Here is a 57,671-nt window from a genome sequence, read left to right as displayed (position 1 = left end):
AAGAGCTGTTCAGGGCGGTTGAGCTTCTGCGCGAAGCGGCGCGTTGGCAATTGCTGCCGTCAATGTGGTCCTCGCTAGGCTTGCCTGAGGTGGTAATAATTCCAGGGTTCTGGCGGCGAAGAGGACAACCTGTGCTACCATGAACAAATGTTCTTATACCATGCGTAACTAGTAATGCTTATATAAGCATATAAACTTATAAGGAATGCTGTGACCGAAGAAGCTTCATCGTCGCGGGAGAGCGCTCGCTCCTCCAGCCCCGCCCTGGCCGCTTTTGTGCGCACCCTTGCTCAAGCGCCCGCCGAGGGCGACGGCGCGGTGCGGCTGGTGCCCACCTTGACCTACGGGTTCGGCGAGTTCTCGGTTACGTTCTCGGTGCAGGGGGAGCGCGGTTCCTACGTGGTGAAGTCCCTCGATGATTTCGTCGCCCATTGTGAGACCGGGGAGGAAGCGGCCTATGGACCCAAGCTGTCGTTTGTGCACAGTCTTGGTGCCTTCCATCGGGCAAGTCGTCCCCTGGTGGGGTTCGTCGGCCGCGCGGTGCGGCGTCGCCGTGAGCGGGAGGAGGCTCGCGGCGCATCCCGCGGCCGGACGTTTGCCTATGAGGAGCGCTGGTCTGCGTCGCGCCGCACGTCTGAAACCGTGGGCCGTACGCTGCATCTGAGCGAAGACGAAGTGGTTGACTTCCTGGATGCCACCGGAGAGGAGCCCTTCGCCTTTGCCTGTACCGACGGCAGCGTGCGCTCGCGTATGACGGTGCACTGCGCCTCGGGGCGGCCGCCGGCCCTGCTGCGGCTCATCGAGGAAGACGGAGGGGTGGTGCTCACGCGGGACGATGCCCTCATCGGCGCCTTCTCCGGTGAGCGTGCCTATGTGCTTTTCGATGACGTCTTTTATCGTTGGGGTGATGAATACGCCGAGGGGGCGCAGTTCATTCGCCAGGTCTACAACTCCGACGATGCCGAGTTGTTCGTGGCTGCTGCCGATCTGCCGGCCTTCGGGGCGGCGGTGCTGCCGCGGTTGGAGGAGGCCTTCGAGGTGCAGGCGCCGGCGTTCCTCGATGCCTATCGGCGCCGTCCGTGCCAGGTGAACTTCTATTTCGATCGCGTCGGTGAGGCCATCGAGGTGGGTGCCCGCGTGTGCTACGGGGCTGATGAAGTAGTGCTTTCCCTGGGGCCGTCAGAGGTTCCCGAAGCCGTGGAGCAGGTGCGCGAGGGCATTGTGGTGATGGCCGGCGTCGTGAACGAGGTGCCCGAGGCCAGCGCGGAAATGCCCTGGCGCAACCTTGAGCGAGAGCAGAGCGCCCTCGACCTGCTTCAACAGTACGTGCCTGCGTCGGCCTCGCTGCCCCTGGCCGACGAAGAGGCCATGGGCCTGTTGCTCTTCGAAGGGCTGGCCCGCTTTCAGGAGGCCGGTGCGGTGCATACTACGCCGGCCTTCGATCGACTGCTGTTCGCCCGGCCGCCGCGATTGTCCCTCGGGCTTTCTCTAGCGGGCAACCTCATTGCCATGGACGTGGCCTTAAGCGATGTGCCTCCCGAGGAGTTGGCTGCGCTGCTCGGTTCCTATCGGCGCCATCGCCGCTTCCACCGACTGCGCCAGGGCGCCTTCCTCGATTTGAATGCCGGCGATGTGGCCGAGCTGAACCGTCTGGCTCAGGATATGGGCCTTGATGCGGCAACCTGGGACGGCTCGTCGGTGGAGCTGCCCACCTGGCAGGCCTTCTATCTGGACAACGAGTTGGCTGACGTTTATCGCGATCAGGGCTTTACCGAGTTTGTCGATCGCTATAGGGCGCTGTATCGCTCTGCCCAGCGGGCCGGAAGCTCCTCGGGCGCGGCCCAGGGAGCCGTTGCTGCCATTCCGGGATTCGAGGCACAACTGCGCTCCTACCAGGCGGCGGGTGTGGAGTGGATCGAGGCGCTGTGGGAAGCGGGTCTCGGCGGCATTCTGGCCGACGAGATGGGCTTGGGGAAGACCGTGCAGGTGATTGCCGCGCTTTGTCAACGGCGCGCTCAAGCGCCCGCGGCTCAGGCCCCCGTGCCCGATGATGCGACGAAAAAGCCCGCGCTGGTGGTGTGCCCCGCATCCCTGGTCTATAACTGGACGGCCGAGTTTGCCCGCTTTGCACCGGCCTTGCGCGTCTGCGCGGTAAGCGGCACGGCCTCCGAGCGGGCGGTCCAGCGGGGCGGCGCGGCGGAGGTACTGGTGTGCTCCTACGACGTTGTGCGCCGCGACGCCGAGGCCTGGGAGGCGCTCGATTTCGACGTGGTGGTGCTCGATGAGGCCCAGTACGTCAAGAACCACGCTACGGCCACCACGCGGGCCGTCAAACGGCTGCGCGCCGATCATCGCCTGGCGCTGACGGGAACCCCGCTGGAAAACCGCCTCTCAGAGCTGTGGAGCATCTTCGATTTTCTCATGCCCGGATTGCTCGGTCCCTATCAGCGCTTTCGCGAGCGTTTCGAGGCGGCCATTATCGGCGGCGATGAGGACGCCGCCCGTCGGCTGCGCCTGCTGACGGCTCCCTTCATCTTACGGCGCACGAAGCGGGCCGTGGCGCCCGAGCTGCCGGCGAAGGCCACGGTGACGGTGCCCGTGGCGCTCGAGGGCGAGCAGCGCCGCCTCTACGACGGGGCCGAGCAGTCGCTGCGCGAGCGCTTGGCGGCGCAAATCCGACTGTCCCGCTCCCGCGAGGCGCGCTACCTGTCCGACAAGGAGCGCGAGGCGCGGGCGCCCCGGGTCCAGGTGCTCGCCGAGCTGTCCTCGCTGCGGCGCATTGCCCTTGACCCTGCTCTGGTGTTCGAGAACTACCAGGGCTCCTCGGCCAAAATGGAAGCGCTGCTGGAGCTGGTGTCCGCCGGGTGCGAGGCGGGGCAGAAGATGCTCGTCTACTCCCAGTTCACCAGTTTTCTCGCCCGGGTGGCGGAACGGCTGGAGCAGTCCGGGATACCGTTCTACCAGTTGACGGGCTCCACGCCGAAAAAGGAGCGCGTGGCCCTGGCGGCGGCCTTCAACCACAATAAGGTGCCGGTGTTCCTTATTTCGCTCAAAGCCGGCGGCGTGGGTCTGAACTTGACGGGCGCCACCGTGGTGGTGCACACCGATCCCTGGTGGAACGATGCCGCCGCCCGCCAGGCGGCCGATCGCACCCACCGGTTGGGCCAGGACCAGCCGGTCACCGTGTACGAGCTGGTGGCCCAGAATACCATCGAGGAGCGCATGCGCTCGCTGGCTGCCATGAAGGCCGAGCTCGCAGCGCTGGTGCTGGGGGAGACCGAAGAAGAGGACGCGGGGGACGATCAGCCGGGGTGTGCCCAAGGGGAAGACGCCGGCAAGAACGGCCTGGCGGCTGCGGGTGCGCTGTCGCCGGAAGAGCTTTACGATCTCTTGAACTGGCATGAAGAATAATCGGGCTCCTTCGCGTGGACGCGGGAATAGCGTAAACTGGAACGGAACAACTTTGATGGCGGCCACGATGACAAAGGAGCACGTCCGTGGGTTTTTTCGATCGCATTAGCGAGGGACTGTCCCGTTCGCGCGACAAATTCAAGGAGTCGATGAACGTCCTTCTGGACCGCGGTCCCGATTTGGACGAGGAGTTTTGGGACGGCCTTGAGGAGACGCTCATTCTGTCCGACGTGGGCGGCGCGGCCGCCAGCGCCATCGTTGAGAACCTGCGCGATCAAGCCACGCGCCAGGCGCTTCCCGATGCCTACGCGGTACTGGACTTGCTGAACGACGAGATTGCGGCCACCTTTACCGATTCTGACCAGGACATCTTCGGCGGTGAGCCAGCCGTAGTGCTGTTCGTGGGCATCAATGGCACCGGCAAGACCACCACGGTGGGCAAGCTGGCGAAGGCCTCCACCGACACCGGGCGCGCCGTCATCCTGGGCTCGGCCGACACCTTCCGTGCTGCGGCCATCGAGCAGCTGGAAGTGTGGGCCAAGCGCGCGGGGGTGGAGATGGTCACCCGCGAGCGCGGCGCCGATCCTGCCAGCGTGTGCTACGACACGCTGGAGCGCGCCGAGGCCACCGAGGCCGACTTGGTACTCATCGACACGGCTGGCCGCCTGCACACCTCGGCCGACCTTATGCGCGAGCTGGAGAAAGTGGTGTCGGTGGTGCGCAAGCGCTCGAAGCTGCCGGTGTACACGGTGCTGGTCATCGATGCCACTACGGGGCAGAACGGCCTGCAGCAGGCTCGCGAGTTCAATCGCGCCCTGGACTTGGACGCGCTTATCGTTACCAAGCTCGACGGTACGGCCAAGGGCGGCATTGCCCTGGCCGTCAGCCACGATTTGAGCCTGCCCATCGTGAAGATCGGCGTGGGCGAGGGCATCGACGACCTGCGCGATTTCGACGCCCATGAGTTCGCCACGGCCCTGGTGGGCTCCTTCGACGAACGCTACGACGAAGTGGAGGACGCACTGACGGGCGAAAACGCCAAGGAGGCTGCCATCACAGCTGGTGAACGTCGCCGCGATGTGCTGGAAGGCTGTCCCGAGGCGCCGGCTCTCGCGGCCGACGACGCCCCTGTGCTCGACGAGCAAGCCGATGTGGAGAGCGCCTTCGCCACGGCTGCGGCCGAGGGCGACGACGACTTCCTCGACGCTGCCCTGGGGCGCCGCACCCACGAGACCATCGTGGTGGAAACCGAAGAGGACACTCAGGAGGGAGTGGCCGCTGCGGCGCTCACCGAGCTTGATCGCAATGCCCAGGCGGTAGCCGAAGGGGCCGAAGCCGGGGCCTTCGAGCCCACGCCCCTGTTCGAGGCGGCGCAAACTTTTGAGCCTGCCGAGGCCATCATTCCCTACGAAGAGCTGCCTCCCACCGACACTACGCCGGCCGCCGCCGAGCTTGACGGGGCCCTGGATGCTCCGGCCGATGACGCTCCTTTCACCGACGAGGAGCTGGCCGAGCTGGCCATGGAGGCCGCCCAGGAGGAAGCCGAGGAGCCGGAAGAGGCCCCCGAGGAGCAGCCCCAGAAGAAGAGCTTCTGGAAGCGCCTGTTCGAGTAGCCCCCTATAATGCTTGCGAGCCATTTTCGCTGAAGGAGTACGTAGCCCATGCTTGAGAACCTTTCCGAACGCCTCCAAGGCATCTTCTCCGGCCTGAAGTCCAAAGGCCGCCTGACCGAGGACGACATCAACGCCGCCATGCGCGAAATTCGCCTGGCACTGCTGGAGGCCGACGTCAACTTCAAGGTGGTGAAGACCTTCGTCGCTCGCACGAAGGAGCGCTGCCTGTCGGCCGAGGTGCTCGATTCCCTTACGCCGGCTCAGAACGTCGTGAAGATTGTGCTCGACGAGCTCACCGAGCTTTTGGGCCGTACCGACTCGCGTCTGGTGCTGGGCAGCCGCATCCCCAACGTCATCATGCTGGTGGGCCTGCAGGGCTCCGGTAAAACCACGGCGGCCGCCAAGCTGGCCTACCGCCTCAAGCAGGAAAACCACAGCCCGCTGCTCATTGCCGGCGACGTGTATCGCCCCGCTGCCGCCGATCAGCTGCAAACCCTGGGCGACGAGATCGACGTGCGTGTCTATCGCGGCGACGGAAAAGACCCGGTGGCCATTGCGAAAGAGGGCGTCCAGTACGCCATCGACAACCTGCGCGACGTGGTCATCATCGACACCGCCGGCCGCTTGCATGTGGACGCCGACATGATGGAAGAGGCCCAGGCCATCAAAGAGGCCGTGAAGCCCGACCAGATCCTCATGGTGGTCGACGCCATGACCGGCCAGGACGTGGTGAATGTGGTAGAGGCCTTCGCCGAGTCGGTTGACTTCGACGGCGTCATCATGTCGAAGATGGACGGCGACGCCCGCGGCGGCGGTGCCCTGTCCATCCGCGAGGTCACGGGCAAGCCCATCAAGTTCATCTCCTCGGGCGAGAAGCCCGACTCGCTGGAGCAGTTCCATCCCGACCGCATGGCCAAGCGCATCTTGGGCATGGGCGACGTGGTCTCGCTCATCGAGAACGCCGTGCGCGTACAGCAGGCCGAGGAAGAGGAGCTGGAGGCCGAGCGCATGATGCGCGGCCAGCTTACCTTGGACGACTTCCTTATGATGAACAAGCAGGTGCGCAAGATGGGCGGCGTCTCCAAGCTCATCAGCGCGCTGCCTGGCGGCGATAAGGCCCTGGGATCGGGCCAGGTGGACGAGGGAGCGCTTGATGCCATGGAGGTCATCATCAACTCCATGACCAAGGCCGAGCGCGCCAAGCCCGAGCTTTTGAACGGCAGCCGTCGCGCCCGCATCGCCAAGGGCGCCGGTGTTACCGTCACCGACGTGAACCAGATGATGAAGAAGTTCAACGAGACGAAGAAGATGGTGAAGCAGGCCACCGCCGGCATGGAGCAGCAGGCTTCCCGCAAGGGGAAGAAGGGCAAGAAAGGCAAGCGTCGTCGCGGCCTGGGCATCCCCGGCATGGGCGGCATGTCCATGAAAGACCTCCAGAAGCTCCAGGACATGATGGGGCAGTAGCCTTTTCTGCAGGTAAAAGCGCCCTCCGTGTGCGGTAAGAGCTCCCTGCGGGGAGCTCTTTTCTTGAAGCCAGAAGCCGTTCGCCGCCTTATATGGTTACGAATTGTCATTCTGTAACACTCAAGGGGCGACTCTGCTATTGTTACGTACTGAAAAGATGTAACACTAAAGGAGGGTTTCGTGGAACGATTGCTCTTTACCCGTCGCTCGTTTATGGCGTGGGCTGGCTGTGCGGCAGGCTGTGCAGTGGCGGCCGGCCTGCTGACGGGCTGTGCCGGCGGCGCGGGCGGAGAAAGCACTGGAACTGGTGTGGCAGGTGCGGAGTCTGGTGGTGGCTCGGCGATCGCGGGGGCCGGCGTGGGCCCGAACGGGGAGAGCCAGGTGGTCATCACCATGACGCCCAGCTCCGAGCCGGCGGCGGGATTCAATCCGCTGGTGGCCTGGGGCGCTGGGGAGCATGTCCACGAGCCGCTTATCCAATCCACGCTCATCACCACCGACAACAACCTGGAATTTGTGAACGACCTGGCCACGGCCTATGAATGTTCCGAAGATGGCATGACCTGGACGTTTGCTATCCGTGATGACGTGAAGTTCACTGACGGCACGCCTCTGACAGCCGAGGACGTGGCCTTCACCATCAACGGTATTGTGAACGGTGAGGCTTCGGAGGCGGACCTGTCCATGGTGCGCGAGGCGGTGGCCACGGACGCTTATACCTGCGAGCTGCGCATGGAGCGCCCCAACAACGCCCTGCTCTACACCCTGGCCGTGGTGGGCATTGTGCCAGCCAATGCCTACGGGCCCGACTACGGCGAGCATCCCATCGGCAGCGGCCGCTATATGCTGGAGCAGTGGGACCGCGGTCAGCAGGTCATCTTGCGGGCGAATCCCGACTACTATGGCGAAAAGCCGCTGATGGATCGTGTGGTCGTGCTATTCATGGAAGAGGACGCCTCTCTGGCGGCTGCCCAGTCGGGTACGGCGGACGTGGCCTACACCTCCGCCTCGCTAGCCGGAACGGTGCCTGCGGGCTATACGCTGCTCAACTGTGCTTCCGTGGACTCCCGCGGTATTTCGCTGCCCTGCAATCCGGCGGGGGACACCGTAACCGAGGACGGCGTCGAGTACGCGGCCGGCAACGACGTTACGTGCGATCTGGCCGTGCGCCGCGCGCTCAACTATGGCATCGACCGCACGCGTCTTATCGATCACGTGCTGAACGGCTATGGCCATGAGGCCTTCTCGGTGGGGGATGGCATGCCCTGGTCGAGCGAGGCTATGCGCGTGCAGACGGACGTTGAAGAAGCGAACCGCTTGCTTGACGAAGCCGGCTGGTCCCGTGACGGCGACGGCATGCGTGCTAAGGACGGTGTGCCCTGCGCCTTCGACTTGTATTACTCTGCCAGCGATTCTACGCGCCAGGCCATTGCCTACGATTTCGCCGACCAGTGCGCGGAGCTGGGCATTGCCGTAAACGCAAAGGGTGCCAGTTGGGACGACATCTATGCACGCCAGTATGCCGATCCGGTGTTGTGGGGCTGGGGCTCCAACTCTCCTGTTGAGTTGTTCGAGCTTACCTACGGAAACGGCTGGGGCAACTACGCCCAGTACAAGAATGCGGAGGTCGATGCCAATCTCGAGGCGGCTCAGGCGGCGCGCACGGTGGAGGAGAGCTATCCCTTCTACCAGGCAGCCCAGTGGGATGAGAAGGCTCAGTCGGGCGTCGCGCCCCAGGGAGCCGCCACCTGGGTCTGGCTGGCGAACGTGGACCACTTGTACTTTGAGCGCGAAGGTCTCAAGGTGGCCGAACAGAAGCCCCATCCTCATGGCCATGGCTGGAGCTTGGTGAACAACATCGATCGCTGGAGCTGGAACTAGGGCCCCAAGCTCGAAAGGTTACTCTGGTGGCATGACGCGCTTCATTCTGGGAAATATCGGTCGATTCGTGCTGCTCATGGTGGCGGTGGCGGTGCTCACGTTCACGCTGGTGAGTCTCTCGCCCGTTGATCCAGTGCAGGCGAACGTGGGGCAGGCGGCGCTTCTGGGCATGAGCGAGGAGAAGCGGGCCGCGCTCGAGGCTTACTGGGGCGTCGGTACGCCCATGCACGAGCGCTTTTTCTCGTGGGCCGCTGATTTCCTGCACGGCGACTGGGGCACCTCTCTGCGCTACAACATGCCGGTGGCGGACGTGGTGGCCTCGCGCGCGTTGAACTCGCTGGCGCTCATGGGGGTGGCGTGGCTGGTCAGCGGCGTGCTCGGCTTCGCGCTTGGCGTGGCGGCAGCGCTCCGCCAGGGAAGCCTGCTCGATCGCTTTGTGAAGGGCTACTGCTTCGTACTGGCAGCCTCGCCCACCTTCTGGGTGGGCCTTTTGCTGCTCATGGTGTTCTCGGTATGGCTGGGGTGGTTCCCCTTGGGCTTCTCGGTGCCGGTGGGCAAGAGTGCCGCGGATGTCACCTTCCTGGACGCTCTGCACCACATGGCCCTGCCGGCCATTACGCTCTCGCTGGTGGGGGTGGCCAACATCGCCCTGCATACGCGCGAAAAGGCCATCGATGTGATGGGCAGCCCCTATTTCCGTTTCGCTCGCGCGCGGGGCCTGACAACCGGCCAGGCTATGGCGCGCCATGGGCTGCGCAACTTGGCGCTGCCGGCATTGACCCTGCAGTTCTCGCAGATTGCCGAGATATTCGGCGGCTCGGTGCTGGTGGAAGAGGTGTTCTCGTACCCAGGCCTGGGGCAGGCGGCCGTGACGGCCGGCCTCGGTGGCGATGTGGCCCTGCTGGCCGCCATCGCGCTGGTGTCCGCGGCGCTCGTGTTCGCCGGCAATTTGACGGCCAACCTGCTCTACGGCCTAGTGGATCCGCGCATGCGTCGTTCGCGAGGAGGTGGAGAACGGTGACGTTCGGCGAAACCGAAACAGCCCCCCTGCTGTCTGCACCGCGAGTGCGACGCGCGACGAACCGCCGGCTTACCTTGGGTTTGGTGGTGTTCTCAGCAGTGGTGCTCGTAGCCGTGGTGGTGGCGGGCCTTGCTGTGGGCGGTGCAGCTAACCAGACCGACTTCGCGGCGAAGATGCTGGCGCCCTCGCTTGCCCATCCCTTCGGCACCGACTGGATGGGTCGCGACATGTTCCTGCGCACTTTAGCGGGTCTTTCTACCAGCGTGCTGGTGGGCCTCGGTGCGGCGGTGGCCTCGTCGCTCATCGCTCTGGTCTTGGCCGCGGGGGCGGCCCTTGGCCCGCGGTGGATGGATGCCGCGGTCAGCTGGCTTATCGACCTTATGATGGGCATTCCCCATATCGTGCTGCTCATCCTCATTTCCTATGCCCTGGGGAAGGGCTTTTGGGGCGTTACCATCGGCGTGGCACTTACGCATTGGCCGAGCCTCACGCGCGTGCTGCGGGCAGAGATTCTGCAGTGCCGGGCGTCGGGCTTTGTGGCGGCGGCTCGCCAGCTGGGGGCCTCTCGACTTGCCATTGCCTGGCGCCACATGGTGCCCTTTGTGCTGCCGCAGTTTTTGGTAGGGCTTGTGCTGTTGTTCCCGCACGCCATCCTGCACGAGGCGGCCATCACCTTCCTGGGGTTCGGCCTGCCTCCCGAGATGCCCGCCATCGGCGTTATCCTCAGCGAGGCCATGGGGTACCTTTCGGCCGGCGCCTGGTGGCTGGCGGTGTTTCCCGGCGTGGCGCTGGTGCTGACCGTCATGCTGTTCGATGGGGTGGGAAGCGGTCTGCGCCGCCTCCTGGACCCCCAGAGTGCCCAGGAGTAGGGAGGGGCCATGGAGGAGAAGAAGCTTGCAGCCTCGCAGGGGCAGAGCAACACGGCGCCCCACGAGCATGTGGACCATGGGGCTCAGCCCGTGCACCACCATCATTCCCATGCGCAGGATTCGCGCCATGCCCACGGGCACCACCTGCTTACCGTGGAGGATCTCACTGTCAGCTTCCGCATGTACGACGAGGGCGAGCCTTACTTCCGTGCCGCCCAGCGGGACGTGGAAGTGCTGCACGGGCTGTCCATCTCGGTGCACGAGGGCGAGATGGTGGCCGTGGTGGGCGCTTCCGGCTCAGGCAAGACGTTGCTGGCCGACGCGGTGCTGGGGCTCTTCGAGCCGAACGCCATCGTGCGTGGCCGTATCTGGTTCGACGGCGAGCCTATGACGGCCGCTACGTTGGCGGCCGAGCGCGGCCGAGGCATTGCCCTGGTGCCCCAGTCGGTGGCCAGTCTCGACCCGCTTATGCGCGTGGGCCGTCAGGTGGAGGGCGAGCCGCAGGGCCGTGGGGCTGTCCGACGGGCCGATGCCGCCCGACGTCGCGAGCGTCGCCGGCAGCTGTTTGCCCGCTACGGCCTGGACGAGTCCGTGGCACAGCTCTATCCTCACGAACTTTCTGGCGGCATGGCCCGTCGCGTGCTCCTGTGCTGCGCGCTCATGGGTGCGCCGAAGCTCATCGTGGCCGATGAGCCTACGCCCGGCCTGGATTTGGACTTGGCCGTGCGCGCCTTGGCCGACCTGCGCGCCTTCGCCGATGAAGGCGGTGGCGTCATGCTCATTACCCACGATATCGAATTGGCGCTCTCGGTGGCCGACCGCGTGGCGGTGTTTCGCGACGGTACCGTGGTGGAAGAGACGGCCGTGGCGAACTTCGCTGCGCCCGAGCTGCTGGCCCATCCTTTCAGCCGCCAGCTTTGGCACGCTTTGCCTGAGCATGACTTCTCTGCGGGAAGCTCCTCCGTCGGCGCTGGCGGGTATTCCGATTCGCTCAGACAGTCCTTGCTTGGTGAAACAGCCCACTGGGCTGTTTCAGTCGCTGCGGAACTCGCTCGGTCGGAACACCCGCCAGCGACGACTGCTCCTCCCGACCTGAAGGGCGGTGACTTTCCGTGTTAGAAGCTTGCAACCTCACGGCGGCCTTTGACGGGCGTGTCATCTTCCGCAGCTTCAACCTGGCTGTCGCGCCCGGTGAGCGGGTGCAGATTGCGGCGCCCTCGGGGGCGGGCAAGACGACGCTTGCTCGTATTCTGGCAGGCTACGCGAAGCCCCAGGCGGGGGAGGTGCTGGTAGATGGCGCTCCGCTTCCCAAGCGCGGCCCGTGCCCCGTGCAGCTCATCGGCCAGCATCCCGAGCGCATGGTGGACCCGCGCCTGCGCCTGGAGCGCACCTTGCGCGAGGCCGGCTGGACGCCCGACGACACGCGTCTTCTGGAGCAGACGGGCATCCGCCCGGCATGGCTTTCCCGCTTTCCCCACGAGCTTTCCGGCGGCGAGCTGCAGCGCTTCTGCATCGCCCGGGCGCTGGCGGCCAACCCGCGCTACCTTATCGCCGACGAAATATCCACCATGCTGGATGCGGTCACCCAGGCCCGTATCTGGGATATGCTGCTTGCCGAGGCGGAAGAGCGCCATCTTGGCCTTCTCTTCGTCTCCCATTCGCCAGCCCTGGCCGCGCGCCTTGCCACCTGCGTGGTGAATTTGACCGACGGAGCCGCGGGCGGTGCGCCGTCCGTGGATAGTTCGTGGAAGGGAACTTGTCAAAGCGCCCGCTAAGCCGTATTATTAGCAATTGCTGTTTTCGCCGCACTGTGCGAACAGTGCTTGCGTATAGAGAATGAAAGTACAAGAAGGAGTTCCATTTCATGGCAGTCAAGATTCGTCTCGCCCGTCACGGCGCCAAGAAGCGCCCCTACTACCGCATCGTTGTCGCCGACTCCCGCGCCCCGCGCGACGGCCGTTTCATCGAGGAAGTGGGTCGCTACAACCCCTGCGCTCATCCCCATCTCATCCAGTTCGACATGGAGAAGGTGGATCGCTGGCTGGCCGACGGCGCCCAGCCCACCGAGCGCGTTGAGAAGCTGCTGAAGATCGCTCGCGAGAACGCCTAGCATTATGGCTGATCAGACAGAGGATCTCGCCGGTCTGGTCGACGCCATCGTCCGCCCCCTCATCGAGGTCGAGGACGAGCTCGATATTACCGCTGTGGATACCGAGGACGGCAATATCCTGGTCGAGATTCGCGTGAACCCCGACGACGCCGGCAAGGTCATCGGCCGTCAGGGCCGTGTCATCAAGGCCATCCGCACTCTGGCGCGCGCCGCGGCGTCGCGTTCGGGCAAGCTGGTCGATGTGGAGCTCATCGATTAAATGCGCGGCTGGATTGATATCGCCACCTTGGCGAAACCGAAAAATCTTAAAGGAGGGCTCGTCGCACGAGGTGCGTCGGGCCTTCCCTTTTTGCTGTACCCGGGCTTGACGTTGGCCCTGGTGCCCCCGGTGACGGACGCCCCGCGCACGGTCACCGTGGCCAGCGCCGAAGACCGCGCCGACAACGAGGCGCTGGTATTCTTCGAGGAAGTAACGGACCTGTCCGGGGCCGAGGCCATCGCCGGCTGCCACTGCCTGGCTCGTGAAGACGCGGTGGACCTGTCTGTGCTTGAAGACGCCGAAGAGCTCCCCGACTGGGAGGGCTGGACGGTTTTCGACAACGAAACGGGCCTTGTGGGCACGGTACGCTCCATTGACGAGCGCGCAACGCAGCCCCTTATCACCGTCGAGCGCCCCGAAGGGGGAGAGGTGCTCATTCCCCTGGCGGAAGACTTCCTGGTCGATCTGGACGAGGAAGGCCGCCGCATCGTCATGGCCCTTCCCGCCGGCCTGCTGGACCTGTAGACCCCCGCGGTCGTCCAAGGAACCCCCATGATCATCGAAACCCTCTCCACATTTCCCCATATGTACGACTCCGTCATGGGCGAGTCCATGATGAAGCGCGCTCAGGAGAAGGGCATCCTGCAGTTCAAGGCCCACGACCTGCGCGACTGGACCCACGACCGCCATCGCACCACTGACGACGACCCCTACGGCGGAGGCGCCGGCCTCGTCATGAAGTGCGAACCCATCTTCGAAGCCGTTGAAGATATTCTCGGTATTGAAATCCCTGGCGCAACCAAGGCAGAGTCCGGCGGGGACGCGGGGTGCCCTGACCGAGCGAGTTCCGCAGCGACTGAAACAGCCCAGTGGGCTGTTTCACCAAGCGAGGACTGTCTGAGCGAATCAGGGTACCCCGCGGCCCCGCCCCCCGGAGAGCTTCAGCGCCCAAAAATCGTCTTCCTAGCCCCGCAGGGCCGCACCTTCGACGACGCCTACGCCACCGAGCTTTCGCAAGAAGACCACCTGCTGTTCATCTGCGGTCACTACGAGGGCATCGACGAGCGCGTCTACACCCTGGCCGACCACGTCATCTCCCTGGGCGACTACGTGCTTACCTCGGGCGAGCTGGCCTCCATGGTGGTCATCGATGCCGTGGTGCGCAAGCTGCCCGGCGTGCTGGGCGCGGCCGACGGTCCCATCGACGAGTCCTTCACCAGCGGGCTGTTGGAATACCCCCAGTACACGCGCCCGGCGAACTTCCGCGGCATGGAGGTGCCCCCGGTGCTTCTGTCCGGCAATCATCAGGCCGTGGCCCAGTGGCGGCGCGAGCAGAGCCTGCAGCGCACGGCTCAGTTGCGCCCCGACTTGCTGCGCGCCTTCGAACGCGCGGGAAACCTGACGGCCGCTGACCAGAAATATCTGTTGTCTTGGAGCGAGGACTGGCATCCTTCCGACGAAGGGGTATCATAAACAATCACGTGTTTTCCATGCTAGGAAGGGGTCTGTCTACCCATGAACGAAAGCGGCCGCGCTGAGCGTTCCTCGAGTTTTCTGCGCACGCTCATAAGCCTTCTGGGCCTTATTGTGCTCGTGGTCGTGTTGTCATGGGGCCTGCGCACCTTCGTCTTCCAAGCCTATGAAATTCCCTCCGGTTCCATGGAGGAAACCATCATGCCCGGTGACATGGTGTTTTCGGAGAAGATCACCTACTACACCAGCACGCCGCAGCCCGGTGACATTGTCACGTTCTCTGATCCCGATCCGGCCCAGTCCGGCCGCATTCTCATCAAGCGCGTCATTGCCGTGGGCGGTCAGACGGTGGACTTGCAGGACGGCCGCGTCTATGTGGACGGCCAGCTGCAGGACGAGCCCTACACGCGCGGCGAGCCGTCCTACCCGCTCACGCCGGTGTACGGCACCGAAATCAACTATCCCTACACGGTTCCCGAAGGGGGCCTGTGGGTCATGGGCGACAACCGCACTAATTCTCAGGATTCCCGCTATTTCGGGGCGATCAAGGCATCGACCGTCACCGGAAAGGCGATATTCATCTACTGGCCGCTGGACAGCATCGGGCCTCTGTAGGCCCTGTTCGCGCCGCACCGTTGGATACCCGTTCAGAAGGAGAGCCATGAGTTCGCAAACGGCCACCGCCGAGCAGGAGAAGCTTCCTCCCACATTCCAAGACGTCATCATGAACCTGCAGCGCTACTGGGCGTCGGTGGGTTGCGTGGTGCTGCAGCCCTACGACAACGAGGTGGGCGCCGGCACCAACGCTCCGGCCACCACGCTGCGCTCCCTGGGTCCGGACACGTGGCGCACCTGCTACGTGCAGGGCTGCCGCCGTCCCACCGACGGCCGCTACGGCGAGAACCCGAACCGCGGGCAGTTCTACTACCAGTTCCAGGTGCTCATCAAGCCCTCGCCCGACAACATCCAGGACCTGTACCTGGGCAGCCTCGAGGCCATCGGCATCGACGTGGCCGCCCATGACGTGCGCTTCGTCGAGGACGACTGGGAGAGCCCCACGCTGGGCGCCTGGGGTTTGGGCTGGGAAATTTGGATCGACGGCATGGAGGTCACCCAGTTCACCTACTTCCAGCAGGTGGGCGGCTTCGAGTGCAACCCGGTGCCCGTGGAGATTGCCTACGGCCTGGAGCGCCTGACCATGTTCGTCCAGGGCGTCGACAACATGTACGACATCGTGTGGGCCCGCGGCGACGACGGCGTGGTGTTCACCTACGGCGACGTGTACCTGGAGAACGAGCGCGAGTACTCCAAGTTCAACTTCGAGGTGGCCGACACCGACTTCCTGTTCCAGGAGTTCGCCGATCGCGAGACCGAGTGCCTGCGCACCCTGCGCGCCAACCTGCCGCTGCCCGCCTACGATTCGGTGCTGAAGTGCTGCCACGCCTTCAACCTGCTCGATGCCCGCGGCGTTATTTCCGCCACCGAGCGCATGGCCTATATTCTGCGCGTGCGCACCCTGGCCAAGGCCTGCTGCGCCTCTTATATGCAGAACGTCGTGGGTATGGACGTGAATGACGCCGATTTGCAGGCCATCCTCGATTCGGCTCCTGAAGAGCCGGTAGAGGAGGAGAAGCTCGCGAACGTGGTGCCCGCGGTGCCCGAGCGGCCGGCCGGGGGCGGATGCCCCTCGTCGCGCGGCGATCACTCCGAGCGCGCCTTCGAGTTCGTGACCCTGCCCGACGCCACTGACCAGGAGGCCTAAGATGTCGAATACCCAAACGCTCGCCTTCGAGATCGGCACCGAGGAAATTCCCGCCTTCGACCTGAAGCGTGCCACCGAGCAACTGGCCACCCTGGTGCCCGAGGCGCTTGACGCCGTGCGCATTCCCCACGGCGATGTGACCATCTACACCTCGCCCCGCCGCCTCATTGCCATCGTGGCCGATGTGGCCTCCAGCACCGAGGCGCTGGAGGAGGTCTTCCGCGGTCCTGCCGCCAAGATTGCCTTCGACGCCGACGGCACCCCCACCAAGGCCGCTGAGGGCTTTGCCCGCGGCAAGGGCCTGACTGTGGACGATCTGGAGCGTCGCGACGAGAACGGCACGGAGTACGTCTACGCGGTGCGCCAGGTGGCCGCCCAGGACACTGCCGAGCTTCTGCCTGCGGTGCTGCGCGGTGTTATCGACGGCATCAGCTGGCCGAAGTCCTGCCGCTGGGGCACCACTTCCGAAGTGTTCTCGCGCCCTGTGCGCTGGCTGGTGGCCCTGCTGGGCACCACGGTCATTCCCGTGGAGTACGCGGGCCTTGTGGCCGGCAACACCACCCGCGGCCATCGCTTCCTGGCCCCCGGCCCCCACACGGTGCCCAGCGCCGACGAGCTGGTGTCCGTGGTGGAGGGCGCCTACGTGGTGCCCACCCAGGAGGCGCGCGAGGCCGTTATTCGCCAGGGCGTTCAGGCCGCCGAGGCCGCCACGGGCTATCGCGCCGAGCTGCCGGCCAAGACGCTCACCGAGGTCATCAATCTTTCCGAGTATCCCACGGTGATGGTGGGCACCTTCGACGAGGAGTTCCTCAAGGTGCCCGAGGAGATCATCGTGGACGCCATGCTCATGCACCAGCGCTACTTCCCGCTCTACGATGAGGACGGCAAGCTCACGAACAAGTTCATCGTGGTCTCCAACGGCAACCCTGCCTGCGAGGACACCATCATCGACGGCAACGAGCGCGTCGTGGCCGCCCGCCTCTACGACGCCAAGTTCTTCTACGAGGAAGATCTGAAGATCCCCTTGGAGAAGTTCGTCGATCGTCTGGACGAAGTGGTGTTCCAGGAGGCCTTGGGCACCATGCGCGCCAAGACCGAGCGCGTGGTGAAGCTGTCGGCCCGTATTACGGTGCAGGCCGGCATCGAGCGCGAGGAGATGCGCGACATCGCCCGCTCGGCCTACCTGGCCAAGGCCGATCTGGTCACCAGCGCCGTCATCGAGTTTACCAGCGTTCAGGGCGTCATGGGCAGCTACTACGCCGCCGCCGCTGGCGAGCCTGAGCGCGTGGCCCGCGCCATCGCCGAGCACTACCGCCCGCGCTTCTCCGGCGACGCCATTCCCACCGACATCATCGGCCAGGTAGTGGCGCTTTCCGACAAGATCGACACCATCTGCGGTCTGTTCGCCGTGGGCCAGGCGCCCACGGGCTCCTCCGACCCCTTCGCTCTGCGCCGCGCCGCTCTGGGCGTCCTGGCCATCCTGGAGGAGACGGGGCTGCCCATCAGCCTGGTGGAAACCATCGACACGTCGCTCATCATCTATCGCGAGGCGGGGCTCGAGTTCGACAACGCCACGGTGCGCCGCGAGATCATCGACTTCTTCATTACCCGCGAGAAGGTGGCCCTGCGCGACAGCGGCGTTGAGGCCGACACTATCGACGCCGTTCTGGCCTGCGGTATCGAGGAGCCCATTGTGCTGGCCCGCCGCGCCCGCGCCCTGGAGGCCGCTCGCACCGAGGAGCGCCAGGTGTTCGAGGACTTGGCCACGGCTTTCGCCCGCGCCAACAACCTGCGCGACATCAAGTTGGGCACGGGCTACAAGCGCGCGCTGCTCACCGAGCCCGAAGCGGCGCTGGATGCGGCCATCGCCACCGCTGAGGAGGCCGTGGCCGATGCCCTGGGCGCCGATCGCTACGAAGAGGCCATCACGGCCCTGGCCACGCTGCGCGCCCCCATCGACGCCTTCTTCGACACCACCATGGTCATGGATGAGGACGCCGAAGTGCGCGGCAATCGCCTGAAGTTGCTCAACCGCTTCGCCAACGTGTTCTCCCACGTGGCCGACTTCGGTCAGATGGCTAAGAAGTAGCATGCATAATCTAACGCCCGCCGAGCGGGCCGCGCGCGTTCCCACCATCCATATTGTGTCCGACTCCATCGGCGAGACGGCCCAGGTGGTGGCGCGCGCGGCCGCGGCCCAGTTCGGCGTCACCACGCCGCACCTGGAAATTTTCTCGAAGGTGAAAAGCTTCGAGGAGGTGCGCGACTACCTGCTCGAGCACTCTCAGTTTCATGAGGAGGCCTTGGGCAGCGATCGGCTGCTGGTTATGTACACCTTGGTAAATGCCGAAATTCGTGTACCCTTGGAAGAGTTTCTGGCGGAGCATCCCAACATTGTGGCCGTCGACGTGCTTACCCGCGCGGTGAACGCCGTGGCCGACATGAGCGGCATGGCGCCTGTGGGCAAGCCCGGCATGCTGCGAGTGGTGGACAAGAACTACTTCCGCCGTATTTCGGCCATCGAGTTCACCATCGCTCATGACGACGGGCGCAACCCCCAGGACCTTACCCAGGCCGACATTGTGCTTCTGGGCGTCTCTCGCTCCTCCAAAACGCCGCTTTCCATTTACCTGGCGCAGCAGGGCTACAAGGTGGCAAATGTGCCCTTAGATCCCGCCAGCGAGCCTCCCAAGGAGATCTTCGACGTCGAGCGCACGCGACTGTTCGGCCTCATGACCACGCCGGACGTGCTGGCCCCCATCCGTCAGCGCCGCATGAAGAAGTCCGGCCGCGTGGGACTTATCTCGCAGCGCTACGCCGATCCGGAGTACATCTACCAGGATCTGGAGAAGGCCCGCGCCCTCATGCGGCAGCTGGGCTGCATCGTCATCCATACCGAGCAGCGCGCCGTGGAGGAAAGTGCCCAAGAGGTGCTGCGCTACTACGAGCGCTCCCATCCCACCGCCACGGAGATTGTGGATTAGGGCAACGTTTCAGCCGCGCTCTCAGATTCTGCGAGCCAGTTTTCGTTGAAGAGCGCGTTCAGCGACCAACCTCGACGGTAGAGGTCCCGATGCCGCGCGGGGAAGCGCTTGTCGCGGGTGCGCAGGCGAAGCTTGCAGTGCTGGCCGATTTCGCGGGCCACGGTTTCCATGCGATACGGGTTGCGCAGCTGCTCGCTGGTGACGGTGATCACCTTGATATCGTCGGCCTCCAGGGCCATGCGCTTGGTGGCGTCGCGAGTGATCTGGCGCTTGGTGAGGTGTTCCGCGTTGGAATCGTATTCAAGGGCCAGCTGGTGCTCGGACCAGTAGCAGTCGGGGACGAGCGTTTTCCGCTGCGCAATGGCGCAGGCCCGCGCTGAGGGCTCCAATCGGCGGTTCGTCTCGCCGCGCGGCAGCCCGTAACCGCCCAAATGAGCGGGCAGCGCCAGGAGCATCTGCAAGAAGATCTCCGGCGGCGAGGCCGCGTTTTCCGTGAGGTAGGGGAGGGCAAGGCGGGCGCTGGCCACGCCGCCCAGCCCGCTGTTTTGGTTGAGGTACTGCGTCAGCTTTCGCACGCTCGTAAGGGGCTTGCGCTTGCCAAGGCCGCCCTGGGCCGCTGGGTCAATCACGAAGGTTCCGCACAGGGCGCTTCCGTAAAGCACCAGTTCGTGAAGGGAGACGGCCTTGCCCAGCTGCACGAAGCACAGCTCGGGGGTGGCCGTGAAAATGCCGTTGGCCACGGGGTAGAACGAGCCTGTAGGGTAGCGGTAGCGCGATGTGGCCATAACGCAGTCCTGCTTGGGGCGAATCCACGAGGGAACTAGCAGATGATAAGGAGCTTTGAGCTGGGGAAGCTGCTGGTGCAGATAGGCGAGGGATTTCTGTGTAGGCACGCAGTCGTGGAGCACTTTCCCGTCGGTTTTTCGTTGCTCGTCAATGGTGTAGGTGGACAGCCAGAACGAAAGGGCGCTCAACCCCCGAAGTACCAGTCGCATAGGGCTCCCTCCTTGCTCGAAAGGCTCGCAGCCTGATGGCACTGGTGGCCCGATGACGCTGCCGAGCCAATGGCGCTGGCCGCCCAATAACGCTGCCGGCCTAATGGCCCTGCCGAGCCAATGGCGCTGATGGCCCGATGGCCCCTGAAGCTTGCGGCTCTTGCCGCAGCCAAGGTTCCTGGTGGCGCTGGTGGCCGAATGGCGCTGGCGGTGCAATGGCCCCTGAAGCTTGCGGCTCTTGCCGCAGCCAAGGTTCCTGGTGGCGCTGGTGGCCGAATGGCGCTGGCGGTGCAATGGCCCCTGAAGCTTGCGGCTCTTGCCGCAGCCAAGGTACCCAGTGGCGCGACCCTTTCGTCGTGTTTACTTTGTTGACGCTGCCAGTGTAGATCCGTTTCCTCAGTACCCCTTCGGTCATAAGCGAACTACCCGCCAGTTTTTTCAGTGCAAGCACGAGTAGATACGGTATTTGAATCAGTTCCGATAAGCGTTTTCCCAGTTAAATTGAGGGTCATCAGACTCTCCGTCCCCGTGTTGATGGAAGTTGACAGATTTCGAAAAGCAAAGAAAGGTGGCGTGTTTTGGCGGAAGCCCTACGTGTACCAGTGGCAGGGATCGCCCCTGCTTGGGCGGGGAGCGCTGGGTTCACCGGCAGTGGGGAGCGACTGCGCTCGGGCCAGGTTAAGCTCACCAGCAGGAGGGGAGCGCCGCGTTTGGTCAATCAGGAGCCGTTTTCCATCGACGCAGCGTTAATAGGAACTTTTTGGTCAATTGGCCCTCGTTTTCCATCGATTTGCCTATAGGGTGGATTTCGCTATTTCATTCGCGTTCGTTTGACCTGGGGATATGTCAGAGCAGATAATCGCGGATGGAAAACGAGGGCCGATTGACCACCGAATCGATGGAAAACGGCCCCTGATTGACCAAAAATCGCTTGTTGACGATGTGTTGATGGAAAACACCCCGAAATTGACCACTCGCGCTCTCGTCCCGCAACCCGTCACGCCCCCGCCGGCCCCGCACGTCCGCAGCTGCCAGTGGGCCCCAGCCTCCCCGCAACTGTCAGCCCGGCCTCCCGCCCCGCCGCTGAGGAGTTTTTGCGCTCCTACCAGCGGACTGGGGCTCCGTCCCGCAAAAACCGTGAGGGAATCCCTTATACTAGGACCAGTTCATTTTATGGACGCGTTTTGTCGTTGTCTCAGGTGGGTCGCCCTTTTCGGGATGGCACGCCGCATGCTTCCACGTGCCTTCGCAGGGCTTGCCCGCCGAAGCGCGCAGGAAGCTCGCGCACTTCAGCGCGGGGCGGCCGCGGCAGGCGCAAACGCCAGAACCGGCTCGGCTGGCCATGGCGGGTAAAGGCAATCGCGTCGCGCGGGCGGCGCACAGCTTTAAGGAGAAGTAAGGTGACAGAAGCAGTGAAGCGCGTCTACGCTTTCGGCAAGGACGCCAACGGGAACAATGTGACCGAGGGCAACACCGACATGAAGTGGATCCTCGGTGGCAAGGGTGCCAACCTGGCCGAGATGGCCAACATCGGCCTGCCGGTGCCTCCCGGCTTTACCATCACGTGCCAAACCTGCATGGAGTACGCCAACGCCGACAACACCTGGCCGGAGGGCGCTCTCGATACCATCGCCGAGTACCGCGCCGACCTGGAAGAGCGCATGGGCAAGCGCCTTGGCGACGCTGAGGACCCGCTGCTGGTTTCCGTTCGCTCCGGTGCTCCCTTCTCGATGCCCGGCATGATGGACACCGTCCTCAACCTGGGCCTCAACGACGAGTCCATCAATGGCCTCATCAAGCAGACGGACAACCCGCGCTTCGCCTGGGACTCCTATCGTCGTTTCATCCAGATGTTCTCCAACGTGGTCATGGGCCTCGACGGCGATCTGTTCGAGAACGCCATTGTGGCCATGAAGAACGACCGCGGCGTGGCTTCTGATACCGACCTTACGGCCGAGGATCTGCAGGAGCTCGTTGCTGAGTTCAAGGCTATCTTCACCGACAACGTCGACGGCGCTGCCTACCCCAGCCTGGTGGTGGACGGCGAAGTCCAGTTCCCCCAGGATCCCATGGTGCAGCTGCAGCTGGCCATCGAGGCCGTGTTCGGCTCCTGGAACAACCCCCGCGCGGTCCTGTATCGCCAGACCAACAAGATTGCCGACGACCTGGGCACGGCCGTCAACGTGCAGTCCATGGTGTTCGGCAACAAGGGCAACACGTCCGCCACGGGCGTGGCCTTCACCCGCAACCCCGCCAACGGCACCAAGGAGTTCTACGGTGACTACCTGGTGAACGCCCAGGGTGAGGACGTGGTGGCCGGCATCCGCAACACGAGCCCCATCGCCGAGCTCAAGGAAGTGGACGGTCTGGAAGAGGCCGGCGCCCAGCTGGAGGAGATCTTCGGCGTGCTGGAGAACCACTTCCGCGACATGTGCGACATCGAGTTCACCATCGAGCAGGGCAAGCTGTGGATGCTGCAGACTCGCGCCGGCAAGCGCACCGCTGCGGCCGCCCTGCGCATTGCCATCGAGATGGAGAAGGAGGGCCTCATCTCCAAGGAGGAGGCCATCATGCGCGTGGCTCCCGACCAGCTCGATCAGCTGCTGCACCCGCAGTTCGACAAGGACGCCACCTACGATGTGGTGGCCCGTGGTCTGAACGCTTCCCCCGGCGCCGCTGTGGGCGAGGCCGTGTTCTCGGCTACCGACGCCGTGGAGGCCGCCGAGGCCGGCCGCAAGTGCGTGCTGGTGCGCTGGGAGACCAACCCCGACGACCTGGCCGGCATGATTGCCGCCGAGGGCATCCTCACCTCGCACGGTGGCAAGACCAGCCACGCGGCCGTTATCGCCCGCGGCATGGGCGCCCCCTGCGTCTGCGGCGTGGAAGCGCTGAAGATCGACGCGGCGAAGAAGGAAGCCGCCATTGCCGGCACCGACATTGTCATCCGCGAGGGCGACATGATCTCCATCGACGGCACCACGGGCATTGTGGTGCTGGGCGCGGTTGATCTGGTCATGCCCGAGCTCACCGGCGATTTGGACACCATCCTGGAGTGGGCTGACGAAGTGCGTACCCTGGGTGTGCGCGCCAACGCCGACAACCCCGAGGACGCCGAACTGTCCCGCAGCTTCGGTGCCGAGGGCATCGGCCTGTGCCGCACCGAGCACATGTTCCTGGGCGATCGCAAGCAGATCATCCAGACCTTCATCCTGAACGACGACGAGCTCATCCGTGAGAAGGCCGTGAACGACCTGTTCGAGGCCCAGGTGGGCGACTTCTACGGTATGTTCAAGGCCATGGACGGCCTGCCGGTTATCGTGCGTCTGCTCGATCCGCCGCTGCACGAGTTCCTGGAGAGCCCGCGCGAGCTGGCCGTGGAGATTGCCAAGATGGAGGCCACCGGTGCTTCCGCTGACGCCCTGGCCGAGAAGCACGATCTGCTGGAGAAGATCGACGGCTTCGCCGAGCAGAACCCCATGCTGGGCATGCGCGGCTGCCGTTTGGGCATTGTGTATCCCATCCTGCCCGAGATGCAGGTGCGCGCCATTGCCACGGCGGCTGCCCGTCTGAAGAAGGAGGGCCTGAACCCGCTGCCCGAGGTCATGATCCCGCTGGTTTCCGTGCTGCCCGAGCTGGCAACCCTGCGCGAGGTGGCCGAGGCCGTCATCGCCGAGGTGTCCGTGGCCGAGGGCGTGGAGCTGGAAATCCCCGTCGGCACCATGATCGAGCTGCCTCGCGCGGCTGTCACCGCCAACGAGATTGCCACCCAGGCCGACTTCTTCTCCTTCGGCACCAACGACCTCACCCAGACCACTTTCGGCTTCAGCCGCGACGACGTGGAGGGCGAGTTCGTGCCGCAGTACCTCAACCAGCACCTGCTGCCCTACAACCCCTTCGCCACCATCGATCCCGGTGTGGCGAAGCTGGTGGAGATGGGCGTTGCGCTGGGTCACGAGGGCAACCCCGACCTGGTGTGCGGCGTCTGCGGCGAGCACGGCGGCGATCCGGACTCCATCGCCACGTTCAACCGCATTGGCCTGAACTACGTCAGCTGCTCTCCCTACCGCGTGCCGGTGGCTCGCCTGGCCGCTGCTCAGGCTGCCATCGCGCAGCGCTAAACGGCACGAACTAGCGTGCTACATAGGGCGGGAACCACGGGTTCCCGCCCTTTTTTTGTTGTCGAAAGGCCTTGCTTTAGGTGGTGCAAGGCCGCTAAAATGAGCGCCAACGGAAGCTCGGTTTGACTAGCGGGCAGTGCCGTTGTTTGTGTGAGCCCCGGACGTGGCAGCGTCCGGGGCTTCTTTGTGTCAGGGCCTTGCTTTAGGGGGTGCAAGGCTGCTAGAATGGGCGCCAACGGAGGCCCGGTTTGGTTAGCGGGCAGTGCCGTTTCTGGTGTGAGCCTCGGACGTGCCCGCGTCCGGGGCTTCTTTTTCACCAGTCGTGCGTTTCTGCTCGGTGCTTTGGATATAAAGCTTCACCAGCGCCGTTGCAAACCCTATGGCAGCGGTTAGCAACTTCATGGTAATGGTGAGTAACTCCATAGGCCATCACCTCCCGTCTTGTTGGACAAGCCAATAGGTTCGGAAGGCACTGCCAGCACGGGACTTACACCGTTGACGCGCTCACGATAGCGCACCATAATTTTCAATCTAGGACTTGATTTCTTCGACTCGCAGCTGACCTGCGCCGATAATTTTCGGAAGGGGATACCCGTGCATTTGACTCTCGAGAAGCTTCCGCGAACTATAACCGTTGAGCTTGCGAACGGGGTGCCGGAAGTGGTGATGGTGGACCAGCGCTTGCTGCCGGATGAGCTGGCTTATCTGCGCACGTCGGATTGGCGCACGGTCATCGATGCGGTGAAGACGCTGGCGGTACGCGGCGCCCCGGCCCTGGGCGTGGCGGGCGCCGCGGTAGTTATGCTGCGCGCTTTTGAGTTCGTGGCGGCCAATGAGGCGGATACCCAGGCCGCAGCATGCTGTCAGACGCCCTCAGACGACGTGTACGCCTGTCTGATGTGCCAACGGGGGCCGAAGGGCGCAATGGATACTGAAGCGCCGCAAAACGGCTTAGGATCGTTCGCTACCAGCGATAACGCCTCGTATGATTCAGCCCCTGCTGCCATTTATGGAGCAACGGCGGTTGAGGCAATTGTTGAGAGATCTGGTTCGGACCTGGCCGCCATGGCCGTCGCCGCTGACCCACCTGCCCGTACCTTCACCTGCGAGGCGCTCGATGCCCACCGCACGTTCGTCCTCGACGAGTGCGCGTTCGACCCGGAGTTGTTCTCCATGGCCTTGGAATTTGCGGGCAACCTGGCTAAGAGCGCCCGTCCCACGGCCGTAAATCTGGGCTGGGGCGTCGATCGCGCCTTGGCGGTAGCCCAGGCGGCGCTAGGGGAGGGCCAGGGGCCTGAAGCGGTGGCTCAGGCTCTCTGCCGGGCTACTCAGAACCTTGTTGCCGAAGACGAGGCGGTAAACCGTGCTATTGGTGCCAACGGAGCTGCGTATTTGCGCGAATTGGCCGAGCGGAAGGGCGCCCCTCTGACCGTGCTCACCCACTGCAATGCCGGCAGTCTTGCCACGGCGTTTTATGGCACGGCGCTAGGCGTTATCTACGCGGCCGCCGAGGAGGGCTTGATCGAGCGCGTCTACGCCGACGAGACGCGCCCCGTGGGTCAGGGCGCGCGCCTGACCAGCTGGGAGTTGGCCCAGGCGGGGGTACCTGTCACGCTGATCTGCGACAACATGGCCGCTAGCGTGATGGCCCGGGGGCTCATCGATGCCGTGGTAGTGGGCGCCGACCGCATTACGGCCAACGGCGATGCCGCCAACAAGATTGGCACCTTGGGCGTGGCCGTGCTGGCCCGTCACTTTGGGGTGCCGTTCTTCGTGGCCGCTCCTACCAGCACCATCGACCAGTCCATGGCTACGGGCGCTGAGATTCCCATCGAGGAGCGAGCCGCAGCGGAGGTGCTACCCAACCCCATCTCTGGGGTCGAGGTGTATAACCCGTCCTTCGACGTGACGCCTGCCGAGCTCATTACCGCAATCATCACCGAATAGTAGGGTAGTGTCGGACCGGGGGCTCGTCGCTTCGCAAAAGACCAGCTTTGCTGACCCACGAGCCCAGTTTCTGCAAGGACGTTTGCTGCTGAGGGCATCCTTCGCGCGCGCTTAACCGTGCTTGCGGAATCGATCAGCCTCGCTCCTTGAGAAAGCACGCTCAAGGACTGTCCCTAAATCATCCCGCAAATCGGCCTCCGCGGCATTACGCCTCGGAGGCCGATGTTATGTAAAGCGAAAAATATAAGGTATAAGTCCTATATCAAATATAACATTATATGTTATAGTGCACTTATCATAGAGAGTGGAGCACTATGCCCTGGCCCCAGGGTCTGGCTTGGTGCGCGAAGGCCGAGCGCGGTGGGACGCGCGGGCGAGAGGAGTGTGCATGATAACCTTGGCGGCAGCGTCGCAGAAGGGCGGCGTGGCGAAGACCACGACCAATTTGGCCATTGGGGCGAAAATGGTACAGGACGGCAAGCGGGTGCTGTTCGTGGACTTGGACCCGCAGATGAACCTCTCCACGACGCTTAAGGCCCAAACCTCGGGCGTTCCCTCGTCGCTTGAGGTGCTTACGGGCGATGCCTCCATAGCCGAGGCCGCCCAGGGCATCGATGGCTACCATGTGGTGCCCGCCAGTCGTCTGAACGGCAAGGCTGACGACCTCATGTCCAGCGTGGGCAAGGACTACCGCTTGCGCAAGGCGCTGGAGGCTGTAGCCGATAGCTACGATTACGCCATCCTCGATACGCCGCCGGCTTTGGGCACCCTGACGGTGAACGCGCTGACGGCCGCTTCCTGGGTGGTTATTCCGGCCCAGGCCGATGCCTACTCGCTCGATGGCGTTACCGACCTGGCAGCTACCATCGAAGCCATTCGCGAGTACACCAATCCGGGGTTGCGCATTGCCGGCATTTTGCTTACGCGCTACAACCCGCGCACTTCCATCTCGAAGATCATCCACGAGGATGCCGAGGCCATGGCCGAAGAGCTGGACACTAAGGTGTTCAAGGCCTGGATTCGCGAGGCCACGGTTATCAAGGAGTCCCAAGCAGTGAAGCAGCCTATCTTCGAGTACGCCCCTTCGGCCAAGGTTACCTACGACTACCGTTTCTTCATCGATGAGCTTATGGAGGACGTCAATGGCTAAGAAAGATTTGCGCGCCCAAATGGACGCGGCCCGGGCGGCGGCCGCCTTCATTGGAGCGGCCCAGGAAAGCGCCTTGCAGGAAGAGGCGGCCCATCCGAAGCGCCAAGGCGAAACTGCGGCTGCCGAGGAAGTGAAGGGGGAGCCGCCTTTGGAAGGTGCTGCGGAAGTGCCTGACTATTTCACACTCGAGGACGCCCTCAACGCCTCTTCCATGACCACGGCGGCCCGTTCCTCTGAAATCAAGCGCTCGGCCAGTGCTGTGGCCGAAGGAGAAGAGGGTGCGAAGCGGGGGAAGACGTCCGTGGCGCCGATCCAGTCCGAAAGCCGGGCGGCCGTCAGCGCGACAACGCCCAATGCGGCTTCGGCATCGTCCGGGTCTACGGAGGTGTCGGCGGCCTCGGCGGCGAAGCCTGCGACGGCCAGTGCCATCCCCGACATCCTTCCCGATCATCTGGCGGCCCCTACGGCTTCGGCGGACCTTATCGTGGAAGAAGAGGCTCCGCGTCCGGCTCCGGCTGCCCCCAAGGCCTCGAAAACGGCAAAGACCGCTGAGAAGCCGAAGGCACCTCGTGCGAAGCGCGGTCGCAAGAAGGCACAGCCGGCTGAGGCAGCGGCCGAAGCCGAGACGGCGGGCAATCGCATGACGGCTCAGGTGCTGGTACCCATGACGGCCGAGCAGCGCGAGCATGCCGACCTTCTGGCTCAGGTCATGAAGATCACGCGTGCCGAAGTGATGCGCCAAGCCCTTGACGAGTATTGGGAAAACCATCGCTCCGAGCTTCAGGCTGCCGTTGCCGCCTACGAAGCGCTCATTCGCAAATTGATGAGCTAAATTTTGTGAATTTTTTCGTTCGTTACCAAAATGTATTATTTCGTACACATTTAATAAGATAAACAGATAAACATATAATGTTATAAATCATTAATGATTTTTCAAATTAGAACTCATAAAATCATTTTATGATTATGAGATTAAACGAACTTTATAATAACGCCACGTCAAGTGGCGTTTTTTAATGTTGAGTCTATGACACAACGTCACTAAATGTTTAATAGATAAAGTGATATAATCATTATATAACTTGGAAAATTTTAAGTTTTGAAAATTATTGGGAGATCGAGAAGATTTCTTTTCCACCGAATTATGGAGAAAAATGGACTAAATTCGTCTCAATGTAACGCAAAGTCAACAGGAAAAGCCCAGTTAGAGGCACATAATTGAAACCGCGTCGACTTTACTTTGTTGCCATTTCGTAGATAATTATCCATGAACAAAAAACGCTCTTTGGCAGAACTATGCCCAAAGGGCAATCGGCAACCAACGAAGTGTCAACAAAAGGCCATTTCAGACCAAGAAAATGGCTTGGAGCGGGAAAGCGGGTCAGGCCATGGCCAGCCCGCCGAACCGAAGGAGAGAACGAGTTTTTCATGAGCAACGAACGATTCGATAGCAACGAGCGATTCGACACTCGAGCGCATAGCGACGCGAAAGCGGAGCCGGCGGGCTGCACCCATGTCGGCGAAGGAGAGGGGGTGTCTTCCATGGGTAAGACCAACGATTCCCAGGTCAAAGCTCCTTTCGAGCAGAACCTGCATCGGGCCCAGACGGCAGACACGGGCAAGGCGTCCCAGAGCGGCGCCAGCAACGTCCCGGGTGGCAACACCCCGGTCGACCAGCTTCCGGTGGGAGGTGTCGAAGGCGGTGTGATCAGCCATAACGCTCCGCGTCAGCTGAACCCCATGGGCAAGGCCATTGCTGTGGTGCTGGCCGTTTTGGTTTCTCTGACCAGTTGGAACAGCTACTCCATCGAAGAGGCGCGCTCCATGATCATCGGCGATGATGCCACGCCTATGGCCTCCGGTGCTGGCGACGAGATCCTCGACGATGTAGAGAACGGCGATCTCAATCAGGCGTCGAATGACAAGCCTGAGGGGGCGTCTGAGGACGGAGATTCCTCCGGCGACGATGCCAAGGACGACTCGGCTCCCACCGATGAGGAGATCGAGGCGTTGATGCCCGAGGAGCTCGTCGACGCCGAAAAGGTCATGCCTTTCATCTCCGACGATATTCAGGCCAAGAAAGCCGACGGCATTCTGAATACTGCCGTTGCGTCCGAAGATGAGTTAAAGGCCGCATTCGCTGATCGCTTCTCGTTCTCTCTCGCGATCGCCAATGCTCTACATGCTTCCGACGGTGCTTACCACATCGGCAGCTCGAGCCTTGTCCTCGCTCCTTCGCTTGGCAATACGAAGGTGAACTTCGACGGCGGTCATCTTGGAGGCTTGGAGAGCACCGATGCGGTGGCTCTGACGTTTGAGGCGCCATTTGCCTACAAGCAGGCGGATGGCACCTACAAGACCACGCTCTCTGAGGAGGAATGGAAGGCCCGCGGTGCAGCAGCGGACGACATGCGCGCGGTGCTGGCCGTGTCTGTGCTTCCCGAGGGTTGGTCGGTGTACACCAAGCATGGTGATAAGTATCAAAAACGCACTGCGGAGCAGCTGGCAGCTGGCCTTTCTGGCACTATCGTGTTGCGTTACGAGGGCGTGCAGGACGAGAACGGTATTACCGTTAAGGAAACGCGCGGGCAGATGCCCGCAGGTACCCAGATGCCCGTGGTGACGGCATGGGTGACTGAAGACGCCCCTGCCTCTCTGACGTTCCCGGTGAACACGGGCTTTGCCGTGTGCTCCTATACGGCCGATCGCAACGAGGACGGTTCTCGCAAGGCCGATTCGGTTTACTACAACTACGTTGATTCGGCAGCGGCTACGGTCACGTTGGTCAACGCCGAACCGCAGCTGGGTATCAATACCACCATCAAAAAGGCGTCCGATCCTGTTGTGCAGGAGGAGGTTGCCTATGTCCCCTATCTCATCACGGTTCAGGCAGCCAAGGGATCGTTGGAAGAGAAGGGCTATGCCCTTCGTGTGGCCGATGAGCCTGATACTGCCGAGGGTGTAGGAGCGCTTGATACCTCTCGGGTTGTTGCCTTCGATGCCACCGATCTGACGTCCAAAGAGCGCGCTAAGATTGATCCTTTTGACACTGCTGCTCTCGAAGCCGCTGGTTGCACGCTTGCAACGGCGAATGAGGCCGGTGAGGGCATTGCCGAAATATCGTTTGATGTGAAAGAGGGTAGCCTGCTTGAGGCCGATGCTCTGACAGGCAAGACCACGGGCAAGCGCGTTTTCTATGTTGCGATACCGTACAGCGTGGACAAGCTGACAGCATCGGAGGAAGACGAGAGCTTTGCGCCTGAGACCCCTTCGGTAATGCTGTGGGCCTACGTGTCGGGCAAGATGGTGCAGGAAGAGAAAACGGAGAAAGCTAAGTCCATCAACGAAGCGATCTCTGATGAAGATGCAACCTATATAAGTGATCTTGGCATCCAGAGCGTCACGTTCCCGATTCCGGTAGAGCCGGAACCCGAGCCCGAGCCGACTGACGAACCCGCAAGCGATGAGCCGGCCAACACCGATGAGCCTACCGATGCGGAGGAGCCAGCCGAACAGCCGGCGGACAATGACTCCAACGATGCCGAGTCCGATGAGAATGAAGCCGAAGAGGAACCGGAGGAAGAGTCCGAGCCCGCAAACTTCGAGCCTATTCAGGAGGCGGTGGACTCCTACTCCTCCACCACGCTTGAGATGGTGGGCATCGAGAAGATGGAAGATCTTCTTAACACTCCGACCGAGGCCTACGGCTCGCTCGATCCTGTTGAGGTGTCGCTGTGCTTGTTCTCATTGAACGCGCGCGCTCTTGGTGTTTCTAACACGTTGGCGGGCATGGCACCGGCCAGCCCTATTGGCGGCCTGCTTACCGAAACCTACTTCAATCCGAACCTGGTTGCCGGCGGTGTGTCCACCTCGCTTGGCGGTAACACTTACTTGGTGAACGACAAGGATACCCCCACGGTGTCCATGCAGGTCATCTTCAACGGCAATTCCGGCTACATGGGCGGATGGTCGCGCTATCCTACGGACTTCTTTGGCACTATGGTCTGCGACGAGAGTACCGACTGGGAGTGGGTCTACACGTGCTCTGGTTCAGCCATTGACAATCCCACGTCGAAAGATCCGAAGAAGTACACGACGGCCGCCGAGGCAGTGGCTGCCGCCGAGGCCGAGGGTTTCAAGCCCACTACCTATACTGAAGATAGTGGCGACCACAAAGTGGGCGATCTGGTCAACGAAGATTGCGCAAGCACCGACGAGAACAAGCGCAATAGTGCGAAACTCGTTGATTATAACGAGCAGAAACAGGCTCAGGGCTATTATGAGATGGGCACGCGCTTGTACTTGAACGTCCCTTACTTATATAAGAATGCTTCCGGTGGTATGGATTCCACCTACAGCTATACCGATTGGCGTGGTACCAAGCAGGCCGACGGTTCCTGGTCCGGTGGTACGTTTGTCGCTACAGGCGACCATGCTGGTGAGCCTGCCAAGGCCGATGACTTTCCTCTGTTCGCTATTAATTTCGGCAACAATACGCAGTCTATTTTGAACAACTGGTCTATCTATCTTATTGTGCCCGATACGAATGGCGAGAAAATGATTCTGTTGGACAAGTATCTGACGCCTGGCCAGGAGGCTAATCGCGAGCAGATTCTTGCTGACCTTATTGAGGAGACGAAAGACGATCAGGTAAAGCAGGCTCTGGAAGGCCTCGACTTGCGAGCCGGCCTCACTGGCCAGCTTATGTTCGAGTGGCACGGAAGCCAGCTGAGCTCGAATCCCACTGGCTATTCCATGAACATGGGTGTATCGGGACAAAATGCCTATGCTCCGAACTGCACCGTGAGATTGCTGGGCAACATCCCCGAGAACGCCGGCGGTTCTATTACCTATGGTGGTACAGCCCATGTCTACTCCAACAGCCAGGGCAACACCGAGCTGTACTATTATCCCCTTGGCGGTCGCGGAGCTACGCTTACGGCCACTATTGGCCAGGGTTACAACAACTCGGTACGCAAGATCACGTTGCTGAAGACAAACCTTACGTGGGAAACGTCCTATGAGCCCATCACCGAGATCAACTTTGGCACCGAGGACAACCCGCGCTACAAGACGAACAACGTGCTGTTCGATCGCTACAACTATATGGTCTACAAGGTGACCACGAAGAACACCTCGTCTGGTTCGGCGGAGATTGATTACCTGGAGTACTTCTTCACGGCGCACAACACCGAGGAGAACAACGCTCAGGGCATCACCAAGCAAGACCTCATGCAGTACATGTACTCTGATGGCACCATCTACACGAACCCACTCTATAAGAAAGAAGGGGAAGACAACCCGGCCATTCCCTTTGCCGACTATCTCACCTTCGATGCTAATGGCGGCACGGGCGCCATGGCTCAGCTTTTGGGTCAGCTTGGCCAGACCATTACGGTTCCCTCTTCCACATTCCATCGCCAGGACATGAAATTTACGGGCTGGAACACAAAGCCCGACGGTTCGGGCACGTCTTATGCCGCCGGTGCGAACTACGTGCTTACCTCTGAGGACGATATACTCTATGCCCAGTGGGTTGAGGGCGAAGACGAAACCATATCCGGTGGCTCTTCGGCAGCCCAGGTGCAATACGTCGGCGTGCCGAATCAGGGCGGCGTACTCATCTACGATACGACCAATTGGCAGATGGAGGACTACGAGGATCTCGACATTCGCCAGTTTTCGAACATCGACTCCATTATGGAGCGCGCGAGCAAGCGCCATCGCTACATCGAGGCGACCAACATCGGCGAAACGGAGGGTAGCTCCTCGGGAAGCGCCGGCGACTCTTCAGGGAGCGACTCCTCCGAGGGTAGCTCTTCCGAGGGTGAAGAAGGTTCCGGGACCGAGAGCGGATCGACGTCCCAGTCCTCAAAGGTCAAGCGCGTCGTGAAATACGAGGACACCGATGAGTCCCGTGCTGTTAGGATCGAGTCTACCTTCGATGATAACGGCAACGCCATTGTCAACACGGCGTCCATTCCCTACCAGACGAACAACCAGTCCGGTCGTGTGAACTTCACCGTTCCGACGGAGAGCGGCGGACACCTGTATCCGGAAAACAATGTTCTTGAGGAAAGCGGCTCGGGTGAGTACAGCTTCCTCATTGCCATTCCCTATACCACGAACATTAATGAGACGGTGGGCTTCAAAGGCAACGGTTACTATGTTGACCTTGACCCGCTGACTACCATTTACTTCGGCAAGCTTGGTGTGGGCCGCGACTATTCCTGGTCTGACTCTGTGGCGAAGTTCAGCTACCCGTTCGGGTTGCCCCAGGCTTCCATGACGGCTGAGAAGATGGCTGAGGAGAAGTACCAGTACCAGATGGGAGCCAACAACCGTCCCACCACCACGGTCATCAAGCGTACTGAGCCCACGAAGGTGGTTAGCTCTCGCTTCAGCTATTTGGGTCAGCCGGTGAGCTACGAAATCAGCGACTTTGCCACCGAGGGCAACATGCCGCTCTATGGCGAGAATTCCTCGTCGCTGACCGCCGGTCCTTTGATTGTGGACACGCTCCCGAACTACTTCCGTCTGCACAACCTTGAATTCATCATCGAGGATGATGAGCCTATTCGCGAGGATAAAGAGAAGTTCCTCGATGAATGGTTCGACCTCGAAACCAACGATTTCAAGGACGATCTTGATACCACTAAAAGGTACTATCCTGATAGCGCCACGGTTCAGTTCGAAATCACCACGCCTGCCGAGGGCGATGATGAGGATGACGTCTACTGGATCAACCTCGGTCGTCCGGAGTACGATCGCTCCGAGGAAGTAAAGGATGCCAATGGCAATGTCACTGGCTACAAGCATATATATAAGTTGGGTGAATCGAAAACCGACGCACGCACCATTGCCCAGCGCATGATCGATCGTCAGATGAGCCCGCTGCCCGGCATTTCCATGCACAAGCTTTCCGACGATCAGACTATCTACAACTTCACGGGCAATGTGCGCATGACCATGGCTACGCCCATCAACGAGAACCAGAGCCTTCCCATTACAGTGCGTGTCACGGGCGAGATGACTATTCCGAACGCCTCGTACACCAATGCCGCTTGGGTGAACTATGGCAAGCGCACGTGGAACTTCGCTGCCAGCTCTTATGCAGCTTCCACGGAAAGCTCCGATCGTTCCGAGGCCTCTTTCGAGACCGCCCAGGCCCCCACGCCGAAGGTAACGGGTACCGCCATTGCCATGGCGGCGAACCTTTATGATGAGACGTGCGCTATCGGTAATGCTTCTGTCGATCCCGATCGTCAGCCCATTCTCTCGCGCTCTGGCGCTGGCTGGCGTTTCCAATTGGACAACTCTTCCATATCGGTGATGGAGCCCGCAAGTTTCACGGTGGGCAATGCCTACGGTGCTGATAAGGCTGAGGGATTCACCACGTCCCGCATTGGCATCAGCCAGGATTTGCTCGACAATGCCGATATCTCAAGTATCACTATTAATTACCGCGCTGCTGTCGCTCCGGGTGTTGCAGAGGCTTTGGAAACGAGGCAGACCGTCTACACGAACGACGACAACAATAATCCCAACGCCCTTGCCAATCTGCTTGAGGCCAACCAGGCCTACATCGTCAACGGTGAGCGCATTTGGGAGAAGGATCCGGTTACGGGTCTCTATGTTGATTCCAAGGGCAAGGTTATCGCGGATCAATCCGAGGAAGACATGAAGTCCTGGAAGAAGGACGGTGTGGTTATTACGCCGAAAGACTGGCTCAATGCCGGTTATTTCGTTTCGATGACCATCAAATTCAACCGTGTGAACGGCAAAGAGGACATCAAAACGGGCTCGAAGATGTACGTGGAAGTGCAGGGTACGCCCGAAGAGCTCGATACGATGGAGATGACCGGTACCTTCACGACCGCCTATGAGGACCTGGCGGCGTCGTTCTCCGGCCGTAACGTTTCGGCGCGTGCCACGGCCTCGTTCACCACGCGCAAGGCTCCGTATCGCCTTCAGGTGACCACCACCGGCATGCGCGAGAGCCAGACGCCTGGTGATCCGAACGCCTTTGTGGGCAACCTTGAATACGAGCGTGACAACGACGGAAATATCTACTACACCGACGGCACTAACAAGGGCATCATCAAGGATGGTATCTTCTACTACGGCTCTACCAGCTCCGTTACTCGGACCGTGCCCTTCGATGCTGCCACGCACAAGCTCTGCTATACCGACTCCGAGGGCACGCAGGGTATCTATGACGGCAAAAACTTCATCTATCTTGACCAGAATGAGGAGCAGCAGGTTAAATCGTTCGACTTGCGCGAGGCGGAATCCGTCACGGGGGCGACCAAGCAGTATCTTGACAGCGAAGGCCATCGTGGAACGTTGTCCGGCACCACGTTTACCTATTCGGTGAACGTGGATCAGACAGCCACGAAGGACTTCCTTTTCGAGCCTGCCACGGACTTGTATGCCGACGGCTCGAAACTCACGGCTTCGAATCGTATGGATGCGAACAACAAGCTCATCTACACGGATGAAGCTGGTCGCGAGGGTATTGTGGACGGCACCGATTTCGTTATCACCACGGGTGAGGGCGAGAGTGCCACTACCGAGCGCATTGCCATTACCGAGCGTCAGAAGACCGATGGCGCCGGCCACGCTCTGGTAATCGACCGATCGGGTAACCAGGGATATATCGCCGAGGACGGTCAGTTCACCTATACAGACTCTGAGGGAAAGACGGCTACCAAGCCCGGCCCCTCTTCCTTTACCAAGACGGGCGGCTCCGTTACGGTTTCCGGCACCACGTACGATGAGTATACCGATGGCGAGCATACGGGTTATGTGTCGTCGGACGGCTGGTTCACCTACAAGGTATCTGCTGAAGAGCAGCGTACGAAAGAAGTGACCAATGTGCTCACATTGCGTCGCGACAACGCTAACAACATCTACTACTCCGATGGCACGAATCGTGGTATCCGTCGCAACGGTAACTTCGAGTACGTCGAGCAGGTGTCCAACAAGCAGCAAAAGCCCGCAACCGCCTCCATGGCGCGCGTGGTGGAGAAGGACGACGCTGGCACCGACAAACTCTTCGAGGGCTACATCGGCGACCCAGGCAGCGGCTGGCGTATCACGGTAGCCAACGATTCTTCCTTCGACATTGGTGATGCCGTCATTAAGGCAGGCGTGGTGTTGAAGGAAAGCCAGGGCACGGGCAAGGCCGTGGAGTCGGTGGACGAGTCAGACACTGTCTACGTGCCCGAGTGCGACGATGCCACCCAGGGCCATGTGCACTCCAGTGCCTGCATGTGCATGCAAGACCACATTCACACCGCTTCCTGCAAGGGCGCGGTGGCTCATACTACTAAGATCGATTACATGTCGGGCACGCAGGCCGACTATGAGGCTACGGCTATTGCCCTGTCTCCGGCGTTGTGGCAGACCACGGAATCGACGGTCTATGTGTCCGATACGTGCACGGCCAACCACAATCATACGGCCTCTTGCCCCGGAGCGGTGGCCACAAAGGGTCAGGTGCGTCGCGGCGGTGTGCCGAGCGATCTGATTTTGGAGTACTACAACGCTAACAATACCTCGAACGTGCAGACTTCGAGCAAACTCACCATTCCTGGCCTTGCGTTCCGCACGCTTATTGCAACGGCCACGGGGGAGGACGTCTACACCGAGGAAGATAAGGCAACCTTCCGTCTCACGAGCGCCTACGATGAGAACAGCTCGGTTCCGCTGCTTGATCAAATGACCGCATTCTACAAGAGCTATCCGGCCAACTATGGTATTTCTCTGCTCGACGATGGCCGCATTGTCGTGACGCTGGCGGAGTGCATGCTGTGGAAGTCGAATTACTATCTACGCGGGGTGGAACAGTGCCTCACGAGTTTCGGGAGCGGTCTCACGCTTGAGGATGGCGCCTACCTTGATATTTACGGTACCGTCACCAATAAGGACACCATGTGGCTTGGCGGTGTGTTCTCCACGAACTACGCGAATCCGAAATGGAATACGGCGGTTGACTCTCTGGGCGTGCTCAACGGTTCACCCTATCCGGCCGATGGCACCCCCATCGTAAAGGCCTTCTCCGATATGCGCGGCGACAGCGAACGCGCTGCCGATCCGGAGGGAAGCTACCTTACCTCCAACGGTTACTCGAGCCCGCTGCTCGGTTACCGTTCCGGCATTCGTACGAAGTCGCAGACCGGTACCGATGCGCCCGTGTGGTCGAGCTCTGCGGTACCGAACCGCAAGGCCTACTATGATTATGAGGGCTCGGGCTACCGCGTGAACCTTGCCAACGATACGAAATACGTTATCAACTTGGGTGCGCATTTCACCATCGAAACGCTGCCTGCTCATGCGCTGAAGGACGCGCGTGACTTGGAGGCCTCTGCCGATGCCGTCGAGAAGCTTGTCGACTTCGAGACCCATCGCATCAAGCTTTCCAAGGAGCTTTTCAAAGCTGATTCGGATGCTGCCATCACGGAGAACCAGGCAACCTATGCGGGCAAGGTTATTACCGGCTCGATTTCCTTCTATGAGATCACCGATACGGGCAAGGCCACGTTGAAGACCATGAGCCTGCACGATCTTATCGAGTATATTTATCAAGAGCGCATCTCGGTGAACAGCTCCTCCGACTCCTCGTGGAAGGGCTACACCGAGGCAACGACGTCGAGCGCCACGGTGAGCAAGCCGGAGTGGGTCACCATCGATGCCCAGGGCAACTACCTCATCGACTGGAGCGCCTGGAATGAAGGTTACCTGGTATCTCTGACGCTTGACTACGGTACCTTCAACAGCTGGGTGAACGAGAGCACCAATGCGTATGTGGAGCTGTATGGTAAAACCACGAACCTTGGTACCTTCCAGCTGAACACTACGTTCAAGACGAAGCAGGCCATCGAAGAGTGGACCCGTTCCTGGACAAGCGCTGTGAGCCTGTACTCGACGCTGCCCCCCATCCGCCCGACCATGAATATGGGTGCCTACGGTTACGAGGCAGGCGTTACGACGCCGGGTGAGGAGACTGTTACGCCCACCGCTGGCAAGACGAATACCTATGGTGGTATCAACACCATCCATATGAACAAGACGACGCTTTACAACACCGGCACTGATCGCGAAAAGGGTATATTCAACAGCAACTACTACACCCAGTACCCCATCACTTCCTCCGAGGTGCGTGATGATAAGCCTATCGCTTACCGCAACGAGGAAACGAGCGGTTACCGTGCCGTTGTCACGAACGACACCGACTTTGCCATGTACTTGGGCGCAAAGCTCACCATCGGCAATCTTACACCGCGCTGGGACGACGCCGCCTGGACCTCTGATGGCGATGGCCACAAGAAGGGGGATAAACCTGGCGAGGCTTTGGACAAGAACCTCGGCTACCACACCACGTACATGACCCTTTCTTCGGGCCTGTTGGAGAACTCCGACATTGAAACCGTGACCATCAAGTCGGTGCCCGCCTATACGAAGTACACCTCCGGTGCTCAGTTGACGGCGTGGAACCATGCAAACCCGCAGTCGAATTCGCATCGCATTGTGAACCGCTCGGCCATTGCCGACCCCAATGGCAAGGCTGTTTCCACTACCTGGACGTGGGAGCAGGTCCTCGAGAAGTGGGGAACTGATGCGAATGGCGATGGCAAGCAGGATGCGGGCGTGCCCATCAACATCCCGGCCACTGAGGGCTGGCTCGGTGGCGATGCCTATTACTTCGAGGTAAAGTTCAAGCAAGTGGATGCGAATCTGTCGGTGGCCGACAATGCCTACGTAGACCTTTTCGGTTACGGCATCGATTCACCGAACGTGAACAACGCTACGGATCCCTACTACGCCGAGTCGGACGACGCGTACAGCTACGGCGATTCCTACAACGTGGTGCATGTGGGCCAGACCCACGGCTGGGGCTGCTGGGGCGGCGGTAACGCGGGCTCCTCTACAAGTCGCATCGACCGTCAGTACCTTGGCCGCTATGCCTATGTTGGCAACTACTACGTAGTCGTCGATGCCGATTCCGAGCTGAAGGCCCTCTATCCGAACGAGAGCTGGAACACGCGCTACGGCATTGGCAACGGAGCCAGCTCGGGAAACAACTCCGATGGCGAGCGTACCTTCGCCCAAGACCAGGCGAACCTCTACGCCATTGGCGGTCAGCCGAAGATCGAAGTAGAGGCCAACACCTACTTCCGCGCCGATAAGAGCGCTACGGAAGCTGCAGCTATTACCGATCTGACTACGCTTGGTGCTACCAGCCAGACCAAGGCCTGGTGGGGTGAGGACGGCGCTGCCTATCGCTTCAATGTGCATAACGGCGCCCGTTCCATGTGGGAAAGCGAGCTGCAGATTGGCACCCAGGATGGCAAGTATTGGATGAATCCGGCAAACGCCGGCCAGAAGTACCCAGCCTTTACACCTCAGGGCACAGAAGTGTCGTGGGAGGTCATTCCCGGCACCGATGATGTGGAGGAGTATCAGAACGTGGTACGCGGCTTCCATACGAAGTCCATCGCGCTTTCTGCGGCTCTGGTGAATAATACTGACATAAAACAGGTGGAGATCACCTATTTCCCAAAGACCTCGGTTACCACGAGCATCACGGGCCAAGCGCTCAAGGCGCCTAAGAAAAAGACCATGGTGCTGCCCTACAGCTATTTGAAGAATGCCGCCGATCGCTCGGTGGTTGAGAGCGGAACCTATCCCTACAAGGCTGATGGCACCATCGATTCTGCAGGGTCTATCACCTGGGATACCGTAGCCGACGGTGCTTTCGTTGTTGGCGACGAGGCCGCTCATTTCGATGCCGGCAACCTCATCATTCCCTGGCAGGAATGGGAGGAAGGCTACATCACCAACGTGGTGGTGAAGTTCAACGAGGTGAAGCCGAACACTGGCTACGCTGACAACACGGCCACCACCAAGAGCGATGATGCCTATGTGGATCTGTGGGGCTATGCAGACAACGTGCGAGACATGCCGCTTTCCGCCTGGTTCGGCTGCACGTACGATTACGCTGGCTGGCACTATGATCGCGACGAGCCGAGCCGTCCCTACGGTACCAATTATGCCGGCTACACCTGGGACAGTTGGCCGAATGTGTGGGCATGGAACTCCAATACCCCGTCTGCCTATGGCGAAGGCTACACGCGCGTGGGCGACTTCGTTACGTTCATGGCCTCGGTGAGCAGCAGTATCTTCAACGATGCAAAGAACCATAATGACGTGACCTATGTTTACAATCACTACAACGCCTATATGCCGCAGTTCAAGCGTTGCGTTGCCGAGTGGGGCAAGTACTGGAAGGGCGCTAATGCCTACCATAACGGTGCTGCCACCGCCTGGCTCATGGGCCGCCCCTATGAGGTGAACGAGACGATCAAAGCGCAGACCTTCATGCGCTCCACTGATGCCACTTCCGAGTACGGCTACGATGACCACACGGACGGTACGCCGCAGGAGAAGGGCGTGGAAGGCTCGAACGGCCTCATCAAGGGCTACAACTCCGGTATTGGCACGGTTGGCAGTGAGACGACGGGTTATTATGAGGATGAGGGCTCGGGCTATCGCTTCACCCTGTCTAACAACAACACCGCCGATGTGGCCGACGCTATTGACGAAGAGGGGAAGGTTACTGCTAAGAACAACCTCTCCACTGAAAACGGCCACTTCACCATGCAGAAGGCTTACTTCGCTACGCGCAAGATCCCCTATTTCGACAACAAGGACGACAAAGAAGTTATCGCGGGTAAGAAGGAGCGCGCATGGGTGAACTTCACTACGAAGAAGGTGGCCTTCACCAAGCAGCTGCTGGACGTGGATACCTACGGCATCGGACGGGTGAAGGACGTTACGCTCACCTACCTGCCGTATAAGGTAGATGAGGACGGCAACACCATGGCTGCCGTTGACGAGACCTTGACTCTCAAGGGCGAGGATCTTATCGCGCTGGCCACAGCCAAGACCAACGACGACCTTCAGACCCAGAAGCTCGATGCCGATGGCAACCCGGTGTTCGAATCCGATGGCACGACGCCGATAATGGAGACCATTTTCGCCAATGTGCCTGGCGTGGCCGCGGCCGAAATTGTCAGCGGTGATGACGAGATGACCGCTAAGGTCACCGACGCCGAGGGCAACGTGCTCGCGTACCGTCAGCCCGATGGCGATGTTATTCTGAATCGTGAGTTCTGGGGCGGTCACTACTTCCGTAATATTGAGATGCATCTGCGAGACTTCAAGAGCCGCACGGCCTTTGATGCCGATCAGCTGGCAGACTACGACCGTGCGTTCGTAGAGTTCTGGGGCGAAGGCACCTACCGCTGGGTGGGTTGGACCATGACTTCAGTCTTCCGTACCGACTGGATCACCGACTGGTGGAATTACAACAACAAGAACAATAGCAATAGCGCGTCGAGCAGCTATGGCACTTTGTCTATGTACCGTGGCAGTTCGTCGAGCGCCTATGAGCCTTATTGGCAGCCCAACGCTCTGTATCAGAACTACAACTACAGTGCGAGCCATTATCCGAATATTAACGGTGCGACGTACTACTCTGACGGCTATTCCGTTGGCGCCTACAACACATTCTCCACGGAAATGAATCAGCCGAATCCGATCTACACGTACCATAGCTGGTACAGCAACCGCTACGGATCGGGTTGGAGCACGGGCACGGCGGGTTGGCCGGGCAACTTCACCTATTGGAAGCCGACGGGCGGTTACTGGAGCAACGGTGTATGGGTCAGCCCGGGCGGCTCCTATGAGAACACGTGGATCAAGAAGGACGCTTCCATGGGAGGTTTAGCGCCCTATACCTATACGGCTTACAGCCGCTTGAATATTGCGCTGCCGCCGACGCGTCCAGTAACGACCATGTACTCGTACAAGGATGCCGATACGGCCAACAAGGCCTTTGGCGACTTGGACAAATACGAGGCTACGGGCTACGGCTCTCCCTCGACCAAGTGGGGCACCTACAATGGAGCGAATTCGTCTTCCACCCACGGGGGGTATGCGAACAGCAACCATTCGGTCATTGGCAGCTACACGTACGGAACCGAACCGCGGGCCTACTGGCGCGACGAGGCGGTAGGATATCGTGCGCTCATCTCTAACAAGTCGCGCTACGCGCTTACCCACGGCGCCATTTACCGTCTTGGCGACATCCGACCGACTTCTTCGGCTGATGCGCCCGCACTGCTGGAGAATACGGGTTTCCGGACGACGCGTTTATCGCTGTCCGCCAAGCTCTATGAGGCCGGCCTGCACACGGACGTTGTCGATGGGGAAGAGGTCGAGGTAAACGGTATCGATTCCGTCACGCTGTACTGGGTACCGCGCGATGCGAAGATGCTTTCCACTATCGGCACCACTACTAACGCCGCCACCGCTGCCGAGGTCAAGCACACTACCTACACGGCTGAGCAGATCGAAGCCTGGTATGCCGGCAAACACATAAAGCCGGTTCCCGCTACCGACGAGGACGGCACTGTTCTGCGTGACGACGAGGGGAACATCGTCTACGAGACCGATGACGATGGCAACATCGTGTACGAAGACGGCGATGCCTCGGGTATCGAGCTTGAAGAGGGCGATGTGCTGCTTGATCCCTCCATGTGGATGATGGGCGATCTGTGCGGCATGAAGATCGAGTACACCTATTTCCAGGCCGATTACACCCGCGAACAGTCGAAGATTCAGGCAAATAAAGATTGGCGTCAGGTTCTCGGTACCGAGGCCTATGTCGACTTCTTCGGCTATGCCATTGACTCTCCGGATGTGACCAAGAAAACTGCTATTACGGACACCTGGTGCATCAACCATGGCTGGGAGTACGGTGATGGCACCTCGGTAGAGCAGTACCGCGATTGGATGTACGATACCGTTATCATGAATGCCGAGTTCAAGACGAATTACGGCTTCGAAGCCTGGAACAACCTGTATCAGAACCAGACGTATAGCAGCTCTGAGGGCAAGTACGTAAGCTACGATGGCGACTATAAGTACACGCCGAACAGCTATGGCGAGTTGACGAACACAAAGGATCTGGGCTACCTCTACGCTCATATGCCCGCCTCCTCTCAGAAGGTGGCGGCGACGAGCTATTTTGTGGACGATGCCTCGCCGCTCGGCTCTATTGCCGCTAGCAGCCTCAACAAGACCACGACTGCCTGGCTGCGCTACTTCGGTGCCGGCTGGCGTTTCACCTACACGAACTACGCTAATCCCACGACCATTACGTCCAACAACTACGCTAATTCCGTGTGGGCGCCCGACCATAACATCTACAACCGTGACTACGAGATGTTCGATTCCTACATCTCCGTGGGCGCCATGGCGAAAGATGCCGTGCCTGCTTCTGAGGCCGAGGATTACGATAACGATTTCCGCGCTTTCGATGCGAAGTACATCTCGCTGTCTCACGGTCTGCTCGAGGCCGTTACCTGGGATCCCGCTACCTGGGACAATGCGACGTGGCATGCTGATGCGATGACCGGCAACGGCATTACCAACGCAGCGGGCAAAGCAGTGACCAGCTCGTACAACAAGGGGCAACTCGGCAATGCCATAAAGACGATTAAGATTGTCACCTATCCCTCTTCGAAGCGCGATAATCCGGTGACGCCCCAGCCCTCCGCGGGTGCGGGAGAAGGCACGGGCGAGGGCGCGGATGGGTCCGGCGACGGCGACGAGAGCGGTGATGCCGAAGGAGATGGCGATGCCGACCTCGAGCCGGCCGATCCTGCGAAATTCACTGAGGGAACCGTTGTCGACGCCGCCACGGGCGCTACGGTGACAACGGAGTTCGAGAACGACGTTCCGAAGGTTACCTATACCTTCACGCTTCCGCAGTTGTTCGCAGCGGGCGCCGAGTACAATGCCGACGGCAACCTTATCATTCCCAGCACGGTATGGGGCGAGGGCTACTTCTCGCAGGTGCGTGTGGATATGTACCATTTCAACGCCGGCGTACGTGAGGCCGATGATGCCGTTATCGACGTACTTGGTCGCACGGACACCTCTCAGCGCAACATCACGTTGGCCTCTACGTTCACCACCTGCTATGACTCCACGGTCAACGACGCCGGGGTGGGGCATCTGGCCGGTGCGGCCCATGCGGGTACCTGGGATCACACAATTGACACCTACGGCACGTGGGGCAATTACATGACTGGGTTCTTCAACCAGTCTCAGTCGAAGGACAAGTACGGCAATAGTGCGCTCACGAACGTAACGCTTGGCTCAAGCCGCTATGGCGGAACCGATTACAAGACGCCTTATGTGCGTTCTAACGGCATGGACATTGTCGATGCCGCAACGCTTGTGACTGAGGTGGACCCGGTGAAACCGCGCATTGGTGCGGTGACGTACCTGTATGCCGAGCACGCCGGTGAGCTGACCAGCGCCATGGAATGGTCGCTTGAGCGCGACAAGAATGGCGACATCACAAGTACGTTGCCTTACAACCATGGCACGCTTGAGACGCTCATGGGTTCAATGAACTCTGGCTGGCGCTTCCCGCTGACCAACGACTCGTCTTACGGCATGGATTCCTCCCGCATCACCATTGGCGGCTACTACGGCACCATGTTCGATGGCGATAAGGGATCTACGGGCGACCGTCAGCCGGCCACGGGCACGAGCTATCGCGACAATTACGACGGGTCTGATGGCGCAGGAAACTCCGCCATCTACGGCGAGCTGGTTGATGGCCAGTGGCGCGGCTTCGAGGTGAACACGGTGTACCTGAACGCCGCCGCCATGAACGCGCTTCTTGCTAAGTACGTGGCAGACAAGAAGGCCGCTGGCTTGACCGACGGTGCTGACGCGCCCCATGCGGTAACCAATGCCTTTGGTTTTGAAGAGATTGGTGGCTACGACCACGCCACGGTGGACGCCGCCGCGGTGAAGGCGCTGACGAAGGAAGAGGTGCAGGAGGCTTTGGCCGGCTGCACGCTCGATGTGTACGCCGTGGGAGCTGATGATACGACGTTCTCTCGCAGCATCCAGGCTCGCCGCCTGCAGGGCAACGGCAGCTACGCCGATGAGACCATCACGGTTGCTTCCGTGCCGAGCAAGCCCATTCATGAGATGGGGGGTGCGGCCGACACCACGCCGGCTGATGAGAAAACCGGCGACCAGGTGTATACCTACGCCGACGGCACGCCCAAGTACCAGCCCATCTATCTGGCCGATTATGTGACCACCGATGCCGACGGCAACTGGGTTGTTGCGGTGCCGGAGGCGGCCTGGTACGCGCACGCCGACAGCTGCACGCATCCCGACGGCATGGGCCACGACTCCAAGATTGATACCGAATGCGAGGACAGCCTCTACGTTACTCGCATGGTGCTCCATCTGCCGGCTTTCGCCTCTAAGGTGACCTCGACTGATCCGACAAGTGCCGATACGGCCGTGGTCGAGGTATTCGGCGTGCCCACGCGTGCAACCACCATGTCTCTCAACGCCGAGTTCTCTACGGAGTACAAGACCGAGGCATGGAACCGCAACACGGTTACGCGCACCATTGACGGCGACTACGCCAAGATGACGCCGCTTACCGCCGAGCCCGAGCTGCGCACCTTCTTCAACTGGACCGGTGGCGAGACGAGCGAATCCAAGCGTGAAACCGACGCGGTTACCCATCGTCCGCTTACCAACGATCGCACTATTGAAGGTACCCTCAACACCACCATTTCCACGGTGCCTTATCGTTGGGGCGAGGGTAATTACGAGAACTTCAACGACGGTAAGCCCCTGGCTTCAGGTCAGGTGCACGGTACCTCGGTGTTCAGCGACGACAACCCGCGCGAGGATGCGTGGTACGAGTACATCCTTACCAACAAGAGCAAATCGACAGCGGAGAACAGCTACCTTGATCTGTCGCTTTCCGGCGTCTCCTACATGAAGACGACCGTGGACAACAATGGTGTGAGCAAGTTCAACACTTCCGGCATCGTGAGCGAGGCTCGCGGCTTTATTGCCGAGGAGATGCAAATTGACGGCTACTTCCGCTATGCCAATGGTGATAACTACCGCACGAAGCTTCCGGCGGACACGACCGAGACCGATTACCGTTGGTACAACCGCGCTGGCAAGATCGACAAGCTGTGGCTCTACGATTGCAACACGAGCGTGCCTCATACCCAGGAGGTAGTGGCGCGCAATGCGAGCAATCAGATTACCAGCGTCACCACGGTTGACCCGCAGACTGGTGAGGTGGTAGTCAGCGACGCCAACGGCAACGAGATTTCACGTACCAAGCCGGTTGCCGTGGTGACGCTCGACGATGCTACGATCGAGCTGCTGGTTCAGAATGCCGACGGTGCCATCGACTTCACGACGGCTGCCTCCTCGGGCAACTCGTCGGTTAACGAGGTCACGGCGCATCTTCCCATGACCGAGGCCGGTCTCAAGGAGCTTGCCGATAAGGGCGCCAGCATCGAGCTGCGCACCAACGAGGCAGGGGAGACCGATTTCAAGGTCATCTCCAATGTGCGCCTTGTGTACTCCACCATGAGTGCCGAGCTGTACGAGACCTATCCTGAGGATGGTCTGGATGCTGCCAACAAGCAGGGTATGAATACGACGCTCACCATGCGCGTGTACGGCGACGTGCGCACGCACGGCACGCCCAGCTCTGTTTCGAACGCAGAGATCAACAATACCTACAACCACCAGATGTCGTCGACGATGTACTATTTCCCGTTGTCGAGCTTCTATGGCAACATCGATCGCTCCTCGACCAAGCCGCTAACGATAATCCAATTCGCAGGTGCCTCTGAGGCTACGGCGTTCCGCGGTACGTCGGGTCGTCCCGCGTCGGCAGCGACCTCTACCACGCCCGAATATGTTGACAACGGCACCGTGGCCAGCCAGACGGCAACGGTCACCGTTTCCAACAAGGCTGATGACACCGGCTATATCTTCACGCTGCGCAATGCCAGCCGCGCCCGCTCGGACAAGGCCACGCTCTCCATGCGCATCGAGTCGGTGTCCATGAAGGCAAAGACCATGCTGGCTCCTGGCTACGACGAGGCCAATGCCGGCACGACGGCCGATTTGGATACCAACAACTTCTACGGATATCGCGGTGTGGTGCGCGGCTTCAAGACGAAGACCCTCGAAGTAGGCACCGCGCTCAAGACCATGGGCGCGCTTTCCTCGGTGAACCTGACGTTCTATCAGCCGAACGGCGAGAAGTTCATCATCAAGGTGCCTGCAACGTCCTCTATCCTCTCTGCGGCCGGCTCTGCCACGACGCTTGATTTCAGCTCGCTGTGGAACAACGCCGACGGCAACCTGACCGTGAATAATATTCCTTCGGGCGACGATCAGCCGCAAACCGTGGTGTTCGAGAAGTTGGTCAACACCTACAACAACTACGGCTATAACGCAACGACCTCTATTCCGCGCACGGCAAAGCCGAGCAGCGGTTCTTCGGTGGATTACACGAGCAGCACCTATACTGGCACGATCTACCAGAATACGACGGCCTATACCATTGATGACTGCTATCTGTACCAGGTCGATTTCGAGTACGACTCCATCGAGCCTTCCTGGCGCGCTGAGAGCAAGGTGGGCGTGAGCTCCGCCAACAACAGCGCCACCGATGCCGACGACGCTCGCGGGGAGCTCAAGGTGACGGCTACGGGCAAGACCGATTGGTACAACTCGGTGGGCAACACAGCGCCCGTGAACACGAACGCAGTTATCGGCTCTTCCCTTAATGGCATCTCCAGCAAGAGCACGCTTACTCCGTGCGTGAACAACTACTACACGCACTACAGCACCTCGGGCTCCACCTACTACTATCGTTGGAATTACCCGCATAACCAAACACTTCATGCGCGTTGGTACTTGAAGCAGAAGGGTGCGTTCGATACCCGCGGAGAAGCTGCCAAAAACCAAGTGCAGAACACGGGCGGCTCGCCTACGCTGTGGCAAGATAAGACCAACGTGAATACGAGCGACGCTGACGAGGCTCAGAAGTACTCGCAGAACCAAGCTGGCACGCTCTCGGGCACGTACCTCTACGATAGCGTGCGCAAGTGCGCGGCCCTCTCGGTGGCCCGTCCTTATATGGAGGTTCACTCCTACGTGCGCTATGGCGATCAGGCCAACTATACGGGTGCAACGGTAAGCGATTCTACCTCTTACGCCTCCGACGGTAACCGCACCGAGGTGTCGGTGCCCTACGCCAAGACCTTCAATTACTGGGCAACGCTTAAGAACGAGTCGGCCATCTCCAAACTGGACGATACCGATGTGAACATCACGTTCCCTATTGAATTCGAGCGCGTGCGCGCTGAAAAGGCCACAACGACGAACAACAACGGCTATGTGGGCAGCTTCACGGGCTTCCATCCCATTGATTACAACATCTCACGTAACTACCTCAAGTGCTTCCCCGATGACAAGGTGGGCAAGATTCGCATCTTCGGCTATTCGCCTTCGCAGGTAGCAGATGCAAAGAGTAAGACAACCAATCCAGGCTACGTTCTGTCCAAGATTGTGCTGTGGCCGTATTACAACAAGAACGGCAAGCTCGCTGGCTTCGAGCTCGAGTACACCACGGGCAACAGTTTGCAGGCACGCGGCGCTACCAAGGCAAATCTTTCCACCAGCGGTCTGACTAAGGAAATGCTTACCAACTCGGATCGTTACGGCAACTATCCCTTCAGGGTGACCGATGACGGCCGCGTGCGCATTCCGCTGCAGGCCGACGGATCTTTCTACCTGACCGAGCAGCAGGTTTACGACATGGGTATCGAGGTGCCCACGCTCTTCCAACTGTACTCGTGGAAGGACATGGCTGAGGATATGGCCACCAGTGCTGATGGGTCTGCCGGCTCCATCGACAAGCAGAACATCTTCCTGCGCGGCTATACCGACTCGAATTTCGAGACACAGCGTTGTATAACCATTCAAACATATAATCATTTAGACTGCTTCCGTGAGCTTCCTCTCGATTTGCCCGGTTTTGGCACGAGCAATGACAGCACGATCACGACGGCCAACGGCAAGCTTGCCAATTACGCTGCCAATGGCGATGGCGTCCTGAACACCACGGCCGACAACTACACGGTATCTCGTTATGACCGCTCGCTTATCTTCGTCTCCAAGATGTACTTCGACACCGTGAGCCGCGCGGCCTACGCCGATGTCGATTCCGGTGAGGCGGTAGAGGACAAGAACGGCGAAAACGAGGTCAAGAGCCTCTTCGAGCAGCTTGAAGGCGCAACTTACGAGTTGACGGCTGATGCGTTGGCCGAGGGAACGACGTTCTATACCTATGACCGTTCCAAAGTAAACACAGGATACGTGGCCATTGCCAACGATGCCCTGGCAGACTATGTGACGCCCGAGGCGACCGATCCCGACGAGGGCGAGGGCGAGGGCGAGGGCTCCGAGGGCTCTGAGGGCTCTGAGGCTCCCGAAACGCCGGCTGTGCCCGAGGTGTTCATCCTCGACGAGAAGGGTAACGCCACGCAGGTTCGCCTGGTGAGCAATAATGGTGTGCTGAGCTACGTCAGGGCGGATGCGGCCGATAATACCGGCGCTCTGACCACCACGGGCGTAACGTTCTACACCTACGATGAGTCGCTTATCAGCGATGGTTACACGGCTATTCCCGCAGGTACCGAGCTGGCTACCCAAAACGGCGTCGATGGCGCGGCGGGCACGGGTCTGTATATCAAGAATGCGAATGGTACGTACGAGAGTGTTGCGGTCGAGGAGAATCCGACGATGGACGATCCCGAAACCGCCGTGCTCGGCTACTGGTACAACTCCGAGGCGAAGATGAACGCCGCCTCCGATGAGGAGAAGAAGACGGCCAAGTGGCGCCTGCGCGATTCCAAGTATTCCATCCAAGTTGTTTATGTTGCCTCCAACGACCGCTACGATCCGGTAGACAGCGGCGACGACATCAGCAAGATCGATGTCTACAAGGTTGTTGTTGACGGCAACGGTGATCCGGTGCTCGATAAGGACGGCAACGAGACCTATGAGAAGGTTGCCGACAAGACGGCCGAGAGTCAGAAGGGCACGCAGCTGTACAAGATTGTGGCTGGCGTGGCCGCCGGAAAGGTCATCAGCTGCACTGAGGTGAGCGAGGCTACCGAAACCTCCCAGGCGGTTGTGCGCGTGGAAGTGTCCAAGGGTCCCGAGCGTGTTATCGATGAGACCGAGATGATCGTGGGCAAGACGCTCATGGAAGCACTGACGCTTCTGAAGCAGACGGGCTACACCATCAGGGGTACCGACATCACCTACGAGTACGACGAGACGGCCGAGAAGGACACTATCATTTCGGCTCAGAAGCTCTCGACGCCGACCTACGATGACGACGGCGAGCTTTTGCCCGGCACCGACAACGACGGCAATCCCACCGACGGTATGGGCTCTATCTCGGTGGTCATCTCTAAGGGTGCCGATGAGTTCAAGGATTATCGTCCCACGACGAAGACCGAGGGCGATCAGACCATTACGGTTTATCTGACGGAGGCCGAAGCGCGCCAGAAGCTGCTCTCCGATGGCTATGAGATTTCCGAATCCGAGCATCAGTACAGCGATACGGTTCCCGAGGGCTCCATCATTGACCTTAAGGTTGTCAAGGAGGGCTGGACCGAGCCAGCTGTCGAGGGCGTGCTCAAGGACATCTATCAGGAAGGCTATGTGCCAGCTGAGGGCGAGACTATTCCCGAGATGACCGAGGAGAACAAGTGGGCCGTCGCGCCGAAGGATGAGGTTGTCCACAAGGCCACGGTGCAGCTTGTGGTATCTGATGGACGCCATCCGGCCGATCTTGAGGCCGATCGCTTGGCAACTGAATACTCCAAGAAGACGCTTGCGGAGGTTATCGCCGAGTTGGTGGCTGTTGAGCCTGTGGAGCCCGAGGAAGGGGAGGGCGAAGGCTCTCTGACCGACCCGACCGATCCGATTGATCCCGATGCGGGCGACACGGAGGGCGACGACGGCGACGGCGACGGCGATGGCGACGGCGACGGCGACGGCGAAGATGCCGAAATGCCCACATCTCCCAAGCCGCAGACTAAGAAGTTCACGCTTGATCAGGACAACGACATTATCTACGAGCGCAACGATAGCATCCCCGCCGGGCTTGTCATTCGTGTTGAGCGCAAAGGCGAGTATGTCGATGGCCTCGAGGGCGGTCCCATTCGTATCTATGTGTCCGACGGCCCCACCGATGCAACGCTGCGTGCTACGCTGTTCAGCGAGTGCGTGGGCCTGTCGGTCGACAGCGTACGCGCTAAGCTAGAAGCTGCCGGCTACGAGGTTGACGAAGCGGTTGACTACGAGGCGAGCACAACGGTGGATGAGGGCTCTGTGGTCTGCATTGGCCTGGTGCGCGAGACCGAAGTCAACGGCGAAATTGTTGAGGAAGTTGTAGTAGGCGACGAGGTGTCCACGGACATCAAGCGCGCACGCCTCATCGTGTCCTCCGGTGCGCCTGAAGAGGCCGACGAAAGCGATCTTGCCACGAGCGGCAAGATTACGCTGACGCCCAGCTGGAGTCGCCTGGATGCGTCGAGCTCGGTTTACGATTCGAAGCTTGGCGACGGCACCTATCCGTCCTGGTATCTGTATCCGTCCAAGCTGGGCGAGAGCTACCTGACCGGTGCGGCGCAGTCCACGCGCTTCACCAACTACTCGGTGGGCTCTAATGACAGTCATGGCCATGTGGGTCATTCCGGCTGCTGGGGATCGAGTGCGGATGAGACGTCGGGCGATCTTGCCATTGGCTACAAATCCCAAGGTTCGTTCCTGGTGGATTTCCGTCAGGTCGATACCTATCCGACCGGCTACCCGAATGCGCTCGGCAATATCACAACGCGTGGGTCTAACTCCTACGGCACGGTGACCGCGGTCTACCCCGAGGGCACGAGCTTTATGGAGCAGGGTCTCTCCGGCTTCTATCCGACGCGCTGCCAGTACTGCTACAGCGGTTGGGCCTATTTCGATAAGAACTCCCGTTGGGTATACGGCAATGGCTTATACGATAACGCTACCTATCGCGATAAGGCTGGTAACATCGACTACCAGGATCACTATCATCGCACTTACTACGGTGGCCACTATTGCTATGACTACGCCAACGGCAACCCGCGTTACAACTCGGTGGGCAGCTATACGTACAACACGGGCGCCCATCTGCAGATGATCCAGGATATCTCCGGCGAGGGCTTTGACGCCTACTACATTAAAATCAAACAGCAGGCTCTGTCCTACCTCGACCAGGTGACCGTGGCGTTTACCGACGGCAAGTCCATGACCATCGACGGCAACACCATTCGCGAGCAGTACTATACTTCTTTGGCGAAGGCCAACAACGGTGGCACCGGCACCTCGGTACAGCTGGACAACCAGGGCAACTACTTCTTCCGCCTGAATCTCATGAAGGTTGAGGATGCGGCAGGTAACGTAGTTGATCTGGCCGAGAACCCGAAGGCCGCCTATGCGAAGCATGTGCCCGACTTCGGTGTGGATTCCACCTATGCCTATCGTGACACCTTCAACGACTACGCCGATGGCGTGCCCACGTTCCGCGTGAAGACCATCACCTATGACGTGACCATCAACCAGGGCACGCTCGATTCCGCTGGTCTGCCGAAGTATCCCGATTACGGCCAGTGGTTCTCTGACAGCATGAGCGCCTCCTCGGCTGAGTGGACCAAGAACATGTCCTTCGAAGTGACCGGCCGCTTTATCCGCACCGATCAGTCCACGAGCGCCACAACGGCTAACTCCGTTACCTCGACCACTACGGTAAATATGACCATCGGCGGCGAGTATGCCGGTGAGAAGTACGTGCATGCTTCGGCCCAGCGCTACGACTCGCCCGACCAACGTGCCGACGGTGCCAATGCGGCTAGCGGCTCGAACATCACTGCCTCCAACATCTACGGTGATGTGGCCACCTCTAAGAACTACTCGACTGGTGCCGAATCCCTTGGCATTTACTATGACGAGTACAACCGCGGATCGTGGGGCTATAAGAACTTCCATCGCACGGGCGCATGCCATAGGCATGGTTACTACAGCTCCCACTATCACTTCTACAGCTTCGATGAGGGCAAGATGCGCCACCTGCGCACCAGTTCGCGCGTTATTACATACGAAAGCCGTAACTATGTACAGAAGTCGGTAACGCGCGACAACGGATCTATCGGTTGGGATGGCCGCTATGCTGCCACCGTCAATCACAGCAACCAGCATGTGTTTGCCGATGACGATGGCTACTTCATGTCGCTGTATCGCTGGGAACCCGGCAGCAACAACAACAACTACTCTGACCACGATTACAAGCCGTGGGGTACGAACATCACGGCTGCTGATAACATTCGCATCAACGATTCGCTGCCGACGATCTATCCCGATCAGGACACTGAATACTATGGATTCCTCGGCACGGGTCTTAAGTTCTTCCGCACTACCGCGGCCAATACCTCGACTGCCGATAGCTCCCTTGTTGCTATGACGGGATCGAACGTGTGGGCTCACCTGAATCCGGTGACCAACTATGCCCGCGCTGAGCGCAAGGACAACATGGACAAGGTCTATATCACCTTGCGTACGACTGCCTGGGAGAAGGACCCGAACTACGTGGCACCTCTCACGCAGCAGCAGGCGGCGGCTTCTAAGGATAACGGCTGGAACAAACTGGGCGGATCTACCTATTCGTTCACTACCTCTGATGGGGCTAAGGTCGACCATACCGTATACCGTACTATTCGCATTCGCGAATATAATATGTATCTCGTAAATGCCGATGGCACCGAGACGATGGTCGACGAGAACCTCGAGCCTATCAAGGGCGCAAACGCTGCCAAGGGCGAGAGCGTGAACGAGCCGAATTCTCCGGGTCTCACTTACCTGTTCTCCAAGGGCCTGAACAAGGACGGCGACGCGATTATCTACTTCAAGCGCCCCTCCGACTATACGCCCGACTTCATGGATGCGGTCAACTGGGCCAAGGCGCCAGAGTACACCTATACCAAGAAGCCCACGAACGCCGCGGGCGCCGTGACAGCTTCCAAGATCGAGCTGCGCACTGACGGCGATGCCGATAACGGTCTGTTCACCGACCACCAGCCGCTTACCATCAACTTGCCCGATGGCGAGTTTGTGACCAGCTACACCATCGACCTCGGCCCCTACGGCGGTGACGCCGATGCCACGGCAGAAACGGCTCGCGCCTACGACGGCGACAAGGGCTCCGGCCAGCAGGTTTCCGACTACGAGGTGCTGGGTCGCCCTTATATCTACAAGGGCCAGACCAACAAGCTTTACAAGGCCGGTTCTACGGCGCAGGAAGAGCGCTTCTCCAGCTATATCGACAACGCTATCTCCACCGCACATGTCGATTACGAGCGCTACTATCAGCCCGGCACGTATCTGACGAGTGCCGAGAAAGCACTGTATTCCTACAACAATTGGCGCATCACCAACGCCTACGAGCGCCAGTTCAACTATCCGGGCTCCAACGCCTACACCTGGGTGCCGCGCAACTCTGCCTACGATACGGCTTGGATTGCCGGCTATAAGGTGAACTTCGGCTTCAATACCGGTATCCAGACGGAGAACAACGGCGCACTCGCCGACAACACGGAAAACTACTATGCCGAGAACTCTTCGGCTCACGGCGTGCTGAAGGAAGCCTATCGCAACGAGGTTATTACCCGCTCCAATACCTACAACTATACGACGGCAAACTCCTCTGCGCTTCCCCAGGGTGTGTGGGGTCCCTCAGGTGCCAACTCCTATAACGGCAACGGCACCTACACCTATTACTCCAATAACGGCACCTACACGTATGTGCCCACAAGCTACAACGGTTACACCACCAACACCATTACGTGGCGCACCGACACGAAGCTGGTGTACGACTACGGTGATAAGCGCGTCTACGACTGGGTCGATGGTAAGCAGGTTATCTCTGAGGATTCTGACAACCTCACGCCCACGAAGGCCACCTTCGAGGTGCGTTTCCAGAATCAGTTCGACGGCACGAACAGCGATGGCACGTCCAATACGACGAATAACAGCCGCGCAGCGCACCTGACGCGCGTAGCGCTCAAGAGTGCGTTCGACGAGAACCTTTCCGGTGAGAAGAAGGCGTTCCGTCTGCAGAACGTCTATGTGCCCGCCTATCTGCTGGGCTACGCCGATCACAAGGCAGCCGAGGACGCGCATTGCGCGAACCACAGCAAGGGCACGTGCATCAGCTACCAATACACGCCGTACATCAAGGTCGATGACGAGTATGTGGCCTACGACGGTCCGCGCAAACTCGTCGATGGCAAGCAGGTAGTCGATGGCGGCGAACACGATGGCGCGCAGGTTTATCTGACTGTCACGGGCGATGTGTACACCAAAGATGACGCTGCCTATATCGAGGCCGAGGCCTGCGGTGGCGAGCAGGGCAATGAGTGCACGTGCGTCGAGTGCGAGGGCAACTGGTTTAATGCCACTGGCCTCGTGCTTACCTATCTCGATGAAAATAACGTCGAGAAGACCATTAACGTTGTGTGGGATAAGACTAATGCTGTCGATGATTCCACGATGACGGTTACTTGGAACGAGCTGCGGGATACGTATAAGTGCGTGACCGGTCCCTGGCAGATCGATCCTGCCACGGCACAGCTCGTCTACGATGAGGATGGCAATCCCATCTATGATGCCGATGGCGATTACGTCATCGATTTCGAGAGCTTCTATCGTAACAACATTATATCTTATAATACTTATAAGGCTTCTGATACCACCAACACCAACACCATCGCTGGCTACGCGGGCGATGAGGAAGTGGATTACACCTACGCCAAGCCGCTGTTCACCTCACTTGAGCTCATCTATGAGGCCCCCAACGCCAATCGTCGCTTCGACAACACCATGCTCGATGCCGGTCAGTGGCTGACCCGTGCGAGCCAGATGAACGTGGGCACTACAAGCGCCACGGCTTCCCAGAGCAACCTCATGGTGAACTACGCCTTCAAGTACGATGGCGTGTACGTTGATCGTCCGGTTGATCTGTTCACCTCGGCACGCGCGGCCACCAATACGCTCACGCCGAACAACGTGCTTGCGGGTACGGCTGACGAGAAGACCAATGCCGGCAATTGGGACTACGATTCCACGCCGACCTTCGGCAAGCAGGCGAGCGCCTACGCAGGTACCGACTCCCGTCATCGCTTGACGGTGGATCTGAAGGCCAAGGATCCCAACACCGAGGGCCTGACCGCCTTCGTCGACGACACGGCAGCCTATCGCGTTGCCCATAAGCTGGGCACGATGAACGTCGAGTACGTGCGCGGTCGCAAGATCACCCCGTCTATCGACTACGGAAAGGTCAACGGCGAAGCTGACTCCAATGATCAGAAGAATACCGTGTTCGCGTACGATGCCGATGAGCGCTCCAGCACGAACATCTTCAGCTACGAGCCTACCACCACGGCAAACGACATTCCCGATGGCGCTCTGTACGTCGGCGATTACGTAGAGTACACCCTGTATGTGGGCGCCAATCCGAAGTCCATGCTGCCGCTGCAGCATCTGGACGCGCGCTTTACGGTGGGCAAGGGTCAGCGCATTGTGGGTTGGGAAGTGGTGTCCGACACCGACGCCAACGGTAACAAACGTCAGCTGAACACCATCGGCGCCAACGAGAAGATTGGCGTGACGGAGGAGTTTGCCGAGGATACGGTTCGTCCGAATACGGCGAACCCGACAAAGACCACCAATGCGCTGTACTTCGATAGCGGCTACGGCGCCAATGCTGCCCGCGTGACTGCAACGTTGTTGGGCGACCCGACTCAGGTGACGAGCGAGGATGGTACCGTCGAGACCCTCGACACGGTGACGATGCGCAACGCGCCCGCCTCCACCGATCTCACGAAGATTGCCCATGACGAGGTGACCTCCGTGACTAACGCGGTGACTGAGACGAGCCTGGTTGAGCAGGCGAACGAGGCAGGGGAGTACAATGCCTCCAATCGCGCGCTCGTGTTCTCCTTCGGCAGCCAGACCCAGCAGACGCTTCCCGGTGAGGGCGTGTACGTGCGCGTCATTACGCAGATGACCGATGAGCTGGAGACCAAGGCCGATTACAACGAGCTTGAGAACAAGGCCTTCAACAACGATGCTGAGAAGCCCTCCTACGCTGCTAAGTCGGTGAAGGCGAGCTACACGGTGACGGCTAAGCCGCGTCATGGCTACACGCAGTATCGTGTGGAGCAGTCCGACTCGCTGGGCGAGGGGGTCTACAAGACCATGGACGATGAGGGTATTGCGCTCATCTCCTACAAGCACCCCACCAAGATCACGGCCAACCTGACCAATCGTCTGCAGTACGGCGCCTCCATGGAGTCTTCCGTGAAGTTCTACAAGCACGGTAATTCCGACGGTGCCGGCAATGGCACTCATGCCGTGGTGCGCAACCGCGCGCTCAATTCCGCCGGTTTGGTGGCTGCAACGGCGGATAACCGCGCGCTTTACCAGGTAGCCGATCCGACGGGTCAGATTACCTCTGCGCTGTATCGCGATTACCGCTACACCACCACGAACGCTCATCGCATGGTCGAGGTGGCAGACAACCATAA

At 60.3% G+C, this 57,671-nt stretch carries 23 protein-coding genes (1 of these 23 only partly in view); 21 read left to right on the top strand and 2 right to left on the bottom strand.

Annotated features, from left to right (window positions below):
• Positions 1-210: 210 nt before the first annotated feature.
• The 16 genes from PZH32_RS10325 to PZH32_RS10250 all read left to right on the top strand — a co-directional run bounded on the left by PZH32_RS10325 (position 211) and on the right by PZH32_RS10250 (position 18,847).
• Positions 211-3,411, top strand: coding sequence for a DEAD/DEAH box helicase (locus PZH32_RS10325; RefSeq protein ID WP_275208038.1), 3,201 nt, complete (start codon positions 211-213; stop codon positions 3,409-3,411).
• A gap of 86 nt (positions 3,412-3,497) precedes the next feature.
• A complete protein-coding gene (ftsY, locus tag PZH32_RS10320; RefSeq protein WP_275208037.1) occupies positions 3,498-5,024 on the top strand; it encodes a signal recognition particle-docking protein FtsY in 1,527 nt (508 codons plus the stop codon).
• A 48-nt stretch (positions 5,025-5,072) separates the two neighbouring features.
• On the top strand, positions 5,073-6,488 hold the full coding sequence (gene ffh / locus PZH32_RS10315) for a signal recognition particle protein (protein WP_275208036.1): 1,416 nt from the start codon (positions 5,073-5,075) through the stop codon (positions 6,486-6,488).
• Between the two features lie 180 nt (positions 6,489-6,668).
• On the top strand, positions 6,669-8,369 hold the full coding sequence (locus PZH32_RS10310; RefSeq protein WP_275208034.1) for an ABC transporter substrate-binding protein: 1,701 nt from the start codon (positions 6,669-6,671) through the stop codon (positions 8,367-8,369).
• A 31-nt stretch (positions 8,370-8,400) separates the two neighbouring features.
• Positions 8,401-9,390 carry an ABC transporter permease gene (locus PZH32_RS10305; protein ID WP_275208033.1) on the top strand — a complete coding sequence of 330 codons (990 nt, stop codon included), beginning with the start codon at positions 8,401-8,403 and terminating at the stop codon, positions 9,388-9,390.
• Entirely contained in the window at positions 9,387-10,259 is an 873-nt protein-coding gene (locus PZH32_RS10300; RefSeq protein ID WP_275208032.1) for an ABC transporter permease, read from the top strand. The genes PZH32_RS10305 and PZH32_RS10300 overlap by 4 nt, the downstream gene beginning before the upstream one ends.
• Before the next feature lie 9 nt (positions 10,260-10,268).
• On the top strand, positions 10,269-11,378 hold the full coding sequence (locus tag PZH32_RS10295; protein WP_275208031.1) for an ATP-binding cassette domain-containing protein: 1,110 nt from the start codon (positions 10,269-10,271) through the stop codon (positions 11,376-11,378).
• Positions 11,372-12,034 carry an ABC transporter ATP-binding protein gene (locus PZH32_RS10290; protein WP_275208029.1) on the top strand — a complete coding sequence of 221 codons (663 nt, stop codon included), beginning with the start codon at positions 11,372-11,374 and terminating at the stop codon, positions 12,032-12,034. Before PZH32_RS10295 ends, PZH32_RS10290 begins: the two co-directional genes overlap by 7 nt.
• A gap of 89 nt (positions 12,035-12,123) precedes the next feature.
• Positions 12,124-12,369 carry a 30S ribosomal protein S16 gene (gene rpsP / locus PZH32_RS10285; RefSeq protein WP_275208027.1) on the top strand — a complete coding sequence of 82 codons (246 nt, stop codon included), beginning with the start codon at positions 12,124-12,126 and terminating at the stop codon, positions 12,367-12,369.
• Positions 12,370-12,373: 4 nt separating this feature from the next.
• Positions 12,374-12,628, top strand: a complete 255-nt coding sequence (locus PZH32_RS10280; RefSeq protein WP_275208025.1) for a KH domain-containing protein — start codon at positions 12,374-12,376, stop codon at positions 12,626-12,628.
• A complete protein-coding gene (locus tag PZH32_RS10275) occupies positions 12,629-13,153 on the top strand; it encodes a ribosome maturation factor RimM (protein WP_275208024.1) in 525 nt (174 codons plus the stop codon).
• Between the two features lie 27 nt (positions 13,154-13,180).
• A complete protein-coding gene (trmD, locus tag PZH32_RS10270; RefSeq protein WP_275208023.1) occupies positions 13,181-14,101 on the top strand; it encodes a tRNA (guanosine(37)-N1)-methyltransferase TrmD in 921 nt (306 codons plus the stop codon).
• Positions 14,102-14,143: 42 nt separating this feature from the next.
• Entirely contained in the window at positions 14,144-14,716 is a 573-nt protein-coding gene (lepB, locus tag PZH32_RS10265; protein ID WP_275208021.1) for a signal peptidase I, read from the top strand.
• Positions 14,717-14,762: 46 nt separating this feature from the next.
• On the top strand, positions 14,763-15,863 hold the full coding sequence (locus PZH32_RS10260) for a glycine--tRNA ligase subunit alpha (RefSeq protein ID WP_275208019.1): 1,101 nt from the start codon (positions 14,763-14,765) through the stop codon (positions 15,861-15,863).
• Between the two features lies 1 nt (position 15,864).
• Positions 15,865-17,952 (top strand): glycine--tRNA ligase subunit beta, encoded by a 2,088-nt coding sequence (glyS, locus tag PZH32_RS10255; protein WP_275208017.1) that lies wholly within the window; start codon positions 15,865-15,867, stop codon positions 17,950-17,952.
• A 1-nt stretch (position 17,953) separates the two neighbouring features.
• A complete protein-coding gene (locus tag PZH32_RS10250; RefSeq protein ID WP_275208015.1) occupies positions 17,954-18,847 on the top strand; it encodes a pyruvate, water dikinase regulatory protein in 894 nt (297 codons plus the stop codon).
• Here the strand turns inward: PZH32_RS10250 and PZH32_RS10245 are convergent.
• A complete protein-coding gene (locus PZH32_RS10245; protein WP_275208013.1) occupies positions 18,844-19,842 on the bottom strand; it encodes a hypothetical protein in 999 nt (332 codons plus the stop codon). The genes PZH32_RS10250 and PZH32_RS10245 overlap by 4 nt on opposite strands.
• A 1,400-nt stretch (positions 19,843-21,242) precedes the next feature.
• Here PZH32_RS10245 and ppdK point away from each other — a divergent pair.
• The gene (gene ppdK, locus PZH32_RS10240; RefSeq protein WP_275208012.1) at positions 21,243-23,960 is read left to right on the top strand and encodes a pyruvate, phosphate dikinase; all 2,718 of its coding nucleotides are present in this window, start codon (positions 21,243-21,245) and stop codon (positions 23,958-23,960) included.
• Between the two features lie 252 nt (positions 23,961-24,212).
• On the opposite strand, the gene PZH32_RS10235 is transcribed toward ppdK, so the two are convergent.
• A complete protein-coding gene (locus PZH32_RS10235; protein ID WP_275208010.1) occupies positions 24,213-24,383 on the bottom strand; it encodes a hypothetical protein in 171 nt (56 codons plus the stop codon).
• A 171-nt stretch (positions 24,384-24,554) separates the two neighbouring features.
• Here PZH32_RS10235 and mtnA point away from each other — a divergent pair, with 171 nt between their 5' ends.
• The 4 genes from mtnA to PZH32_RS10215 all read left to right on the top strand — a co-directional run.
• Positions 24,555-25,907: an S-methyl-5-thioribose-1-phosphate isomerase gene (gene mtnA, locus PZH32_RS10230; RefSeq protein WP_275208008.1), complete on the top strand. Its 1,353-nt coding sequence runs from the start codon at positions 24,555-24,557 to the stop codon at positions 25,905-25,907.
• Positions 25,908-26,295: 388 nt separating this feature from the next.
• On the top strand, positions 26,296-27,057 hold the full coding sequence (locus PZH32_RS10225) for a ParA family protein (RefSeq protein WP_275208006.1): 762 nt from the start codon (positions 26,296-26,298) through the stop codon (positions 27,055-27,057).
• A complete protein-coding gene (locus PZH32_RS10220; RefSeq protein WP_275208004.1) occupies positions 27,050-27,889 on the top strand; it encodes a hypothetical protein in 840 nt (279 codons plus the stop codon). The genes PZH32_RS10225 and PZH32_RS10220 overlap by 8 nt, the downstream gene beginning before the upstream one ends.
• 596 nt (positions 27,890-28,485) lie before the next feature.
• On the top strand, positions 28,486-57,671 hold the start of the coding sequence (locus tag PZH32_RS10215; RefSeq protein ID WP_275208002.1) for an SdrD B-like domain-containing protein. Its footprint extends 45,226 nt past the window's final position; the window shows 29,186 of its 74,412 coding nt (coding positions 1-29,186); its start codon is at positions 28,486-28,488; the stop codon falls past the right edge of the window.

Origin of the sequence: Adlercreutzia equolifaciens, from assembly GCF_029076695.1 — a bacterium.
GTDB classification, from domain to species: Bacteria; Actinomycetota; Coriobacteriia; order Coriobacteriales; family Eggerthellaceae; genus Adlercreutzia; species Adlercreutzia equolifaciens_A.
Note: the sequence above shows the minus strand (reverse complement) of the source record. Positions and strands in the feature narration are given on the sequence as shown.

Coding starts and splice junctions, on each gene's coding strand:
- ffh (WP_275208036.1), top strand. CDS start 5,073: ATGCTTGAGAACCTTTCCGAACGCCTCCAAGGCATCTTCTCCGGCCTG.
- PZH32_RS10305 (WP_275208033.1), top strand. CDS start 8,401: ATGACGCGCTTCATTCTGGGAAATATCGGTCGATTCGTGCTGCTCATG.
- PZH32_RS10295 (WP_275208031.1), top strand. CDS start 10,269: ATGGAGGAGAAGAAGCTTGCAGCCTCGCAGGGGCAGAGCAACACGGCG.
- rpsP (WP_275208027.1), top strand. CDS start 12,124: ATGGCAGTCAAGATTCGTCTCGCCCGTCACGGCGCCAAGAAGCGCCCC.
- PZH32_RS10280 (WP_275208025.1), top strand. CDS start 12,374: ATGGCTGATCAGACAGAGGATCTCGCCGGTCTGGTCGACGCCATCGTC.
- PZH32_RS10275 (WP_275208024.1), top strand. CDS start 12,629: ATGCGCGGCTGGATTGATATCGCCACCTTGGCGAAACCGAAAAATCTT.
- trmD (WP_275208023.1), top strand. CDS start 13,181: ATGATCATCGAAACCCTCTCCACATTTCCCCATATGTACGACTCCGTC.
- lepB (WP_275208021.1), top strand. CDS start 14,144: ATGAACGAAAGCGGCCGCGCTGAGCGTTCCTCGAGTTTTCTGCGCACG.
- PZH32_RS10260 (WP_275208019.1), top strand. CDS start 14,763: ATGAGTTCGCAAACGGCCACCGCCGAGCAGGAGAAGCTTCCTCCCACA.
- glyS (WP_275208017.1), top strand. CDS start 15,865: ATGTCGAATACCCAAACGCTCGCCTTCGAGATCGGCACCGAGGAAATT.
- PZH32_RS10250 (WP_275208015.1), top strand. CDS start 17,954: ATGCATAATCTAACGCCCGCCGAGCGGGCCGCGCGCGTTCCCACCATC.
- PZH32_RS10245 (WP_275208013.1), bottom strand. CDS start 19,842: ATGCGACTGGTACTTCGGGGGTTGAGCGCCCTTTCGTTCTGGCTGTCC.
- PZH32_RS10235 (WP_275208010.1), bottom strand. CDS start 24,383: ATGGAGTTACTCACCATTACCATGAAGTTGCTAACCGCTGCCATAGGG.
- PZH32_RS10225 (WP_275208006.1), top strand. CDS start 26,296: ATGATAACCTTGGCGGCAGCGTCGCAGAAGGGCGGCGTGGCGAAGACC.
- PZH32_RS10220 (WP_275208004.1), top strand. CDS start 27,050: ATGGCTAAGAAAGATTTGCGCGCCCAAATGGACGCGGCCCGGGCGGCG.